Below are 57671 nucleotides of genomic sequence, written 5' to 3' on the forward strand. Positions count from 1 at the left end.
GGGGTGAAAGACAGCACCGAGAGTACGGAGCTTACGAGAAGTTTATCCCAATACGATACAAAGCCCGTTCTATGCGGCAACGATGTCCTCTTTCATGAGATGCTGTGTCATGGAGCTTCTGGGGGAATTCTGGCATCGGCTAATGTGAATACCGAGGCTTTCATTCGGGTGTTTCAATTAGCTGCCCAGGGAGATTACTACCGATCCGAAATGGAGTTTGAAGTCCTGCTTCCCTACATTCATAAGCTGTTCGAAGAATCCAATCCCGCTCCGCTAAAATGGCTGCTTGCCCAGCAAGGCCTGATCTCATCGGATACCCTTCGTCTGCCTATGGGGCCCATTACGGAAAAGCTTAAGCTATCTTTAGATCACGCAATTCAACAACTGACAAACACCGACTTCTCGGTGTAACCTGCTTTCTCCTCGAGAACGGCTAGGCGTACTCGCTGCCTATCCATTCTTAAGCTGAAAGATTCATGTTATGGGGCATGCACACTTTCAATTCAGGACAAATGTGATGGATGATGCAGATTTTTATGCGAAAGCATGAAATTCCTGCTTAGATCTATCGCTTTAAAGGATTGATGAATGATTTCGACCCACTTATAATATGGGTACATTCAATCCTCCCAGAATTTTGAAAGGAGACTTGCAGTGCTGCCCTATTCCAGCCCTAATCATGATTTTGCCTTTGAACAATCTGTAATCGGAATGGCAATGGTATCGCTTGATGGAACGATTCTCAAGGTCAATTCGGCACTATGTGATCTATTGGGATACACACAGCAGGAGTTAACTGCCGGGGCGCCGCAAGAAGAAAACAGCTTCCGCGAGTTACTGAATCGAGTGGTTCAGAACGCAAGAGCTGCGCATGGCCTTCAGCAATCCGTAACCCCGTTTGAATATGCTTATCGCCATCCGTCCGATCGCGAGTTATACCTTCATGCACGTTGCAGCATTGAGCAGGATCCGGAGCAGGGTCCCAAGGGATATTTGGTACAATTCGAGGATCGAACCCTGCTGAGACAGCTCATGAACCAGCTGGAGCAGAAGGAACAGAAGCTCAACGAGAAGGAACATTCTTTTCTGCAGCTGCTTGAAGGACTGCCCCTCTCCGTACTCATCACAAAAAAAGGCATTGTCCACTATGTTAATCCTGCCGGGCTCAGACTTGTTAACGCTACGCATCCCCGTGACGTCCTTGGAATTTCAACCGACGTGATCGTTGACGCATCGTACCATAACGCATTGATGAAACGCAGGGCAAAATATGCGGAGAGCGGAGAGATCGGAAGCGTCGATTATTTGATACGCTGTCTGGACGGGCAAGAGAAAATGGTCAACGGGTTCACGTTCATCATCAATTATGATGGCGAGAAAGCTGCGGTCGGGATCTTCAGAGATATCACAGAACAGCAGATAGAAGAGGATCGCGTGATGCAATCCGAGAAGCTGACCACCGCCGGTCAGTTGGCCGCCGGCATTGCCCATGAAATTCGGAATCCATTAACTTCGATTAATGGATTCGTGAAGTTGCTGCGATCAGCGGAACGCAGCAACGAGCTCTATTTTGAAATCATTGAATCGGAGCTCAAACGCATCGAGCTCATTGTCAATGAACTCCTGGTACTTTCGAAACCGCAGGGCGTTCACGTGAGCGGACCCATCGACGTGTATGCCATTATGGAACAGATCATTACGCTTATGAAGGTTCAAGCAGCCCTCAAAAATATCGAGATCATCCCTCATTATCCGAGGGTACCGGTCTTCGTCCAGGGTGAAGTCAACCAGCTCAAGCAAGTATTCATCAATCTGCTGAAAAATGCCATGGAAGCGATGAATCAAGGCGGCACCATTACCCTGGACATCCTGCACAACGCTCAAGAGGTCCAAATTATCGTGCAGGATGAAGGGGTTGGAATGACGCAGGAGCAAATCCAATCCCTGGGACAGCCTTTTGTTACGACCAAAGACACCGGGACGGGACTCGGACTGATGATTACCAAGAACATTATTCATAATCATGGCGGAACGATGAACGTAGAGAGCATACCTGATCATGGGACAACCTTTACGATCCATTTACCGGCTTTATAACGCATACATATTATCGGAGGAAAAGGCATGGACAATCAGGAACCCAAAACACATAAACAATTTGCGATGGAATGCTTCAATCAAGTATGGGATATCTTGGAGAACGCACAGCGTACGCCGGAAGACGAGGAAAACATGATTCACATATGTCACAGCTCGTTTTGGCACTGGACACGGGTTGAAGATCATACACAGCGCAACCTTTCCATTGGATATTGGCAGCTCTCCAGAGTGTATGCGGTAGTGGGGCAAGGCGATCAAGCGCTGCGTTATGCCAAGCGCTGCATCATTGTCGGATCATCGGCAAGCCTCGAGCCATTCTATATAGGTTACGGGTATGAAGCGGAAGCCCGAGCCTATCTGGTCCTAGGAAACAAGGAGCAAGCTATGGCATCCAAAGAAAACGCGACAAGGTATCTCGATAAGGTAATCGACCAGGATAGCCATCAGATGCTTGCGAACGACCTCAAAAATCTGTAATTGGACACGGCCTTCCTCTGGGCAGACCCTTTAGCGAAATGGTGCAGCCAATTGATAACCGATGTAATAAAAGACTTCTCTGATTAAAAAAGGGACTTTGCTTCTCAGGCTCTGGTACGCGCTCCGGGATGCGGGAGAAGGATTGGCTTCAAGCCCCATATCTTCTGCCATCATCATGGCCCGCTTCATATGCAGCGGGTCACTTACGATGAGATAGGAGGACAGCCCTGCTGTACCTCCTATTTCATTGGCATAATACAGATTCTGCTCGGTGATCGTCGAAGCCGTCTCGACAAGAATATCGCTCTCTGGAACACCGTGCTCGATGGCATACTGCCTGGCAACTTCCGATTCGGCGAGATCATCCCCCGAACTACGTCCCCCTGTAAATATCAGCTTATCTACGTACTGACGGTCATACAGCCATAGTGCATGATCGATGCGTCCCTGAAAAACAGGCGAAGGCTCCCCCTCCCATACAGCAGCCCCCAGCACTATGGCTGCATCAGACGGGATATTTACTGTTCTTTGCGCGTAGTTCCAAATGGCGCTGCCCACATAAATCGTATAAATCAGCAGGATGCCAATTAGCCCCAGCCAAACTTGATTCACGGTACGCATTTTTCTGCCTTCAGCTTCCCTTGCCGGCATATTTCGCGTCATGTTGCACCTCCACAGCCCAATCTTAAATCTGCTTTGCGCATCCATTCTATCATTTTCAGCAAAGAAAGCCTGCTGCTCCCTTATTGAGCGTCAGGCTTTCTTTGCTATCAACCACCGTTATTCATTCTGGTGCTTCCGATGGCAGCGTAAATTCGAATCCACCGTTTAATCCGCATCATATCCATACAGCGTGACTCTGTTCTTCCCTTTGCTCTTGGCAATATGCATCGCTTTTTCCGTCTCAGCGATCAAATCCGTAAGCTTTAACATGGATGCTGGTGTAAGGCAGGCCGCTCCCACGCTTACCGTCATAAACCCATCCTCTGCCGAGCGATCCTTGGGAATGCTGAGTGCAAGCACGCCCTGGCGGATCTTCTCGGCCAATTCATAGGTACGTTCGGGAGTTTCATTTCTCAGCTTCAGGATGAAGGTCCCGCCACCATAACGTGATATGGACGCTCCATAGTGCTCACCAATAATTTTCAGTGCATCGGCTATCCATTGCAAGCATAAATCACCGCCATATAATCCGTGAAGGGTATTATATACTCGGAAATCGTCAATATCGACCATCATCAAGGCCAAGGGAAGCTGGTTCTGAATACACTCCTCCCAGTCCACCGACAGTTCTTTTTCAAATGTCAGCGGATTGGGCAGCTCTGTTAGCGGGTCTGTTGTCACGTAATTCTGAAGCTGATCCAGCACATCGGAGTATACCCGATCCGGTTCATGATCCGCGGTGCCTTCTCTCAGAATCACCATAATGGAGGATTTGCGCCCTTGATGAATAGCCGCCAGCATAAATTCAAGCTCGATCTCGTTGCCCTCCAGCGTAACAAACCTGCCGCTACCGGATACTAATTGGGTTTGATTCTGCTCCATCCGTTTGATTTGCTCTCTCAGATCAACCCGCGAATCTTCTCTAGCCAATTTGTATATCTCAAGCTGAAGCAGCTCCTCGGGCTTCTTTGCACCGAACAGCGATTCGGCCTGTGGATTGCAGTACATAATGGCACCTGCGGTTGTCAGTGACAAGAAGGCGACGGGCGACAGGCCCATGAGCTGCAGATACCGTTCTTCGTTCTCCCTGAATATCCTCGCATTCTGTATGGCCTGTTCTTTTGCTTGCCTTAATTGATCATCCGTCTGCTTGCGGACAATCGATTTCAATTGAGGGAGAACGCTTAACTCTTGTGACTTCCAAGAATATGAGGTTCCCTCAACCACCTGTCTCCACTTTTCGAACGATTTACGGGGCGATAAACGGACCTTATCATCCTCTTGTATAACGGCTTTGGCCGGATCGCCAGCCCAATCCACAATTTGCACAACCTCGGGCCGAAACCACATAACATAATTTTGTTGGCCTGGTGACAGCGCGAGATATAGAACTCCTGAAGCCACATCCTTATAAGCTTTTGCGGGTTCAAACTCGGCACTGAGTTTAGAACTATGATACGTATAATCTTCGGCCTGGGCCGATAACCATCCGGCAAGCTCCATGACTTGCTTCGAGGTAGGCGTCGTACCGTACAGCATCAAATTGTCTTGATAATAAACGACAGCACCGGTAGCGCTCATTAAATCGAGTAAAATCTGCTCCTCGTTGTCCAGCTGTTCAATAACATGATATAAATCGGTATGGCGCATGAAGATTTCGGTAAAGCGGGCGGATAAAGTTCTGAGCCTTAACTCGGTTTGATAATCGTCGAGCTGCTGTCGTTGATAAAGCTCGTTCGAGAAAAAGGATCCCAAAAAATTGCACAGGTTGCGGGTCCGGTGGGATACGTATTTTCTGCTAGTGTGATGACAAGTAATTAACCCCCATAATTGGTTGTCATGGATCAGAGAGATCGTGGTTGTCGCGCCAACCCCCATATTATGAAGGTACTCAATATGAAGCGGAGATACACTCCGCAGCACAGATAAACTGAGATTCAATGGTTTGCCGGTCAAAGGCTGTACCGTAGGGATAATCTCAACCGGCGTATAACTCACATCAACAATCGTCCGCAGCCAATTTCGAAGATACAGTTCCCGGGCTTGCCTAGGAATATCCGATGCCGGATAATGGTGCCCAAAAAAGGGCTCCAGCTCCTGTTCTTTAGCTTCGGCAACCACTTTTCCGTTCCAGTGATCATCGAATTCATAGAGCATGACTCGGTCATAGCCCAGAATGTCCTTCACGAGCTCGCAAGCGACTTGACTTGCTTCCGTACGATTCTCGGTCCGTTTCATACGACTGAAGAACGTCTGTATCCTTTCAAAATCATCCGTGAAGGGTACTATATCTTCCGATACCAGCTCCAATTCAAGCAGTATTAATCCTTCACTTTCGTGGACAATTCCGAAAAACTCATTAGGCTTATCCGCGACCGGAATCGTTAAATTAATATACTGTAAATCGGGCGTGACGATCGCCTGGAGATCACGATGAATCATCTGCTCAAACTGGAGATTTCCAATAAGCGCTTCCAAACGCTGTCCCAGAAGGGCTTCTGCGCTAATGCCTAGGAGCTGATCGGTATTCCGGCTGCATTGTGCGATCCTGTAGTCATCGATTGGATTAATGGCAAGCAGTACGCCATGGGGCTGAATATATCCTGGAATGTGAATAGGTTCTTTCTCGCAATTCGTCAGGTCGATCGGTTCATCCGTTATGTAATCGCCCTCCGTCAGCAGCTCTCGATTCAGTGGATCCTGTTCAGTCATTGCTTATCAACTTCCCTTATTCACAGATTTCAGAAAAAATAAAACCCAATGCATCTCATTGTTATAAGAGATACATTGGGCACAGCATATTATAACAACAAAACTATGAAATTGTACGCCATTCAGACTTCAGCATAGCATAGAAATACTCATCCCACCAAATATCTCCACGAGGGATACACTGTTGGAAATAGCCTTCTCTCCTCATGCCCAGCTTCTCCATCACCCGGTACGAAGGTGCATTCTCAGGCTGGCAAGTCGCAATGATCCGATGCAACCCTAATACCTCGAATCCGTGCTGAAGCAAAGCTCTGGCGGCTTCCGTGGCGTACCCCCTACGGTGATACGTCGAATTAAACACCCAGCCGATTTCATACGTATGTTCGCCGAACCATGGATGAAACACCATGTGACCAATTACATGCTGTTCTGCCTGCAGCATAACCGCAAAGTGATGGGCTGCATCCCCCTTGTTCTGCGCAAGAAATTGTTTTAAGGTTTCTTCCGTATACACAGGTTCGGGCATGTAATGCATCACCTTAGGATCGGATGTATATTGAAGAACATCATGCCAATCACCTGGTTGAAACTCACGAATCATTAATCTTTCCGTAACGATATCCATTTGCCTGACTCCTCTTCAAGTTGTATTCAAGTGTTCTCTTCACGCCGCACACTTCAATACAGAGGCAAATGCGATTCGCCGTATATACAGATCTAACTTGATAACGCCGGGTCACCCTCTTTCACTTTACAGCCTACTCCGTATATTCGCCATAATGTATGAGAGTCCTTCATAATATGTCAAATTTCTGGATATTTTGGCTGAGAATCGATTTCATTTTATCAAAATGCATGCCTTCATGATATAAGCAAAAGCTTAAGAATTCTTCAACCCGGGTTAGCTTTAAACCTTTGGAAGTTGTATAGGGAGACAAGACCGTATCGTGCAGATGCGCCCTGTACCTGTGTTCGATTCGATGGACCTGACCCTCAAGCAGTCCGAGAAGCTCGTGCATGGATGGCCATGCTGCGCTAATCTCCCTTGGCTTTGAACCCGATCGGAACAGCTCGGTATAATGACCGGGAAGGTTCATGGCTTCTCCATTCACGCCGAACGCAAACCGTTCCATTGTGAATAAGACATGTCCCATATTCCACTTTACGTGGTTATTCATTCCACGAGGAATCATCTCCGCTATATCATCCGGGACATCCCTTACAAGATTCAAGGTTTGTGTACGCACAAATTCCAAATGTTCAAACAGGTATGCTCTCATGTAGTCCACTCCTTCTCAACTTTATTCAGCGTCCGCTTGAACCGAGTGTACTCCAAATGCTGATAAATAAATAATACGGTTTTCACTCCGTTTCATAAAAAAAATGGATGAATCAAAGGCAAGCCTTCATCATCCATGGATATACTGGTTTTTTTCGCGGATATCCGCTTGAATATAGGAAATAAAAGTATGGACTTGCGCGAGTCCCGCTTCTTGTCTTTTGGTGCATATCCGAATAGGGTGCGGGAAAGTTACGCCTGTCACTTCCACCTTGCCAAGATCGCCCGAAGCCAGTTCTTTCTTAATAGAAAGCGCAGGAACTAGTGCAGCCCCGTATCCCGCTTTAACCGCTTCAATGGATTCCTTCAACCCCTCTATCGTTATGGAACAGCGAGGCTCGCGTGCATCCGAGGCCTCAATTAGCGACGATAACTGTTTCCGCGTATAACTTCCTTCTTCCCTCAGTACAAAGGGCTCCTCCATAAGCTCGAGAAAAGTCACTTCTCTGTTGGCTAGTCGATGTAGGGCAGGTACGGCAAAAATTAATTCATCTTCCATAATCGTAAAGGACTCAATATCTTCCGCTTCGATCGGCCAGCTGCCGCATACGATGGAGATATGCACCGAATTGTCCTGTAACCGCTGCAGTGCGGTTCGGGAATTTCCTTTAAACAACTGCACATCCATCCTTGGATGCCGCTGCTTATATCCAACCAGCCACCCAGGCAGCAAAGTGCTCTCCGGCAGCTCCGTCGCACATATGCGCAAACTTCCCTGCTGACCGGATTTGATGGCCTCCATCATCTCTTCCATCTCGGCTTCCATTGCAAATAACCGCTGGGAATGCCTGGCCAACGCTATACCAGCTTCCGTCAATTGAATATTGCGTCCGTTAGCCTCAATCAATTTCATGCCGAGCTCCCGCTCCAGATTGCGGATTTGGGCCGTAACGGCTGGTTGACTTAACAGCAGATTGCCCGCGGATCTCGTAATGCTCCCTGTCTTGGACACATCATTAAAAATGCGTAGTGCATGAAGATTCATAGGTCATCCCTCAATTCTTGAACTATTCACGCTGGATGAAGTTGTTGACATCATTTAGATCGTTTATATCCTAAATGAAGCTCATTTGTAAACCGCAGAATCTAATTTATTACACATTAATGTAATGATGAAATGTTTATCGTTGATTCAATTCGTCCAATAGCTGAAGCAGCGTTTCTTCTTCACGGATCCGTCTTCATGATTTTTCATGGTGCTGCAACCTTTTATCCTATCTCCCGTCTATAGTGGTGCAGCAAGTACATTTTACCAATTCATCATACGGCTTGGCTGTATCCTGGCGTTCTAGGATAATTTAAATTGGAGGATACCTACCATGAAAAAAATCTACAAAGTACTAGCAACCGCTACGGTTCTCGCGATGGCGGCACTGCCGATAGCAGCGAATGCACAGGACGTCCCTCCTGCTTCAGCCCATAAGGGACAGAACAACATCATGAACCAGGTGAAGAAGAGCGTACCTGGGACCATGGGTTACATAACGGACTTCGTAAATGACAAAACAGGCAAATGGATTACCGTAACCGGCCGTGGTTTAGCGGCAACCGATCAACAAGAAATCAAGCTCTCCATATCCAAAGATACTAAAATTATCGATGCCAAAGGGAACCAAGTCCAGCTGCAAACGATCGTAGATAAACACAAAGCGATAAAGGCTTTCTACAGCCCAAACATAACGAAGAGCCTACCCACTCAAGGTTCGGCGCTTACGATCATCGTTCAGGATAACGACCTTGCCGGTATGGATGGAACCATCGCTGAGGTAACCAAACAAGGCATTCTGGTGGAGGGAACCAATCTGTACAACGGCAGTGAAGAGACCATTCTGCTTCATCTGGATCCAAAAGCGAAAATCATCGATCAAAACGGCAGCACGCTGAAAGCAAGTGACCTGGAAGCCGGCATAAGCATTCGTGCTTTCTATGGACCTTATGTGGCGTTGAGCATGCCGCCTCAATCCTCAACGAATTATATACGGGTCAACACGAATACCGAGAATAACGATCAGGAGCAGGTATCCGGCATTGACGGCATCCTTACAGAAATGAAGGATGGAAGAATTACGATTTCCGGTAAACCAGCTAAAGCAGGTGACCTCGAATACGTCGAGCTCGCTGTTGATGGCGACACAAAGATTGTAGATGCTGGAGGCAAATCATTAACAGCCGAAGCCTTGAAATCAGGCCTGCGAATCGAAGCTGAATACGTGTCCGTGATTTACCCTGCCCTGCCGCATGCAGATAAGATTGTGGTCTCCGACACCTTAGCGCCCAAAGTCGAAGGTACGATAACTGCATCCGAGCGCACGTCCAAGGATCAACTGTATATCAATGTAGGGTCAGATCAATCCACGGACAACGACATCATCATCAACATCTCCAAGGATACACAAGTGATTGGACTGAATCCCGACGAGAAGCTGGAACCCGGCATGAAAATCGTGGTCTTCCACTCCCCGATCATGACCATGTCCATACCAGCATTCACTTCTGCCGAAGTGATTATGGTTCATGCCGACAAATAAGCTGCTTTTCCTGGTCGTTTGCTTGAGCTAAAATAAATGGCTAAAAACAAAAACCATCGTACTCAGGATTCCTGAATACGATGGTTTTTTAATGAATTAAGATATCAATCGTTACGGACTATTCCTCAAATTCCACGTTGTGATATACCTGCTGAACATCCTCGAGGTCTTCCAGTGCATCGATCAGCTTCTCGAACTGTACCTGTCCGTCTTCCGGTAAGGAGACAAAATTCTGTGCCAGCATGGTAAGCTCGGCAACGGTAAACTCCGTAATTCCAGCAGCCTTGAATGCTTCCTGAACCGCATGGAACTGATCGGGTTCAGCATAGACGATCACAGCTTCTTCCTCTTCCAGGATGTCACGTACATCCAGGTCGGCTTCAAGCAGCAGATCCATGACTTCCTCAGCCGACTTGCCTTCGACGCCGATTACTGCGGTAGGATCAAACATATAAGATACCGAACCGCTGACACCCATATTGCCGCCGTTCTTATTAAAGGCAGAACGTACAGCAGGCGCCGTACGATTGACGTTGTTAGTTAAAGCGTCAACAATGATCATCGAACCATTCGGACCAAAACCTTCATAGCGCAGCTCTTCATAATTTTCATCCCCGCTGCCTTTGGCTTTATCCAAGGCGCGGTCAATAATGGCTTTCGGCACGTTGTATGTTTTGGCACGCTCAAGAACAACCTTCAGCGCACGGTTGGACTCGGGATCCGGCTCGCCTTTTTTGGCAGCAACATAGATTTCCACACCGAATTTCGCGTATACGCGACTTGTATTAGCATCCTTGGATGCTTTCTTTTCCTTAATATTATTCCATTTACGGCCCATACGTTTCCGCTCTCTTTCATCATTGAATCTGTAGCCGGTATTCAATAAATACCCCTGTCCATTATATCTCTATTAAGTCCCTTGAACAAGGTTAAGAGCGTAGATCCGGAAAATAGACACATGCCCTTCCTTAATAATAAATCAGGGCTGATCACCCACTAGTAAGATCACCTTTCCCCTGCCATGACCTGTTTCAATAAAGCGATGCGCTTCCGGCGCCTCGTGCAGCGGATATACCTCTCGAATATGAATTCGAATGTAACCCTTCATATACAACCCACCAGCTCCTTCTTTTTCGCGAGAATAAACTAGACGAAATAAAGAAACATTTGACTATTTGTAGACAAAATAATATTATGTCTATGTATATAACAACGAAATGCGCATTCGCTTGTTTTGTACCATATCTGATCTGTTACGTACAGATCCCGAAAGGAGACACCTTATTTTGCTTAACAATCCCTATGTTCGAACGATTGTCTTGTCACGCGTTCTCTTGAATCTTGGCATTTGGGTTCGTAACTTTGCCATTCTGCTATACGTTACCGACATGACAGGCAACAACCCTGTGTATGTGTCCCTCATATCCGTAGTCGAATTTGCACCCATTTTCTTGTTTGCCTTCATCGGCGGTACTTTCGCGGACCGCTGGCGACCTAAGCGTACGATGATTAGTTCTGATGCATTGTCTGGGGTATCGGTATTTCTCGTATTGATCGCCGTTCATAACGGGTCGTGGCAGGCATTGCTGGTACTCACATTTTTCTCAGCTGTTATGTCACAATTCTCTCAGCCCTCAGCGATGAAGCTGTTCAAACAGCATGTACCCGCTGATCAGCTGCAATCCGTGATGGCCATGTTTCAGTCTATGGTTGCCTTCTTTACGGTCATCGGCCCGATCGCAGGTGCGTTTGTATATCAAAAGTTCGGCATTGAAACATCGCTGATCGCAACAGGCGTGTTATTCCTGGGTTCTGGATTGATTCTGACTTTGCTGCCCCGTGATTTGCAGAAAGAGACACAAGCCAAGCAGCAGAATCTGAAACAAGAGCTTACCGAAGGCCTTCGCTATGTATGGAATAATCAAGCGCTCCGAACCCTTGGCGCGACTTTCGCCGCAGCTGGCTTGGCAGCGGGACTTATTCAGCCGCTCGCGATATTTGTGACGATTGAGAACCTTGGTCAGGATAAGTCATTCTTGCAATGGCTGTTAACGGTCAATGGTGCGGCGATGCTCATCGGAGGAGGCTTCGTCATGGCATTTGCCAAGAAAATCCCCCCACAAACCTTGCTAGCTCTCGGTCTGACCGTTAGTGCTATCGGGAACCTCGGTATCGGCTGGTCGACCAGCATCATGTTTACGCTGCTGCTTCTAGTGCTTAACGGATTCTTTTATCCCACCATCCACATTGGAATCAACACCCTGATCCTAAACCATACGGAGGGGCCGTACATTGGTCGGGTGGGCGGTACCCTAACCCCGATCTTTATGGGAATGATGGTGCTGGGCATGTCTTTGGGAGGATTGCTCAAAGACCAGCTGTCCCTGTTCGCCGTTTATGCGGTCAGCTCCCTCTTGTTCCTGACAGGTTCGGCGATACTGATCCCATTGTTTAAAAAGAAACCGAGCACCGCCGCCGTATTGGAGCAATGAACAACCATAAAAGCCGCCTCCCATTTCAAGAGGCGGCTCTTTTTGTTTGAAATATGGGTTAAGACGGACGAACACCCCAAACGGTTTTAATTGATCTCAATCTAATGTACATAAACAAAACAAACCGGAGCTCTCCTCAAGAGAAACTCCGGTTTGTTTAGTACTGAGTAGTACCATTATGCGTGAAATTGTTGTCCGTCCAATACTTCCTTCACGTAGCCGGCGCGAATGACAAAGTCACCGAAATGCTCGCCTTGCTCGCGTTCTTGTGCGTATTGCTTCATGATCGGACGAAGGGAATCCAAAATCTCGGCCTCACCGATGTTTTCCTTATAAAGCTTGTTTAGCCGGTGACCGGAGAAGCCTCCACCCAGGTACATATTATATTTGCCAGGCGCCTTTCCGATAAATGCGATTTCGGCCAGCATCGGTCTGGCACATCCATTCGGGCATCCGGTCATTCGAATGACGATATCCTCTTCGCGAAGTCCGTTCTCTTCCAGAATGACATCGATTTTATCCAATAACGTCGGCAGATATCGCTCGGATTCTGCCATCGCCAATCCACAGGTCGGTAGGGCTACACATGCCATGGAATTTCTTCTCAGGGCAGAATAATGATTACCGTCCGTAAGCCCGTAACGCTTGATGAGTTCTTCAATCTTTTTCTTCTTGTGGCTGCTGACATTGGCAACGATCAGATTCTGATTGCCCGTCAGACGGAAATCTCCATTATGGACTTGAGCGATTTCGCGCAGGCCTGTCATCAGCAGGTAATCGGCTTCGTCTTTCACACGCCCGTTCTGGATGAACAGTGTAAAATGCCATTTGCCGTTGCTCCCTTTTACCCAGCCGTACCGATCGCCGTTATGGTCGAAATGGAACGGCTTTGCCTCCTCCAGCTTCCATCCCAGACGGCTGGAGAGCTCGTTGACAAACCAGTCAATCCCACGGTCATCAATCGTATATTTGAAACGAGCATGCTTGCGCACCGCACGGTCTCCGTAATCACGTTGAATCATCACCGTCTTCTCGGCCAAATCAACGATCTGTTCGGGTTTGCAGAAACCAATGACTTTCGCCACTTGTGGATAGGTCAACGTATCACCGTGCGTCATCCCCATGCCACCGCCTACAGAGACGTTAAAACCTTTCAACTCGCCGCCCTCAATGATCGCAATGAAGCCAAGATCTTGGGAAAATACATCAATATCATTGGAAGGCGGCACGGCCATCCCAATCTTGAATTTCCGCGGCAGGTACACCGGACCGTAGATCGGCTCCTGTTCCTCCGCATCCTGCAGGCTGTCTACGATCTTCTCGCCGTCCAGCCAAATCTCATGATACGCACGCGTCCGCGGATCGAGATGACTGCTAAGCATGCGTGCCCATTCGTATACCTCCGAATGAATTTCCGATTGATAAGGGTTCGGATTGCACATCACGTTACGATTCACGTCGCCGCAAGCAGCCAATGTGCTAAGCATGGCTTCATTGACTTCCTGAATGGTGCTCTTCATATTCCACTTCAATACACCGTGAAGCTGGAAAGACTGACGCGTTGTCAATCGAATCGTCCCGTTTGCATACTTCTGGGCTACGCGGTCCATCATCAGCCATTGCTCCGGCGTCACGACCCCGCCCGCGGCCCGAACACGAAGCATGAACTGGTAAGCAGGCTCCAGCTTTTGCTTGTGTCGTTCGTTACGCAAATCCCGGTCATCCTGCATATAACTGCCGTGGAATTTCATCAGCCGGTTATCGTCTTCGGGAATCGATGCCGTAATGCGATCCTCTAACGTCTCTACAAGACTGCCCCGCAGATAATTGCTTCGACGCTTGATGTCCTCGACATCGCTATGCGGCGCACTGTTTGGTGATACAAGGTTATTATCAGACATGTTTCTTTTCTCCTCTCGAAAACCACAGGGATGATCTTAATACACATCCCGCTGATAACGTTTCTGTTGCTGCATGAGCGTCAGATATTCCGCTGCTTCTTCCGGACTCATGCCGCCCTCTTGCTCGAGAATGGACCCGAGTGCGGAATGCACGTCATGAGCCATCCTCTTCTCATCGCCGCAGACATATACGCAAGCCCCTTCTTGGAGCCACTGGTATAGATCCTTGCTCTTCTCCAGCATGCGGTGCTGTACGTACACTTTTTTGTCCGTATCCCGAGAGAAAGCAACATCCATGCGCGTCAGTACTCCATCCTTCAACCAACGCTGCCATTCAATCTGGTAGAGGAAGTCCGTCGAGAAATGCTGATCTCCGTAGAACAACCATGATTTCCCTTCTGCCCCCGTCTCTTCCCGTTCTCCCAGAAAGGCTCTGAAAGGTGCCACGCCTGTACCAGGTCCGATCATAATGATCGGGGTATCCGGATTCTCGGGCAGCTTAAAGTTCGGGTTGTGCTGAACGTATACCGGCAGTGAATCGCCAGCTTCCAGACGCTCTGCCAATTGTACGGAGCAGACGCCATAGCGGTGGCGGCCATGTGCTTCATAACGGACCGTCCGAACGGTAACATGGACTTCATCGGGGAAGGCTTTGGAGCTGCTGGCAATCGAGTACAGCCTGGCAGGAATTTTGCGCAGTATGGATACAAATTCGCTTGCCGGCACTTGCTGCAGACCATAATCCTGTACCAGGTCGAGCAAATCCCTTTCTTCGATATAGGTACGCAATTCCTGCTCATGACCTGGCTCCAGCAATGTTCGAAGTCCTTCATTCCCTGAGACCTTAACCACTTGCTCGATCAGAGGTTTCGTGAGAACCGTAATTTCGTAGTGACGGAGCAAGGCATCCCGAAGCGCTCGCGCTTCACCATGTTTATTAATGACGACCACTTCATCAGCATTCCATCCCATAGCAGCGATAAGATCATCCACAAGCTGCGGATGATTTTCCGGATAGATTCCTAAGCTATCGCCCGGCTCATACTGCAAATTCGATCCTTCAAGAGAAATTTCGATATGACGTGTTTCACGGTCGGATCCTCTTCCGTTCAAATTCAAATTCTCGAGGATTTCCGCTTGAAATGGATTGCTTCTTGAAAATTCCGATTCCGTACTATCGCTCAGGGCTACCGCACTCCCATTTTCAACAACGAGTGATCCCGTTCCAGCCTCATTCAACGATAGAAGAACCTGGTTCATCCATTCAGCAGCCGACTCATCAAAGTCTACATCGCAGTCAACTCTTGGCGTCAGCCGCTTACCGCCCAATTCCTCAAGCCGCTTGTCGAAATCTTTACCCGTTTGGCAGAAAAATTCATACGAGGTATCCCCCAGCGCCAGTACGGAATATTGAAGATGGTCTACCTGAGGTGCCCGCTTGCTGTGCAGAAATTCATAGAATGGTATGGCGTTATCCGGCGGTTCGCCCTCTCCATGCGTACTGACGATAATAAGGAGATTCTGTAACTTCTTCAGGTTGTTCGGTTTAAAATCGCTCATAGAAGACATCGTGACCTGAAGGCCAACCTCTTCCAGCTTCTTCGATAACTTTTTCGATAATCCATGACCATTGCCTGTCTGGGATCCGTACAGGACTGTGACTTCTTTAGCAGCCGTCGCCACCGGTGCCGATACAGCGGCTGACGTGTTTGCTTGTGGTGCTGCCGCAACTGCTGCTGCGGCTGCCGTTCCCTGTAATGCAGCGATATATCCGCTGAGCCAGGTCCGCTGGGATTCCGTCAAAGTGGGCAGAAGGCGATTCAGCAGTTCCACCTGTTCCTGATTAAAAGGACTGTTCATTACTTGAAGTTCCAACAATATCCACCTCTCAAAAGCGCACATTATTAATTCCTACTATTACGATACAATTAATTTTATTACTCCTCTGAACCTATCACAGCTTACCTAGACCGGTCAATTACAATGTTCTTATAGCATTTATCAGTTTTACTAATAAATCGATTTTCCGGGTTTAACTATAGGAGAAACCCAGCCTGCTTTAGAGAATATCGATAATACAGAATGGTAATGATACCAATGATAAGGAGGAAGATGTCGGATGCAAAATCAGGATTGCAATTTTACGCCGCTGAAAAACAAATTGAAGGAACAGCTCACGGATATCACGAGACAATTGCAGCATATCATCGTCAATTTGGACCAGGACAGTTCATGTCTGCTGGGCGAGCTGGATCTTGTCAGAACTAAATTTTTGGAAGCTGAATCGATTTCATCAACGTATTATCTCAATTGTTTTCTCTTCCCCTTCACCAGCAAATATCAAGAAATCGCTAAATCCATATATCATCTCAGTCAAAAAAATCTGGGTGCATTAATTGTGATTCAACGGGAAGACGGCCTGGATTCGTTAATAACGCCCGGCATTCCCTTGTCCGCAGAAATCACAAGCCCCCTGCTTGAATCCATATTCGTTCCAGGCAGCCCGCTTCACGACGGAGCTGTGCTCGTACGCAAGGATATGATTATTTCCGCTGCGAACGTGCTGCCTTTAACAGCCAAAACCTACGGGGATCGCAAGCTCGGAACCCGTCATCGTGCAGCCATTGGCCTGTCGGAAATCAGCGATGCCCTGGTACTCGTTGTATCGGAGGAGACGGGTAAAACCTCCTTCTGCATGAAGGGCACTCTTTATCCTTTATCTATAAGCAGCCCCTAGTATTTGCTGTTGATTCGTACAGCCTCCTAGATAGCAAATGATGAGAAACCTTCTCAGAAGGCTTATGCTATCGTTGTCCTATAAAGACAAGGAAGGTGATTATCGATGAATTCATTTAAAGAAGGGACCGAAGTGTCATCCCCAAGAAAAGTAATCTATTCCATGATGGTATCGCTTGACGGTTTCATCGAAACCGAGGATCATCTTATCGATTGGTCCACGCCCGATGAGGAGCTGCACCGATACTTTAATGAGGCGGAGAACGAAATCGATATTCATTTATACGGCCGGCGACTCTACACCAATATGGCATCGTATTGGCCAACCGCAGATCTTAGTCCGGAGGCACCCGACTACGAAATTGAATATGCTCGGAAATGGAAGAATCAAAAGAAAATTGTTTTTTCCACGACGCTTGATCATGTGGATTGGAATTCTACTTTAGTCAGGGGTAATATTAAAGAGTTCATGGAGGAGCTGAAGCTCCAGCCTGGCCTGCACATGGATCTCGGGGGAGCCGGAATCGCTGCGTCCTTCATGGAGCAAGACTTAATTGATGAATACCGTCTTTATATCCATCCGATTGTTCTGGGAGGCGGCACGCCGATGTTCCATTCTCTCCGCAACCGGATTCATCTTCAGCTTGTTGAATCTCGAGCCTTTGGTTCGGGGGTTGTCCTCCTTCGATATCAACCGAAACCGACTTAACGAATTAGACCAAACCATGCAAAAAAGAGCCACAGATCCTGTGGCTCTTCTTCATGGATTCATCCCATGACGGGGAAATTATTCAAATGTATAGGTCCAGAAACGTTCCGTTCCGAAGCGCTGCTCCACTTCCTTGGCTTTCATCTGTTTCTTGCCCAGCAGCTCTGCTGCCTGGAATTGAGAGCGATGGGCTTGAATGGAGTTCAGCTTCTGTACCATAAACATGGATACATCTTGATAAACATCCGGTTTACCCAATTCTTGCTCACAATTGTTGGAGAATGCCAGACATTGAACGACAGGTCTATCACCGGCCGGCATCCGCTGAATCGTCCGGATTACGGCTGCACCCGTTGCGTCATGGTCAGGGTGAACGCTATATCCAGGGTAGAACGTGAACACCAGCGATGGCTTTATCTCCTGAAGCAGAGAGGCGATCGCGCTATCCAGCTTATTTTGATCCTCGAATTCAATCGTTTTATCATGGAAACCAAGCAATCTCAAATCCTGTATGCCTATCGCTTTGCAGGATTCCTCCAGCTCTGCTTTGCGAATGGTCGGTAATGTGATACGGTTCGCAAACGGAGGAATGCCCATATTGCGGCCCATCTCCCCAAGCGTTAAGCAGGCATAGGTAACATGAGCGCCTTCCATAATATATTTAGCCAACGTTCCGGATAAACCAAATGCTTCATCATCCGGGTGCGGCAATACGACCAGTATGTTTTGCTCCATCAATCCTCGTCTCCTCTCTCTATTAAAAAGGCTCCCGGCTCAGCTGCAAAGCGACAACAAGTTTACCCTGACTGTCATGACCCGCCATGATCAGCCGATCGGTATCCGTCTGTTCGAAATGGGTGAGTCCTTCCGTATACACCCAGCCTTGGCTCATTTTCAATCCAACCCGATAGGGTCCATTGCCGGATATCGAACCGTGGCTGTAACGAATCGTTGCATTTGTAATAAAGTTAGCCGCTGGGTGCTTCGAGCTGTCATAATGGGCAGCGTAAGCGCCTGTCGTCATCTCAAGATGAATATATAAATCCTGATCCTTCAATTTATCAATCATTTGTTGCACTTCAGTTTGATTTATGAGTTCCATAATTCCCTCCAATATAAAGAATCACAACATGTAAGCAGTCGATATGATAATTCTATCATAATTATAGAGCAGGACGAAATTACACGAACCCGATGAGCATATTAACTCACAGCAAAAAGAGAGGCGTATTCCGGCTGTGCTGCATAGGTTCTAAGGTCGTGCTCCGAAATAACCGTATAACCTTCCCTGCGCAGCAGAGCCGTAGTCACGCCATAACCGGCTATCTTCTCATTGGCAAATTCTCCGTTATAAATCATGGCACTGCCGCAGGAAGGACTGCTCTCTTTCAGTACGATCAGCAATGCTCCGAGCTCTTGTGCCACTCGAAGCGCTTGGTGGGCACCTTTTAAATACATCTCGGTCACGTCTTTCCCGGATAACTCAACAACTCTAGCATTCCCTGCCAGTACGTCATCGCCGTTTCCTCCAACGATCTCCGCAGGCTCCCGTGGAGTTGAGAATCCGCCAAGCAGTTCGGGACATACGGTCACAGCTTTCTTGGCTTCAACCAGCTGCTGAATATTCGCATCCAAGCTGTCCGTAGCGTTATAACGAACCTTCAAACCGGCTAAACATGAGCTTACAACAATCACAGGGGCCACCTCAAATCTCTCGTTCTTACTTACATACTGCATACTACTACACTAAGCCGTTCGCCCTCATTCAAGTATCAGGAATCGGAACCCAAATGTCAACGAAATGCAATGAAGAGTTGCAAGGTGTGCGGTCCCCTTCAATGCCAAAAATGTATCAATATACGAACCGATCCTCTCCATGGCTCAACGCAGCATGGGAGCAACCCTCTTGAGGAAGTGATTCATTAATAATGGCAGAGAAATCAGAATCGGCGGATCATCCAGCCGGGGAACATGCAGGGTTACATGAAGATGCGGGGTCTTAGCATTTGGGGTAACGATAATGGGTTCCTTCGAACGAGTACGCAGCGTGGTCGACTTAGGAAGCAAGAAATCAACTGCCTGCATACCCCATGGGACCGAGGTAGCCATCAGATAATATGTTCCGGGTCTGACGTCTCCGAACCGGAACGAGCCGACGGAAGATAACAAAGTTCCGTATAATGGAAGCCCTTCGGGAATCGGCTTGGCGAACAGCCCGATCAAGATGACGCCCTGAAAGGGAGCCATTGCCTCTACCGTGCCCTCAACTGTCAGATTGGGATTCTCTACCGGTATGGAGTCACGCCAGCTGTTCAGTTTCTGCAGGGAGGACAGATGCTCGTCCGCCTCATCCTTCGAATTCCGAAACTGGGAAGGGGTCACTCCTACTCTTTCCGTGAAGCGTGTCGTAAATGTGCCCAGACTCTGCTGACCGATCTCCATGGCGATATCCCGGATACTCAGATGGGTATGTAATAGCAAGTCCTTCGCCTTCTCCAAACGAAGCGAGGACACGTAATATAATGGTGGCAGTCCGATTCGATCTTTAAATATACGCGAAAAATGATATGGGCTGTATCCTATGTAATCCGCCAGTGTCGATAACGGAAGAGGCTCATAAATATTTTTGTGAATATACGCGATTACCTCATCGATTTCAGCATATCGATCAGTCATCAGGTCTGCACCATCCTTCATTCCGGATATTATGTATGGGTCCGATCCAACTCTCCCGAGGAACAATTGTTCGCATTCATACTATCATATCCATCTAAAAAATGGAAGCTTTTATATGTTAAAAATATCACCATGCAAGTATCATAAAGCACATAAAAAAGCCGCGCTGCAAGCGCGGCTTTTTTACCATTAATCCAAGTCCAGAATATGAATCTCAACCTCTTTTTTGCTTTGGGAAGACCGCAAAATGCCGTCCAGAATCGCTTGATTCCGAAGCACCTGCTCGCCCGGGATCGGCGCCGGCTTGCCTTCGCGCACAGCGCTTACGAAATCCTTGATTTTCTCCTCAAATACGTTAAGCTCATGGCTGATCAGCGGTATGTCGCTTTCGGTATGATGACCTTGGATATCGTGGAACAAGGAGATCGATCCTACCTTCCCGTCCCACACACCGCTCCAAGGGCCTGAGCCTGCAGGTGTAATCTTCATGCCCGCATCCGTTCCAAGGAACATGGTCGCCCCCAGGGTATCCATATGCATAGCCCACGAAGTCTTAAAGTTAAGCACAAGATCTCCTTCGAATCGAATCATCGCTACGCCGAAATCCTCAACATTGAACGCTCCGGATTCGGAGTGGTATTTGGGGTTCGTTCCAAAATAATTCGATGTATACGCGGTGACCGTCAACGGCTTGGGATAACCCAGCGCGTTCAGGGCCATGTCCAAGGAATAACAGCCAATGTCCGCCATGGCGCCTGCCCCTGAAATCTCCTGCCGGACAAACGTGCCGCCCGGCATTCCACGGCGGCGACCGCCCCCGGTTTCCACATAATACACTTTTCCAAGCTCGCCGTTTTGAATCAGATTCTTAATGATGCCCATGTTCGGATCATAACGCGGCTGGAAACCCACATTGAGCATGTTCCCGGTTTTCTTCGAGATCTGGACCATCTCGATAGCTTCATCCAAAGTGACCGACATCGGTTTTTCGAGCATTACGTGTTTGCCCGCTGACAGCGCATCGACCGTGGTGCTGTAATGAGCGACGTTGGGCGTACAAATGCTTACGCCATCCAGGTCGAGATCTAACAATCTGCGGTGATCATCAAATCCGATTGCCCCCTGCAGTCCCCAGCGCTCAATAAATTGATCGGCTCTGCCGGGTAAAATATCAGCTACGGCGACAATCTGTACATCGTCGATTCGTTTATAATATTTTGCATGCTCCCCCGCAATGCCGCCGCTTCCAATAATTCCAATTCGAATGGTTTTGCCCATGGCTGATACTCCCCCTACAATTTCACATTCATTGCTCGATATGTTGATGGCGTATATCCATATCTCTTTCGAAACACGGTATGCAAATAACTTCCGCTTGAGAAGCCTTCGTGGATGGCGATTTTATCAATCGACCAATTGGTATCAATTAGCTTCCTGCATACGGCTTCAAGGCGGACGTGTTCCAGTATTTCGCTGAAGGACTGCCCTTCCGCCTGCTCCTTGAATATTCGCTGCAGCTGCCTCGAACTGATATGCAGCTTCTCCGCCACGTCATCCAGTACAACCTCTCCCGAAGAGTTCGCATGTATATACTCCAGCGCCAATTGATAGCGGTAAGCCTTCATATCCCGTGAAGGCAGCTCCGCTTCCGATGGCTCGGATTCATATGCACGTACAGCGCGCAGCAATATTTGAATAATGCACTGCTTAATCGTTGTATACAGACCCGAATACTTCTCCTGAGAAGCCTGATAAGCCTCAAGGAAATAAGGCATCGCACGATGGATATCCATCGTTGGCTTCAGCGGTAATCCCCTCAGCTTCTCCATACAGTCATCGGCTTCCGCCATTTCCCATGGATCCGAAACAGGCAGGGCCGGGCTCTCATGATCGGATACCTCATCGCGTGAAATAATGTCCACGTGCAGACATAATTCGTCCATTGGCTCTGCTGTATCCGCCTCCTGATAATGAAGCACATTCGGACCCGTTAAATAAAACATGCCTTCCCGCAGCGGATAAGGCTCCTCTTCCATAATAACGGTCCCCTTGCCGCGGGGTATGAAATGAAACTCATACTCCGCATGCTTGTGGAAGGAGACAATCTTTCCTGGCGGAAAGGTGGTGAGATGGAACCGAAGAACCCGGATCTCATAACGTCCCCAATAAACTCTCAGATCAAGCCGCTCCAAGGCATCCTGCCGATCTTTCATCAATTCGTATGGAAAATGGTTATTCATCCTGATGCATCATCCCTGTATCTTATGCTTGCAGTTCATCCAAACGAATGGCTCGATGCTCTTTGGCCGAACGGTTGGATGCTTCCATCAGTTTGGTTAGTTCAACCGCATATGCGATATTTTCCTCTGCAATGGTATCTTCTTGAATGTGGGAAATCCATTGTTCAAATGCACTTGCACGATTCGCCGGTACCGGCAGCTCAACCCAAGCATCCTTGTACTCTTCTTTTTTCGTTGAACGAATCAGAAGTTTGCTATCCGGCGTACCGTACAGGATCGTACCATCCGTACCATGAATTTCAATCGTAAATGGTGAGAAGCTGTTAACAAATCCGGCTTCTACGACACCGACAGCCCCCGTAGCCGTAGAGAGGGTAGCAACGGCGTTGTCTTCCACCTCTTTACCCGTGATGTATCCGAAATTCGCATGGACATCAACCGCTTCTTCACCGAGGAACAAGCGTGTCAAATACATCGGATGGCAGCCCAGATCGATCAGGGCGCCTCCGCGGCACTCCTCCAGGCTGTAGAAATGCTCAGGCAGCCAACCGGCAGTCGCGCCATTATGAGATAAGCGAACGCGAACGAGTGTTACGGTGCCGAGCAGCTCCTGCTGCAATACCTCACGGATCGCCAAGGTGTAGCCGTCATTCAGTCGCGGTAGCGATACCGTGAATTTGACTTGGTTCTCATTCACGGCTTTGATGATATCGTTGACCTCTTGAAGGGTGGCGGCAATTACTTTTTCCGTGAAAATGTGTTTGCCTGCTGCCGCTGCTTTCAACATTACTTCTCTATGCATGGATGTCGGAGCATCCACGATCACGGCATCGATCTCGTCACTTTGCAGCATGTCATCCAGGGACTCATAAAAAGATACGCCTTGCTTCTCCGCAGCTTCTCTTCCGCGCTCCGGGTTCTCATCCCATACCGCTACGATTTGAGCATCCGGATGCTCCTGTGCTTGTTTCGTATAATCCCAAGCGTGCACATGCCAATAACTAATTTTTCCGATTCTAATCATTCTCGTCACCTCAGTATCTAATATTAAGACATCATGCCATTAATCTATCACACGAACCGCCCAATTCACAGTGTGAAATTGCGACAATCAAGTTAGATATCACGACATGGTGACACATGAAAAAACTCCGCCTGGTGACGGAGTAGGATGTGTAGCAACTACAATTTCAATCGTTCTCTTGCCGATGTGATATGTGCAGTATGGTGCTTCCCATGCCAGGCGTACATGCCCGTGGCGTATTCCAGGCTGGTTTTTTGCTGGTTCTCGGGATGATAGAACGTTCTGAGATAGTCTTCGTTACTCATGATGTCTAATAAAGCGGCCCATCTGGCGTGTATGCCATCAATCAATACAAGCGATGCGTCAACATCCAAAGTCAATGAATCCTGGAGGGCTGCCCACTTCTGCTCGTCATACGGTTTAATCGTCGGATTGTCTTCCGTTAAAGCAAGTTTGAACCGGATATAGCTGTTCATATGACTGTCTGCCAGATGGTGAACGACCTGTCGGATGCTCCAGCCTCCATCTCGATAAGATAAATTCAGCTGCTCCTGGCTCAGTCCCTGGACTGCCGCCTTCAGTTTCTCCGGCAGGCTCTTAATCTCTTGAATCCAGAGCTCCCTGTGTTCAGGCGTCGATTGCCCTTCCCATTCAAATTGTCCTATCGGGTATCTCAAATCCATGTTCCCTCACTCCTTGACCATCATTTTTTGCATAACTCGTATGTAATGATACTAGCATTTTACAACGAGCCCAATAATTCTTCAATTTCGTTCATTTGTCCGTTCGATAACGGTCCGAAAAGAGCGGCTCCAGTTAACTCCTCTACTTGCTTCCTCGTTTTAAAACCTGGAATCGGGATCGACGCGTGGCTTCTTCCCCAAATCCATGCCAGCGCCCCTTGAACCAAAGTCCGATCTTCACTGGTTAAAATCTCCCGGACCGCCTCAAGTTTAGTCAGGAACGACGGTACGGGTTTACCGTCCTTGAAGTAGGAAACCCAATCGTGACCGCTCCCCCTGACATCTTGATCACTGAATCTGGAGTCGTGATTAAACTTCCCGCTCAACAGTCCCATAGCCAAAGGGGTATTATTGATGCTTGCTAAACCATAACGCTCGCAAAGGGCAAGCATTTCCTTGTCATCACTGAGAACATTCAGCACGTGTTGGATTGCCGCTGCTTCTGATTTTTGAGCGAAAATTTTTGCATTGGCCACATCCCATGTACTCCAACCATACGTACGGATCAGTCCTTCTTGACGAAGACCATTCAAGGTATCAATCACTGATTCTACCTCGCCAAGACTTAATCCGCCTACATGAATTTGATAGACGTCAATATAATCGGTATCCAGGCGTTGAAGTGATCGCTCGCACGCGCTGCGAACATAATCCGCTGATACATTGTGACGAGTGAAAACTTCCTTTGTTGACTCATCATACGTATAACCGAATTTGGTGGCTATCACCGCTTCCTGCCGTCTTCCCTTTAGCGCTTGGCCCAGGACCCGTTCACTATGCCCCGTTCCGTACACATCTGCCGTATCAAAAAAGTTAACGCCTCTTTCCAATGCGGCATGAATTCCCGCCATAGATTCGCGTTCGTCCACCTCTCCCCATCCATCCGCCAAGCCGTCCAATGTAAATTTCCCGCCGATGGCCCAGCAGCCCAGACCGAGCGGACTTACCGATATTTGCGATCTGCCTAACATTCTGTTCATTGTTATTTCCTCCCTTTTCTTATCGCTTCGTCCACCATTATAATAAGGAAAATGGCTCGTGATGAGATCCAATGATTCCTGTTTTGGAGGAACCAATGTTAGAGGAGGGATACGATGTACGGCATTTATATCAACCGTGAATCTAAACTGCCCGTAACCCGTCAGATCTGTCAGCAGCTGCGAAGGATCATCGAAGCGGGACAGCTGACTGCCGGAACACGTCTGCTGCCTACACGCGTTCTGGCAAAAGAATGGGGGATTGCGCGTAATGTCGTCATTGAGGTATACGAGCAGCTGACGGCTGAAGGATATCTGGAAGGACGGATAGGATCAGGCACCTATGTAGCGGAAGGTATCCTCCCCTCTCCCAATCCGCGTACCGCTCCACCTTCGAGCACGCAGCCGATCCAGAGGCAGATCACAACTGGACTTGAACACGTTATTGATTTTGCGACGGGCGTTCCCGATCAGAACATGTTTCCAAGACACATCTGGGCCAAGTATTTGAAAGAAGCAGCTGAATCTTCCGAATATGCAGACCCTGATTACGGTCACATCAAAGGTGATTCGGCTCTGCGCTCTGCGATTTGCGACTATGTATTCCGGGCTAAAGGCATTCAATGCTCACCCGAACAAATGGTGATTGTGTCCGGTGCCACTGAAGGCTTCACTCTTCTTGCCAGATCGTTATCTTCCAGATTTCATTCCATTTATATCGAAGACCCGACAATCGATATTACCCGGGATATTTTTCAGACGATGAACTATAATCTTATTCCGGTTGAGGTTGATCACAGCGGAATGCGCGTCGATACCTTGGCAAGTATCACACCAGGTCATCTGGTTTTATTAACCCCGTCACATCAGTTTCCAACCGGCAGCGTATTATCCATTCAGCGCAGACATCAGGTCATTCGGATGCTGGAGGAAGCCGACTCTTTTGCTATTGAAGATGATTATGACAGCGAGTTCCGGCTTCGAGGAATCCCTGTGCCTCCTCTACAGACGCTGTCCCCTTCCAGAGTGATCTATGTGGGAACGTTCAGCAAAATGCTGTCGCCCAGCCTTCGGATCGGATTCATGATTGTTCCGCCGAGTCTAACCGATACCATTGCCGAAATGAAAGATAAACTGAATTTACAAACCCCATACATCATTCAAAAAGCATTAAGCCAATATATGTTGGACGGGCATCTGGAACGACATATCCATACGATGAAGAAAATGTATAAAAAACGACGTAATGCATTGACGGAGCGGCTTCAGCACTTATTCGGACAGGATATTTCCATTCTCGGCGATGATGCGGGAATGCATCTTCAGATTATTTTCCATCCGGAACCCTACGCCCTTCTTCCATGGAATGACACGGCTTCTTACGGGTTCCGTGTTGAGCCTGTATCGAATTACAGGATCTCATCCTCTAGCCCCCTCCGTTCAACGGGTATCGTGTTAGGATATGGAAACCTGTCTTTAGAAGAGATCGAGGAAGGATTACGCCGGCTTTACTTATTTGCTTCCTCTTGCAGGACCTCTACGTGAATGGACACATTATGGATGTTAGACAGATTCATTCTTCCATCTACTAATTAAAAATGGCTCGTCCGCTGTATGCGAACCGAGCCATTTCTGTTTGATCCAGGAAATCCGCTGTCAATCTCCCGCAATCCTTTCAAAATTACGCAGCGTCCGAAGTGCATTCAATGTCAGAACGCCCTTCCATTCCTCTTTGGCCAACGGCCATACCTCTTCGTACTGGTACCAGCTCCAATTGGGCTCCCAGGCACCATCTTCCCCTTGATCCTCTATGAGCAAATCCAGTTCCAGCGGCAGAAACTCCTGGTATTTAGCAAAATAAGGTGAATTCGGAGAATCTATAATACTGAGAGGCGTTGCTCCGTATCCCTCGCGGCTGCCAGGATCCCTGCTTATACAGTTATCCATGAAGGCCTCAAGTGTTTCTCCGATCTCGGACGCCTGCTCTTTCGGCAATCTTTCGTTCAGGCGCAAATAACAAAACAATTCATGCATTTCGTTAAGATCGCTGGTTTGTTTCAGGTAGTTCACAGCATAATCAATCCTTGATTCCAACGATTCCCAAGGGTATAACTCCCGCTCGTCGATAAAATAGGCCATGATATCCGCATTGGGATTTCCCCAATGATCCTTGAAGGCACCGTACTGCCACCATATCGCCCTCGGAGACTGCTCCGCTTCCTTAGGGATAATGTCCCACCCTGACCGTTCTGGCATATAAGAATGCTCAAGATACTTTAACGCGGATATAACCTGTTCGTTCCGCTCCGGGTGATCTGGATTCAACCGAAGAATCTCAAGCGCTCTGGTTGTTGCCAGAGCAGATGACTCTTTGCAGCGAAGATCGGGCTCAAGTCCATGTCCAAATCCACCGTCCTCGTTCTGATAGCTGGCAAGCTCAGTTAACACGTCCGTAAATACCCCGTCCTCGAATTCGTACCGGAACAATGCCCGTTCAAGGTCCCTGGCCTGGTGCAGCATATATTGCCTGGCTTGTTCAAATCGCATCTGGTTTAGCTTCTTCACTTGGATTCCAACTCCTCGTAGAAAGTGATTCGGTTGCCGAATGGATCCGTAACACATACCTCTTTGCTGTTCCAGGGGGCGATCTCGATTCCAGGCCTGGAATACGGATAGTTCTGGCTTAACAGCTGTTTGTGAACATCTTCAATCCCTTCCATCTCCACGCGAATGGCTGCTCCTGGGGAACAGTCACCGTAATGCTCCGTCAAATGAATCGTTAACGAATCCTTTGTTATTTGCATGTAGAGTGGTGCCGAATCGTCAAACCGATGTTCCCAATCCAAGGTAAAACCAAGATATTGAATATAGAACTCCCTTGCCTTCGTTTCATCGAATACCCTGAATAATGGTATGATTTTGCTCATCATCTGCCCCCTACTACATCCTGTATTTTTCAAACTCATTATGTATGTGCTGCTGACTTATTAAGAATATATCATAAATTCTGCAAGGATTGTCCAAATCATAAAAACCCAGCACAGATACCATAAACACGCTGCCGGGCCCTCTTTGACAAATATTCATTTCATTTATAACTATTCATTCCGGGTCACTTTGGACAGCTTCTTGGCTTTCTCGCGTTTAACACGACTCCACACCAGCAAAACGAGAAAAGAGCTAGCCAGACAAATAAAAATCACCTTCAAATAATGTTCAACCACATTCAGAATGTACTGCCATTGTTCTCCGAATATGAAACCTATGCTGAAAAAGACCAGCACCCATGAAGCCACGCCTGTGTATCCATACAGCCACACCGTTCGATAGGGAACCCGAATCATGCCGATAAAATACCCGATAAATTGCCTGACCCCGGGGATGAAAAAACAAATAATGAGCAGCTTATTTCCATACTTGTTGTAATAAGCCTGCGTCTTCTCTACAAGGGACGGCTTGATAAACAGCCATTTTCCATAGCGCTCTATAAGCGGCATACCCAGCTTGTATCCCAGGATATAGGTAATGGTCAACCCCATGGCCGCTCCCATAAAAGCAGATCCAACTGCCGGAACCATATCGATGATTCCTTTATAGGTTAAGAACCCGGTATAGGTTAAGGTACTGTTTCCAGGAGGAATTGGAAGAGCAATAAAATCAAGGGGGAGCCCAATCAATAACACCAGGTAACCGTATTGTTCAAACAACTGCTCAACCAATTCAAACAAATTCATGGGGAAAACTCCTTCATCTTACCGATAACTGTCATAGTAGTGTTGTAGAGCATCATTTACATAAACTTCTCTGTTCAGCACTTCGTAGGGCACCAGATTCATATCTTCAGACCATTCACGAGAAAGGCGCTGATTCTGTTGAATATCCATCAATCTTGTCAGGACCAGCAAAGCCGAATCTTTATGCGTGTTTATGGCCGCCCGCCGTTTCATCTCTTGCAGCAAGGACGGGCTCGTAATTAATGTCAGCAGCTGGTGTTTCAATTCACCGGCCATGGCTTGACGTGCCACGCCTATTCCAACCAGGTAGTCCGCATTATCCTGCTCTTGGCCTGGCAGGGGTTTCACTAGCAGCATCGGGCGCTCCATCGTTAATGCCTCGGAAATCGTGAGTCCTCCCGGCTTTGTTACCATTAGGTCCGCTATCGCCATCAATTCATGCATACGATCCACATAACCCATGACAGTGATCTGCGGATGATCTAAAAATTCTTCGAGCAGCACTTGATATAACTTCACGTTACGGCCGCACACGACCATAAACCGAACACCCTGCGGATATGCCCTTGATTTTAAGAGCTCGATAATTTCTTTATCGATCATCCCTTCTCCACCGCCCATGATCAGCACGACCTGTTCGGATGGACGCAAGCCATAATAATCTCGGAGCCGTTCCGAATCGACCGGTTGACTATACATTGGATTGACGGGTATGCCGGTGACGGAGATCTTTTCGCTTGGCACGCCTTTACGCTCCAAAGCAACCTGTACCACATCGGAACCAACCATGTAATAATCCGTATGAGAGTGTATCCAGTAACTGTGATCCGTGTGGTCCGTCATGACGGTTGCCGTCGGCACATTTGTGTAGCCCATCGCTTTCAGCAGAGACATGCCCGCTGCTGCCGGCGGAAACGTACTGACCACGATAGCCGGATTTTCCGTTTCCAGCATCGTGCTGAGCTTGTGAAGACTGAAGGTGCTGAAGCGTTTCAGCATCTGGATGAGCGTGTTTTCCTCGCGCGTTTTTTGGAATAAATAGCCGTAAACGGATGGAAAATGCTTCATCCATTGCACAAAGAAAAACTGACCGGCCACATGCAGCCGTGGATGGGTTAACTCCATGTAATCGACGACTTTAACGCGCAGATGAGGGTAGTTTCTTTTAGCTGATTCCACAATGGCCTTTGATGCCTGGTTGTGACCCTCTCCCAGACTTCCGGTTAATATGATGATTTTTTGCTCATATATGGATCTCATGAATAGGACTCCTTATCTAACGTTATGTGATTCCAATGACATGCATCAGGTATACGACCAGCCATCCGGAACCGAATCCAATCAGACTGCCTGCCAGGCAATCGGTTGGGTAATGATATCCCCAATATATACGGGATAAACCGACCAGCACTGCCAGGATAAGCAGCAGTATCGTAGGCAGCGGAGATACGAGAAACAACAGCGGTGTAATGACGGCAAAGATCGCCGTGGTATGTCCTGACGGGAAGGAGTAGTCCTTCAATGGGAAATTTCCGATCTTCACCTGCTCCAGAACCCGGAACGGACGATCTCTTCTGACGATCTTCTTAATAAGGACAACAATCAGATGGCTAACGGTTAATGCAATGGCACTCTGATATGCCGTGATATCCCATGCTTCAAATGCAGCCCAGGCGATGAGCAGTGCGCTCAGAATCGTAAAGGTGGCTCCACCGAGATGGGTGATTCCGGCGAACAAGCGATCAAAGGCTCTGTTGCTGATCGTCTGGTTGCACCAGACGAATACCCGGTGATCAAATCTTCGTAATCGCTCTATCATTCATTCTTCACCTGCCGTAACATCAATTGAATCTTTTGAACCCTGCACGACAGGGACCTCCGAACGTTTCTTCCTGCGGTTCTTGATAAAGCGAACCGTCAGCCAGACTCCTCCAATCAGGGCACCTACGGACAACAAAATAATTGTAAGCACGCTGTCCACCATATTCTCTGCAGCACGCCCATATACGTAGAACAGCACACCTACGGTATAGAACTTCACAGCGCGTCCGATCGCTGCGTAGCTGAGAAGTTTCCATAAGGGATAACTCATGCAGCCGGATAGAATGGTGAAAATTTTGAAGGGTATCGGCGTAAACGCACCGACAAGGATAGCGGCTTCGCCATGCTTGGTAAACAACGCCGTGGCGGAATCGTACCATTTTTTCTTCATGATCTTGGTTAAGACCAAATTTCCGGAAACCTTGCCGATTCCATAACCGATCGGCGTCCCGATCAGGCAGCCGACAAATCCGATCGTGGCGAGCCAGATCGCACGGTCCGGACTCAATGCACTTAAAGACAATTGCGAGAAAAGCGCCGGAATCGGAAAAATAATCGCATCGATCATAGCATGAATAAATAATCCGATATCGCCCAAATTACGTAAAAAATCCATCAGGCCTTGTCTCCTCTGCTAGGCTACACACTTGGCAGCTCGTATATTGTGCGATATCGTTGGTCAAATCCAATTTCGAAATCATCCGTTCACATTCCTCTCCCACATCATGTTAATGCAAGGATATCATGATCGGAGAAGGATGCCTTCCGTCTTGAGACGATAATTAACCTAGACTTAGGTCTAGATACTAATAGTAGATATAATATAGTAGATATAGTATAAACGAGTTTTATGATCAATTAGTTGAGTTTATAACCATTTGGATCAAAAACAAAAAAACAGCTTGGCCGCAATGTGCGGCCAAGCTGCCAAGCTCCAAGACCATGAACTATTCAAATTCACAAATTTGCGCGACCTCTCGGATCGAGTTCACCACATGATCGGCCTGCGATAAGTCCTGATTCCCCGAATTCGGGTTCACGAAGCCGATGCATGTCATGCCAGCCGCCTTCGCTGCAGCCACGCCATGCCGGGCATCCTCAAGCACCATGCAATGCTCCGGATCCACACCGAGCAATTCAGCCGCCTTAAGATATACATCCGGCGCCGGTTTTCCCTTCTCCACTTCTTCACCGCTCACTACGCATTCAAAATGTTCCAAGAGATCGAACTTACGCAAGACGGCCGAAATGAATACAGGTGGCGATGATGATGCAATAGCCGCCGGTATGTTACGCGCTTTAAGCTCCGCAAGGAGCTCTCGTATCCCATCAATAGGCTCCATTTCCCGTGAGGTGAGTATTTCAATTTTATTGGACAATTGGTATTCAATGATTTCCGAAACGGATTGGGTAAGCTGATGTTCATCTTTAATGGCTGCCCACATCTCCGGATTGGTCATGCCTACATACTTCTCCAGCTGTTCATGAGTTATCGCCGATCCGTAGTCGTTCATCACCTGAATATCGACTTCAAAGTGAAGCGGTTCGCTGTCAATAATGACTCCATCCATGTCAAAGATAAATGCCTGTATCATGTTCATACTCCTTTGTTGAAATGTTTTTTGTTAACGCCAGATTATATCGAGTACCGTTCCCAGCACTCCGGATTTATGGCCTCTGAGCACATCGGGATTGAATACTTCGACGAAGCCGCATCGGGTGCAGGATACGAAAAGATAATGATGATAATCGATATCGAAAATTTTGCTCACACCTGTGCCGCTCATGCTGACTTCCTGCGAGATGCATTCAAGATTTCCACAGCGGCGGCAATTGAATTTGCTAACCATTAATTCCTCAATACCTAGGTAGTCCATTTCCGCTGTTGAATCAAAATGTTCGGTCGTTTGCTCATTGGTCTCTGAGATCAGATGCTCAGGCAACACCTCATGCTTGCATTCCGGACACATATTATCAATTAACGTTACCTCGTGTGCGCACCATGGACATTGAACCAACCCCAGCACCTTCCTCTCTGTTTAAGTGGAACCCGCGGGAAATACCTTAGCATTATAATCGAAATCAAAAATGGATCATGTCTCCCTGCCTTCATACTTCATCCAACGATAAAAAGCGATCACTCAAATGAAATAATATCGTGCAGTTCCATAAGCGAATGAATCTCATACTTAGGTTGAATGGATGTCGGGTTTGCCTTGCGCAGCGGATTATACCAGCAGGTATCAATCCCGTAATGAATGCCTCCTTGTATATCGGAAGTTAACGAATCGCCGACAATGAGAACCTCCTTCTTGTCGGGGTGATTCAACTTATCGAAGGCATAATCGAATATCCCTTTGTGAGGCTTTTGGGACCCGGCATCCTCCGAAACAATGATGCATTCAAAGGTGTTGCATAACGGCGACCGGCTGATTCGGTTAAACTGCACTTCCTTAATTCCGTTCGTGATGATAGCCATTCGTTGGCCGCGTTCGGCCAGTTGACTGCACAGCTCTTCTGCCCCTTCCATCAGAAAGGAGCCTTGCCCTAAATATTTTATGTAAACATCGCTAAAGGCATCGGCGTCCAAGGCGCACTTAATGCCGTGTTCTGCCAACAGCCGGTCAAACCTGGCCGTACGCAATTCACGCTGTGTAACCTTCCCCTGCTCGAAATCACTCCACAACTGCTGATTAATGCGTCTGTAGCTGTCTACGATGGCTTCCGTGCACTCCTGATCAATCTCGCCAAAAACACCGGATAACGCAAAAGCCTCCGACTTGGCGTAGTCGTATAATGTTTCATCTGCATCAAATAAAATAACGTTGTAACGCACGGCTGCCCTCCTTACATGCTGCTTAACTCATTGCAAACTGGATTGTTGGATTCAATTCCCTAATCTTTTGCCTTCTTTGGTCCTCTAGATGATCCCTGTTACTCTTTACCAGCTCCGTTAGACGAACGAGTATGAACAACAACAACGTAATGATTGCCCCTGCTGCTAATATCATCATGATCCATTCATTTACTGCAAAGAGCATAGTTAGAAGCAATTCAATCAAAATGAAGATTCCCGCTCCAAGGACAAGTTGTTTCATAATGCCTCCTTAACTCTCTCTGCGGAGTTTATAGAGATGATGCCGCTCCTGCTCAAGCTCGATTTCGCCCATATATGTAAACCCGCATTTTTGGATCACTTTATTGGAGGCATGATTATGAACGACGGCTACAGCACTTAGCTCGAGCTCATTTGTGTTACGGAACAAGAACTGAATTAATGCCCGTACAGCTTGCGTTGTGTATCCCTTATTGTAATACCGATTGGAAATTCCGTACATGATCTCTCTATTAGGCGGGGGCAGTTCTTCCTTAGGACCTGTATTGCACCAGCCGATACATTCGCCTGTTTCTTTCAAGACTATGGCTAGCCGCAGACGCAGCTGCCCCACATCTCCGCCGTCATGAACGGCCTGCAAGAACTGCCGATTCTCCACAATCTCATAGTGAGTTAACCATTCAAGTCGTTGTTCCCTCGATACATCCCAACCGGGGAGGAACTGTCTGATCTCCGGTTCGTGCGTGATCTTAAAGATCGCATCAAGGTCTTCCATCTTATACTCCCTGAGCAGGATGTCCTCACATTCAATGGTGAAGGGCATTCCTTGAGAATCGATATTTGTCTTATTGTTCAATATAGTCCTCCTGCATTCATTGCTCAATTCCCCTTGCCAATAACGAGGGCTATCAGCTGATCGGGCCGAGTATAAATATCATCCGGCTCAACGCCAAATTGTGCGTTCTGCACGGTATCAAACCAATGCGCTCCAATGGTGAACACCTGGGCTGATTTACCTGCCGCTATATCGGCATCGCTGTCGCCGACAAAAACCACGTCCGATGTGCTCAGGCTCAACAATTGAACGGCTTTGAATATCCCTTCCGGGTCCGGCTTGGAACGTTCAACCTCATCACCCGTGATGGTAGCAGCAAAAAAAACGTCCAGCTCCAGATTTCTAAGACAGATATCCAGGCACCTTCTGCTCTTGCCCGTAATAATGACCATGGGTATTTGTAAATCCCACAACTTCGAGATTAGATTCTGGATCGATTCCGACACCTGTACATGCTTCTGAAAATCCTTCTCAAACACTTCGTAATAATATTCTACGGCTTCGTCAACATGGGCTGGATTCGAGAGATATTTAGTTATAATCTCTTCCTCCGTTGGCCCAAACGTCTGCACGATTTCCGCATCCGTCAACGTTTTGCCTTCATATTTCAAGAAAACCGCCCGGAACGCTTTAAACGAAAGCGGCAACGTATCTGCTAACGTACCATCAAAATCAAACAGCACTGCCTGAATGGTGGACATACCTCGCTCCCCTTTCATCCTTTGCTTCAAGAACGACTATACACCATCCCACTCAGACTAAATTCATCCTCATCTGAATGGTAATCATTTTCCGATCATCATCTAACGTCGTAATACGGACATCGAAGGGCTCAAATCCAAGCTTATGATAAAACACAAGACCTCTGGAATTGGTATTATGGCAGCTAAGATAAAAGCAAGTCATTCCATATTTCTCTTTGGCTATATCCATCATGGTCTGTAACAGCTTCTGCGCAGCTCCCATTCCCCTATGCGACGGAGAAACGATAACATTGCCAAGCCACAGAGATTGATCCATATCCTCATAAAAATTGGCGTAAGCGACAACCTGCCCTGAAGATTCTTCAACAATAACCGTGGGATCATATCGGTTTTCCAGCAATCCCAGGATTTGCTCAGGTGTCAAAGGAAACTCCGATTTGGGACTCATGTAAAACAGTTCTTCCGGCGTTTGAGGAAAGCTGCATATCGCTGACAAATCCTCGTTCGCCCGCGGCCTATGGATGTACATATCACAAGCTCCTCCTTACTTCGTTTTTCGTGCAATATACATGCCTCTTCCAATCAAGCCTTGGGGATCGTGCTCTACGTCCAGTCCCGCTTCCTGGAAAGCCTTGATCATCTCGTCCACGGTAAAGAGTCCCATACGATGCTCCTCCGTATAATGCTCGATTCCATGCTCGCTTCCAAACAAATACTCGAATTTCATGATCGAAATAGGGCCTTCGCGGTCCGAATGAGACATCCTGCTCATATGGATCCCACGATGCTCGGTCATCATCGTGTCCACTCTTCCGGATGTCCAGACATCCGGTGTAAACCACGGCTCAACCAGAATGACACCCTCCTCGTTCAGATGCTCCTTAAACTGCTTAAGGGTTTGCACCAACAGATCCAGCGTTTTCACATACCCGATGGAGCTGAACAGACACAGGATGACATCATATTTCCGTTCCAAGCGAAATCGGGTCATGTCGGCAACCGAATAATCACCCTCAGGATTTTTTGACTTCGCTATCGAGACGAATTCGGGATTTAGATCGATACCATCGATTGCATAGTACTGCTTTAAGAAAAAAGCATGTTCCGCGGTTCCACAGGCAACGTCAAGCAGGGTCCGGAAATCCCTACCCTGTTTTTCAATATATTCCCGGACCTGCTGAGCCTCCCGCTCATAATCCTTGAAGCTGTAGATCACGTCATAATATTTCGACGATAAATCAAACATGGGTTCACCAACCTTCCGCAACGTAAGCAACCTTCACGTCGTATCTGCAGCCAAATCATCGTTCGTTGACTAAAAAGAACCCACTTAGATAGCACCTTCTTAAGTCAGGTCATCCATGCCAGGCTTCTTCCATGATTATACAACTGTTCATCAGATTGAGTAACCCCTTGTCATGCAAGCGGCAGATCTACAACATCCATGGATGGGGTTATATGTCCTTACCCTTCGATATGCTTATGTCTGTACCAATAGGAATAAATCTCCTTGTACTGAAGACGATCATACAACCGGCTTGCAGCAAGATTATGCTGTACCACCTGCAAATAGCTGCGCGTGGCTCCATTCTTCTTAGCCCAATGCAGAATATGTAATAGTAACTGTTTGCCGAACCCGCGATTTCGATATGCCGGAGCGGTAGCCAAATCATATATTCCTACAAAGCCCTGCTCCAAAGCTCCGATCCCGCATGCTACAGGTTCAGCTTGATCATATAAGATGAAGAATCCATACTGTATCACGGAATAGTTAAACAGTTTTCTTTTCACAGCCTTGTTCCTGTCGGAAATTCCGGTTATGTCCGCAAGCACATCCAGCCATTCATCGGTCAGCTTTTCTTCGATCTTAACTTCCTCATGAGATGGAGGCTCAATATCATCCAGGTGATCCAACACTCTGAGGCTGGTAGGATCCAGTATGGTATATCCTCTGGATTCTAAAATAGGATCGAGTTCCTGCGGATTGAATGGTGTGATTTTAAATACGACGTCAAGCCCAGCTTTAACATATAAACGCTCACATTGTTCAATCTGGCCATAAAGGTCTATGGAAGGCTCCGTATAGAGAGCGTGAATGGAGTTGGATCTCTTTGTATAGCCATCTGCAAATCGTAACAGCCATCCATGCTGTGTCAAGGTTTGGAGCGCCGGCCAAGCGTTTAAGGTAAGCTCTTCGATTCTCTTATGCACGTATACCACTCCTACAATCTGAATATAACAGGAACATCCGAGAGCTTTCTTTTCCATATCAAATGGTCAGCTCCACTCCCCCAATGGTCCTGAAGGATATAATCGGGTTCACCCAGCTTCTTCTTCCAAATCTTCTGTGCACGAGAGTATCCGCTATCCAAACAAAATTCCGTCAGTCCCTTATTGTGAAGCGTAAGATACATGACATTTAACATTAGATTTCCGATCCCTTGCTGTTGGCAATCCGGATGAACAAATACCGTTCCGATTTCAACCACATCACGCAATTCGCCATGAGTAGCTTCCCGGATCAATGCATTGGATGGTCCAAACTCGATGCAGCTCACAATGTGGTTCTCTAGTAGTCCGATGAGAAAGTATCTCTGCTCTCCGTTCGTATCCAGATCTGCGTTCAAGCACCTTCTTTTGCTCTCAATCTCCAACTCAATGTCCTCCAGTAAATCTGCCAAGCCTTCTTTGGCAAAAGTGTCGGTAATCATGAGCCTGAAAAAATGCTCCATCGCCTCTATATCGCCGCGATTGGGTCGCCTAACTTCTACTTGAAGCATGAAATGTCCTCCTTGTATCTTCAATTACAATAGACTCAGAGGTTGATCAATTGTTGAAAGTGCCTGATACTACTGTTGATTACGTGGTTTTCTCCAGACCGGATTTCCAATATGATCTTTGCCGCCGTTTCTTTAGCCAGCCTATAATCTTCGCGTTCAATATGCCCTTGGCGTAAGGCATCCTCAAGCTCATCCTCATCTTGGATGAAAAGGTTTCCGTCTGGAAGCACAATAACATCCAGATAAAGATCATCCCAATAGGGGATTCCTTCGTCACTAACTCCTTTCGACCTAGAAATATCGATATACCGTTGCAGCACTTCATGGCTTTGGTTCAACATCGTGGTCACACAGAAGTTGGAATTCACAGGAAACTGCTGAAGCCAAAAGTACCCGTCAGCTGCGATGCACAATTCTTCGCCCTGATATTGAACGAATAACTTTTTCTCTACTTGATGAAGGGTAAGTAAAGTAACATATCCCTTGAAATCCTGCTCCTCAATGAATATACACTTGAAATTTCTTCTTACGACTCTTCGCCAATCGATCCGGTCAGCATATTTTCTTTTCAATTTAACCTCCATGTGCATGAATCTCCGAAGGGATGAATAATGTGTTCAGCTCGCCAGCTATATCCTGTATGAACATTTCCACTTTATCTAAGGTAAAATAAATCAGCTCAATCTTCGGCTCATTACGTTCATCCAACAGCCACTCTAATTTGATCGTGCGGTACTGCTCCACCTCCGACTTCTCAACAAAAAGAGGTATGGCATGCCCTTCCGAATCCTTAAGTTTATTCAAAATGGAGTCTGTCCAAGGCTGTGATCGTTTCAATTCGAATTCGAGCTGACTGACCTCTTGGTTATATGTATATCCTATGTGTTCTTTGTCATCTATGTTTTCTTTCTTAAAATCAGCGTACAACGTCTGAATCCACCGCAAATCCGTGTAGATATGCGCAAAATAACCGTATATATATTCTTTCCATGCCTTCTCAGGCTCCAGATTTAGATAATGCAAATAGTTCTCCTTGATGAGGTTTGCATCAGGCAGTTCTTCCGTCACGTACCAGATGCGTAATCCCTTTCTGTTCTCTCGTGATCTTGCCTCTAACATGAATGGCATCCGGAGCGATGCTCCCTATCAGCAAATGCGAGGACGGCTCCGGTCCGCCCAGCTTCTGGGCAACCCCGAAATGGACCATAGGCCACGGCATAGCGATAACCTCCTGAAATTATCGTAATTGTGAGAAAGACCCAGCACCCCAAATGCTCCCATCTCAGGTATGAGGCTTGATGATCGGTTTGTTCTAGTAAGCATTGAAGTGTGTACCTTTCGTTTTCACGCGTCTATTCCATACGTTCATTGCGGATAACCATATGGAGGTGGTCTTCCCAGACGCCGTTAATCTTCAGGTATTTGATGGCCAATCCTTCTTCGTAGAAGCCTAGTCGTCTCACTACATTCAATGAAGCTTTGTTCCTTGGCATGATGTTAGCTTCCAACCGGTGCAGCTCCAGCGTATCAAAACAATAGGTGACCACGGCCCGTAGCGCTTCGGTCATATACCCTTTTCCCGTATGTGCCTGAGCCAGCTTGTACCCCACATGTGCCGATTGAAAAACGCCTCGAACGATATTGCTGATCGCAATCGAACCGATGATTTCATCATCTTTATGCAGCCACACTTTGAACAGAGATCCGTCAGCTATGCTTCGACTCTCCGCAGCCAGAATCTCCGCCTGCTTATCCATGGTATAGAACTCAGCTTCTCTAGCGGGCTCCCATACCTTCCAATGCTCATCGTTCCTGATTATAAAATCCACCACATCCGCTGCCCGGTCCCGATCCATGGTCTTCAACTGCAGACGTGATGTTTGTAGCATAATGGACATGCTATGCCCCCCTTCAACAACTTAAATTAAAATCAGATAATACCATATCATTCCCTTGGGATATAATGCTTTAGCTTTGATCGGGTAATTCCACGGGCTTTCCCCTCAGGAGTCAACCGGTATTCGAACTGCATAATCGTGTCATGGGCAAAATAAATATATTCGACGTCAGGCTCGTCCTTAAACACCACGACAACATAAAAGGGAGGCAGCTTAACCCCCCAGACGCCTTGTACCGACTGTATCTCATCCTTGCTGTAACGTTCTTCTTCCAGCAGGTAGGCATTCACCTTCTTAGCGTAGATCATTTTGTTCGCCTGCACGTACACAAAGGGAGACAGAAGCACAAGAACGAACAAAACCAATAAGGCAATTTTGATTTTCTTCACTATATTCCCTGCTATTTTCATAGATTAAAATGCCGTTTAACCTCTTCGTAGTTCTCCTGAATGCTTCTGCTTCCGTCCACGAATATGACCTTGAATCCCCGTTCCATGGCGTCCTTGGCCACATATGCCGCAAAACCGATATCTCGTCCCATCCAATTCTGAAACGCGGTATCGGGATCATCGCATTGATTCAGAATATCGTGGATCCATTCCCGCTTCGCATAATGCTCCTTCTGGAAATCCGGTACCGGCACGATCCATATCGCCTGATGAGGGCTGGATACCAGCTGTGCTACTTTTTCCGGCAAAAGAGCTGCGCCCTCCACAATGATGGGGCTCGTGTCCGGCATGGCCGATACATCATCCACAATCATCCGGAATTCCTCGCGATAAAACTCCAGCTCTTCATGGACCTGCTGCTCTACAGGTCGAGACCACAACGTATTCCAGGTCATATCCTTCAATCGGAACATGGTTGGAAACTCAGACGGATGGGATGCGTTCACATGTTTCTCGTTGAACAAATCACATTGATAGTAGGTATAGCCGTACTCTTTCGCGATCATATCGGCAATCGTGGATTTGCCTGAACAGGGGGAGCCTCCAATCCAGTATACGTGCGAGTAGTCTTTTTTCTCGTTCATCATTTAATCATGCCCCTCCATCACTATCGTTTCTTAACTCGTTTCGAATGTCCAGCAATACGTTCCAGATTGCCCTCAAATATACCACAACGAATAAAAAGCCTACAATCAATATCAGCGCGATCATATCCATCTTCTGCCCACCTTTACTGCTATGACTGCAGACCTTCAATCGACCATAACTCTTCTATATGTATTCTCTCTTACCTTTAGCGCTTTTTCGTATCCGCAGCGTATCTGTGATTGTTACCTGACTTCATTTCCTCTCTAATTATAACTATCCTTTCAGCTAAAAAGTTACGCTAGCCTTACATTCACGCCAATTGTCCTAAATAACAAAAAGAACCGGCATAAACCCCCGGTTCTTTATAAAATCTATGAAAGTCATCCCTCTCTTAATCAGAACTTAGCCCATCACGGCATCCAGCTCCGTCTCACGCTGTTCATGCTCGGGAACTAGCACCTCGACCACGACTCTGGTCGGTACGCAGATGATCTGCTGATAGGGTTCCGAGATAAATCCCATATCCAGTGCAATTCTCTTCGGGGCATCCGAGTAGATCATCTGGATCCCGTAGTCATATACTTTCAGCGTGTTGTGTCCAAACTTCGTCTTAATATCAATGATACGTTCGTCCCCGGTCAGCGGGACGGTTTCGTATTCTTTGCCATTCACCGTAATCAAGGCCTGCAGTTGTCCTTGCTGATAATCCACATGGCTATGTTTCCACCATTGCAGACCCGTGAAGGATCCAAGGATCAGGGTCAAGGCAAACAGGATCTTATCTCCGCGTCTTATTCTGGACAACATGCTCCCTCCTTATATGAACAGTCTTTCGACCCAAGTATGAACAATGTTCAAAGCCATCGAAATGAATTTTGTCACATTCGCCAACTATGTTGATACCCACATGAATTACATAAACCATACCTTTTTTCTTTCTATCAATACAGCTCCGTTGACCTGCATGCACAGATTACATACCGCCCATAGACCCGTGCTCCCTGATAACACCAATTCCTTCCGACATACGGATGTACATAGCGCGAGATGCAATCCTGACACTTGGCCCGTTGTCCCGCTGGATCACTCGTATACCACCACCCGGATGGATAAGGACATAAACCTTTACAATCATCGATCACCGTCTTGGGGGTGCAAATGATATAATCGGACGGACAGGAAGCATCTGCGCCGCAGCCCGAGCAATATTGTCCATGCGGAGGCCGGCAGGGCCCCGCAGCAAACGAGATTTTGACGAGATCGTCATCATCGGGCCGGACCAATACTTTGGCGAGCGTCTCGGCCGTTTTTTGCGCAAATGTATTCAGTAGCGACTTCCGATTCATCTTCCGGGTAACCCGGCTGATCAACACCTGCGTCTCTTCGTCCTTATTCTCCGGCTTCCGCCACATACTCTCACCTCATCTTAAAAAGCCCTTGATGCTTTCGCGTACGCTTCAAGCTGTTCCCGGCTGTTGACCAAACCCTTATGCCGGATAACGCCGTTCATATCCACCGCATAGGCGTAGGGGGTGACCTGCACATCCAGATGATTCGCAAACTCCGAACTTACGATCAGCACCTCACCGTCATAAGCTATTTTCCGGACATAATCCGATGCTAAATCCACGGACGAGAATAGCAAAAGAATGGGTTTCACGTTATTCATTCTGGCGATCCGCCTAAAATCCGGCAAAATATCGGCGCATTCCTTACACGTCGGCGATCCAAACAGCATGAGGGATGGCGTGCCAATCAGCTCGCTCGTGGACCACTCGGCTCCCTGCAGGGTCGTTGTTGAGGCCCCGGGTATTTTGTTGCCGACCGGAATGCCGGACTGATTCACGCCTCTCGCGGTACCCATCACCATAATCCCCAACTGCCGAAACAGAACCAGATTCAGAATGACCAACGGTACGACCAGAATCCACAGCATCGTATATGAGATCCAGAAGAACGTGTTCATCGCGGCCTCCTTACAACCTTTTTATTTTGGAAACATAAGGTGCGGCAATCTCGCGGTATATTCGGATCGCATGCAGCGCATCCGGAACCCCTATGATGATAAAGAGCGATAACAGCAGCATCATCCCCTCCATAAGCAGGCCGGTAACAGCGAAAGAGTGACTGTGGGGAAACCAGACAGGATGGCTGTAAGCCAACCCCATGAGACCCATCGCCAGATTGAACCCGATCAATGGAAAACCAAGCTTGGAGCTGATCTGAGGCCCAAGGCAGCCGCAGTCCACCCTTCCTTTTTTCCGGATGAAATAAGCGACGCCCAAGCCCTGAACGAAATAGAGTAATGAGATGCTCAAGAAGCTGATCCGCGATGGAAAACAATATACCAAGGTTACTGACAGGACTTGCAGCAGGGTGAGCAGAACATGCAGACGGGCACTTCCGGGGAAACGATCCGGGTCACCGAATACACGGCTCCAGCCAAAACTCACCACCGACAACAGCATCGGCAGAGTAACGGATATCGCAAGCAAGTCATACATGGGTCCGTAAGCTCCTTTCTCTTCAGTAGCTGATGATCCAGATGATGGAACCGATGATCAGCAGCTTGGAGACCGTTTGCCGCACGGCTGTAAGCAGCGTGAGGTTGCGTACCCTCTTTTCAAGCATGCGGTACACGATGGATCGGATCAGCGGGAGGCTGAACAAGGTACCGCGAACAAACCCAAACGCTACCCCTGCCAGCAGACTCAACCACCAAGGAGCGGCGAATAAGGAAACCAGGATATAGGCGTGAAAGAGGACGCCCACCTGCAATGTGATGAAACCCAGGCCCAGAATTTGGCCCCATAATACTGCGGAGCGGTACCCTGCATGCTTGATCCATTCCGAGGGAACGATGAAATTGCCGGATGGAAGAATCCCCGTTTTATGAATGAACTCCAAGGCCAGGAGTATGGCAAACAGCACGACAATAATATAGTTTTGATATAAACCAACCGGGGTTAATTTCAGCAAAAAATTGATGAACCCGATCACCAGTCCCGTCATAGCGCCGCCCAAGGCACAGGACACGATATATACCAGCGCATATTTGGATTTACTGACCTTCGTGCTCTCCAGACTGCCTAACACATTCAGCCCACAGGTGGTGTCCACGCTGGCCAGCGCGGCACCAACGGCAAATATAAAAAGCAACATCGATAACAAGTCATGCCACCTCCGCACCATTCCTAGAAATGAACCCTTCACTTCCTCATCTTATGAGTGACAGCCTGTCGATTATTTACACAAATATCCTATGCGCTTTGTATGCCTGCTGCATGGCTATCTTATAGAGCAAAAAAGAAACCGTCCATGGACAATGTCCATAGACGGTTTAGATTTAGGCATGCATGCTCAAGGATCTCGTTATGCGACCTTATGATAATCCGAGATATCCACCTCAAGCGGCATTTCGGCAGCGCGCGCTTTTTGAGCCGCTTTAAAGAATACGAAAACCAATATGACACTGATGACAGCACCCACGATGTAAGATACATTCATGGACTGCCTGAATCCGATCTGCGCGTTCAGAATGTATACCGTTGTTGTGTAAAGCATAAATGCACCGGGAATCAGCGCTACCCAGTAATTTTTACGGGCTATGAACAGGTACATCGCACTGACAAACAAAGCAATAACCGCGGTGGCCTGGTTCGCCCAGGAGAAATATCTCCAGAGAATATTAAAGTCAATCTGCGTTAAGGCAATGGAGATGACAAACAAAGGAATGGCAATGATAAGGCGCCGCTTCATGCTGAATTGTGGCAGCTTGATATAATCGGCAATGATCATGCGCGCGCTTCGAAATGCGGTATCCCCCGAGGTAATCGGCAGCACGATCACTCCCAGTACAGCCAGCGTGCCTACAACAGCACCTAATGTCACCTTCGCGACCTCGCTTACGACAAGACCTGTTCCGCCGGTAGCAAGAAGCTCGTTCAAGCCATGGGGCCCCTGGAACAAACTCATCGCGGCCGCGGCCCATACCATGGCAATGATCCCCTCGGCAATCATCATTCCATAAAAGATCTTACGTCCCTGCTTCTCGGTTTGTGTTGTCCGGGAAATAATCGGCGTCTGGGTAGCATGGAATCCGGATAAAGCGCCGCACGTAATCGTCAGAAACAGCAGCGGGAAAATCGGCATATGATCCGGATGTAAATTGGCTAATGTCAATTCAGGTATCGGTACCTGCTGTATAATCAGCATCCCGCCGACACCAAGAGACGCTATGAGTAACAGCGCGCCGAATATCGGATAGAAGCGGCCAATGATTTTATCAATGGGCAGCAGCGTTGCCAGAATATAATAGCCGAAAATAAACAGGGTGATGATCCACAAACTGACTTTGCCGTTCATCAGATTGTGAAGCAGGCTGGCTGGTGAGGTCACAAAGACGGTACCTACCAAGACCAGCAGCAGAATCGCGAAAGCGTTCACAACATGCTTCATCACTTTACCCAGAAACTTGCCAGCAAGCTCCGGCAGATGCGCGCCACGGTTGCGGATGGAGATCATGCCCGTCAGGTAATCATGCACAGCTCCGGCAAAAATACACCCCAGCACAATCCAGATAAAAGCAACCGGTCCATAGAGCGCGCCCATAATGGGTCCGAAGATGGGGCCCACACCGGCTATATTGAGGAGCTGAATCAGCGAGTTTTTGTTTGAGCTCATGGGCAGATAATCGACGCCGTCCTGATTGACATAAGCAGGTGTGGCCCGTTCTTCTTTAACTCCGAACATTTTTTCAATGTATTTTCCATAAGTGAAATATCCAATAACCAGCAGAATGATCGATATGATGAAGGTATACATGCCTTCGCCCCCTTTTTCTTGAAATCGCTTACATTGATTATAAGAAATTATCGCAGTCCGAGGGCGATTTTGAACTAACATGTCGTCAAGACGCATTAAGATGTTCAAATTGAAGGTTATTATGCATATCAAAGGGCTCTCATGAAGTCTACATCTGCATCATGAGCATCCCATCCTTATCGTATCCACGTTTACTAAAGCTCTAAAGCTTCTCGAAATGCCTTGGCATAATTACGGCTTACGGCTAGTTTGTCGCTGCAGCCTTTCAGCTCCAGCTGGAATGCGCCGTTAAACCAAGGAACCAGGCTTTTGACATAATTAAGATGTACCACATAGCTTTTATGAATCCGGAAGAACGGATACTGCCGAAGCTTCGTTTCCAGCTCCTTCAACGGTGTTTTGACATGATATTGCTTATCGACTGTGACAATTTTGGAGTATGCATCCTCCCGTGAGATATAAATAATATCATTTGGGTCTATGAACTTGATTTCCCCCTCCACATCCAGCGACAGCTTGCCCGAAGATTTTACATGCCCGCGTTCTGCAAGCTCTTCCCTCCGTAATGATTGCTCAAGGCGCCTCACCGTTTCCGCCAGTCGATCTTCATCAATGGGCTTTAACAGATAGTCCAGCGCTTCAAACCGGAAGGCCTCTACACCGAATTGAGGGTATGCCGTGGCAAATACGATTTTCGGAGGAAGCTTCAGCTCGTTCATGGCTTTAGCCGTTTCAAGCCCGTTCATTAAGGGCATTTCAATATCCAGAAATACGGCTTCCGGCTTCAACTGCATGGTCTTTAACACCGCCTGTTCCCCGGAATCCGCTTCCCCAACGATCTCCAATGTAGGATGCTGCTTCAATAAATAAATCAGTTCTTCCCGGCTGTACCGTTCATCATCCACGATGAGTGTTCGAATGCGTTCGATCATGTGTAAGAAATCCCTGCCTTCAAGAATGGAGTTTTAGGTTAACGGCTGCGGGAATCTGAAATTGAATTTCTGTCCCAACCGCTTCATCACTTTGGATGTTTAATGACGCGTGGGGCCCATACATCAAGGCCAATCTTCTGTTCACATTATACACAGCCATTCCTGTTCCCGATGAAGAATCGAGCATTTGGCGACCCAATAACTGAAGCCGTTCCGGCGTAATCCCCGTTCCGTTGTCCTTGATTGTAACGATTACACCAGCAGCCGGATCACCCTGAATTCGGATAAGTATGACACAATGGTCTGTTTTGTTTCTGAAACCGTGGCGTATGCTGTTCTCTATTAATGGCTGCAAGGTCAGCGGCGGGACAAGCGCCTGCAGCGCAGAATCCTCTACCTCATATTGGATTTGCAACTTATCCTCGAATCTGGTTTGTTCAATGCTCATATAGGATCTTATATGCTGCAGTTCATCCTGCAGCGTGGCCTTCTCGGCGGTTGCGGCGGTCAAATTCTGGCGGATATAGTCCGATAGACTTCGCAGCAGCTTTCTTGCTTTCTCCGCATCAATCCGTGTTAAGGAGAGGATGGTGTTTAATGCATTAAACAAAAAGTGCGGATGAATTTGTGCTTGAAGGGTCTTAATCTCAGCTTCCCTGGCAAGTTCCTTGGTTTCCTCCAATTGAGCGGCCTCCAGCTGGTAGCTTAACAGCATCGTAAGACCTGACATTAATTCTGTCGTAACGTGGGTAATGTCCTTCGGACTTCGAAAATAGAACTTTAGGGTGCCCACAGTCACTCCTCCCTGTTTCAATGGTCCGATGACAGCCGCTCCCAGCGGACAATCCGGCTTCTGGCACTGAATATGCGCCCGATCCGCGATCAGCTGCTCCCCTTGTTCAATGACCCGACGCGTCACTTCGGTCTGCAGCGGACGGCCTGCCGCATGATGATCATCCCCAGTGCCGACATGGGCCAGAATCATCCGATCATTCGTAATCGCAATCGCACTGGCGTTGACTTCCTCGTAAAGAATCCGGCATACCGCTTCCGCGGATTGCGCATTCATCCCCTGGCGCATGTATCCAATGGTCCTGCCGGCAATGCGAAGAGAAGCTTGAGCCTGCTGAGCCGCTACCTTCTCCTCTTCATTCAATACCGATCGAATAATGAGCAGAAACAAGGCACAACCGATCCCGTTAGCTACAATCATCGGAACTCCAATATAGCCGACCAAGGACATCGCCTGTTCGAATGGTCTGGACAAAAGCAGGATGATCAGCATTTGAAGGGACTCCGCCAATGCCCCCATTAGAAGCGCAGCTGAGAAACGAACCTGCTCATTCTTCTTATGAAACAAGCTGGCCAGAAGACCTGCGAGTATGGTCGCGAGCCCGCAGGCCAAGCTCGTAAATCCCCCTAATGTAAAACGGTGAAGCCCTGCTATCAGTCCTGCACCGAGCCCGATTCTGTAGCCTCCGAACAATCCGGCCATGACAACACCGACAACCCTTGAATTCGCAATCGCTTCGTCTCCGGAAACCTGCATCATCCATTTGTTGACTTCAAGTGATTCGGTGTTCACCGTAATGCCGGTATACGTCCCGATTATTCCTAAAATACCGAAAACTAATATGGCCTGAAGCTGTTGTACAGGCGTCAGCTTGTCCTGACTTATCATCGACCGAAAGAACCTCAACCGGGTTACGATAAATGCAATCGTCACAATAATTCCAATCCGCTCGGTCATTGTAATCAGCAGTTCAAACATGGCGTCACCCCGCAATCTGACTTTGAGTCGGTTATTCCTCACCATTGATTCCTTATGAAGGTTGCCGTAAACCTGGCAATACATACTAAATTATCATGGCTGAAGCTTAATAAACAACAAAAAACCTCCCGCTTCAATTATATCTAAAGCGAAAGGTTGTTAACTCCAAACGGTCATATTCGTGTGAGAATCTAATTTTAGATGAATATCACCTTATAAACGGCTTTCTCCATTCCATATAAATACGGTCGTTAAAGCCTTTCTCCCCCGAGTCATCCTCGGATATGCGTTTAAACTCCCGGAATCCTAATTTCTGATATAACCGAAGCGCGGTTTGGTTGCTGTCGGTCACTTCCAAAACATAACGCTTGTATGGCAGCTCCTCCATGACATGCTTCATTAAGGCGGTGGAAACGCCTTTGCCGCGCGCTTTTGTGGTAGTTGCCACACATTCGATATAACCCGTCTCGTCATCATAGGGCAATGGCGGGTTAAATTCGTTTTTCATGACGTTATATGCAAACTCCCCTGTCTTGTCTCCAAATGCCTCCTGAAGCGGAGCTGATTCGACCGGCATGGCCCGCTGCCCATGATGGGAACAGGCTAAAATCCCGATAATGATGCCCTGGACCTCCGCCACATAAAACACCTCAGGACTGAACAGACTCCGGAAGGCTTTCGTTAACGTGTTTCGGTCCTGGGTGAAATAGGACAATTCGTTATAATACCCATCAACAAACACTTCCGCGACTTCCTCGCGAACGTCTCGTTCATATTCTGCCATTCTTCTAATCGTAATGGAGTACATCTTGTTCTCCTCCTGTCAAAAATGTAATCTGCGCTTCATATCCTTACGGAATCCCTTATCTGCAATCAAACACATCCCGCCAAATGTTAATAAGGCATATACAGCAGCCGCAACGGCTGTCCATAATACGTGCGACATGCCGACGGCATACAGTAATAAGGGCACAAACCCAAGCAAGATCAGGGTCAATAAGTAACCTGCGAACTCACGCCAGCGCATTTTTCTGGTGCAGCATATAACGGTAATCAGAAGGGTTGCCGCCATCATCAGGAACGGAATGACATAACCGGTCGACCAGTAATTCGTACCCGCTGCCACGTTAAGCCAAAGCAGCATGCCGGACAGCCCGAGCAGTTGTACGACGATTTTGCCGCCGAGATGCGACTTGGACATCAAGGTATGTCTGATGAACAGCCATGCATAGAGCACGCAGGGCATGAGATACAGGCTCCACCATACTTCGTGATTTCCGAGAATATTTATAAGCACGGACAAACCGATGACGGACACTGCAATGAAGGTAAGCCACTTGGATAACAGACTGCTCGCACGCTGCTCCTCTACAGCCTCATAGACGGGATACCAAGAATTGCCTACGGATGGTGCACCGCCCTTACCATGTAAATTTCTTCGGCATAAGGGACAGGTTGCGTGCGTCGGGTCTACGGATACCCCACAGCTCTCGCATCTCATGCGCCCATCCCCCAATCGTTGCTGACAATCCTGATATCCAATCCGCTTAGGCTGGCAAGCTGACGAAAAAAGTGCCTGATCACATCGCTCTCAACGATATTCCTGGCGAAGGTGATGGTAAGCTGGTCATTGATCGAACTGACGGCACAGTTCATGGGACTCTTGGCCGTAGGATACATCGTGGTTTCCATCGAATCGATATGCGCAGCCATACTCGCGGGGATGTCGATTCGGCCCAGATTGGTGAGCGTAAGCGTTTTGGCCTCTTCACCGTAATGGTCGAATCCATAACGAATCGCCAGATCCTTCAATTTCAGCGGCGTAAATCGGGATATCAGGTTCTTCTCGTATTTCATGCTGCCGGCCATCGCTTGGCTTAGATAAGACTTCGTCGTTTTCTCCTTCATCTGTGCATGCACGATACCTTGTACCTCATCCAATGTCATGCCTTCCTTCATTTGTACGCCAATATTGATGACCGCAAAAAAGTTGCGCAGGCTGCTCGAAGGGAAGATTTTTCGTAGGTTCACCGGCATGCTGATCACAATCGGCCGATTCCCGTTGTTAAAGGGCAACGTGGTCTCATAAACCGCCATGATCAAAATCGCTGTCAGGTACGCGGTAAGGGTCACTCCCTTCTGCTTGGCCAGGGCATTCAGCCGCGAAGCGTGAATCATGCCGTGGATGACGTTGTGTCCATAAGGCGAGAATCGGGTACCGGGAATTTGCAGGGCCTCCGGCATTCTGGAATCGGCCGTGACCGAAGTATAATGAGCTTTAAAGCTGTCCTGTGCTTCGGCATAACGGGCAAATGAAGCGGGCGGCAGAATCAGTCCTTCCTTGTCCTCCACGTTCTCACCGAGCAGATATAAATACTGGAACACCAAGGTTTTGAGGAACTCCAGTGCCCCTCCTCCGTCCGTCAGTGCATGGAATATCTCCACGCTGATCTTGTTGCCATGATATAAAACCCTTACCAAGCTTCCGTTCTCAGTCGAGAGGGCTGCAGGAGCACAGGGATAGGTGGATTCCGGTTCCACCATCAATCGCTTCTCCTTCTCCCGCAAGAATTTCCAGAACAGGCCATTTCTAAGCTCGACGTTAAATAGAGGGAATCGCTTTATTACGCTATCCAGCGCCTGTTGCAAAACCGATGGCTTCACGTGACTTGTCAGCATCATCGACAACCGGTAGGTTGATGAATTCTCCCTTCCCGCAACCGCGGGAAACAGCTTCCCGGCGTGGTCAAGTTTATACCATTCTTCCATCTGTTGCTCTCCTCGTTTCTTTTTGAACTCCCATATAACTGCACACAACAGCCTTACTTTATGTACGTCGCCATGCCTCTTTCACTCAAGCTTCAACCGCAGCGGATACCAAGACGGCATGCCCCTCTTCACGTGAAGGCCGCTTATCCGCCACTGAAAATCGCTTCAACAGCGATGAGCGGGTATGTATCAACATCATGGGAACGAGTAATTCGGTTCTTCGATCAATCCGGCTTTTGCCATCCGGATGCATCACGGATAATAGCATTCGCAGGTAGGAAGTGGTCAGCTTTTGGAACAAGTCCGGCTTCATCGCTTGATGCTCAAAACCAAGCCCATGCGTTAATCCACGGTGCAGCAGGGTAATCCCGACCAATGCGCTGACCTTGCTGAACTCGGACTGGTCTTCATATGCACGGCTAATCTGCAGCATGGACTTTCTTGCAAGTCTTGCTATTTTCAGAGCCGCACGATCCGGCCCTTCCGATCGGATTAGTTTCAGAATCGTTTCATTATCTAAATGAAGCTCGCCTACCAGATCTCCATTCTGAATAACCGTCGAGTCCTCGCAAACGATGCACTCTCCTCGATGCTTCTTAATCATGACCGTGCATATGCCAAAGCGCGAGATATGCGAGCTGCGGAACCTGGAAATGAAGCTGAAGATACGTTCCCACATCATCCAGGAGCTTTGCATGACGGTTTTAAGTAATTTTCGCAGCAGTTGGAACACCCCACTATTTTTGGATTGAATATTTCATTCGATGTTTCTCCAGTAGAAATCCGTTAATCTCAGCATAAAGCAGATCTGCACAGGTTCACACCGTCTCAGGTATAGAGTTGCTCTCGGTCTCAAGACGGAAATGAGGATAAAAAAGCTGCGTCGTTTATTACTCCTGATGATCCTGAATCACAATGAAATGTCTTACAATCCATTTAGCTTATGACTTTTGTATGCAAACCAAAACAACCCTTGGTCTGCACCAAAGGTTGCCTCGCCTTGACTCCTGTATCAACAACTCATTAAGCTCTCTCTGTCCCGGAGTGCTCCGGTTTCCCAATCAAACCATAATAAAACAGGCGATCGATATCCCGAAGCATGCTAGGACTCGCTTGCGTAATGAATCCCGGTCGTGCCAGCGCCTCCTTAAACACTTGAATATAGAACAAAGCCGCTTCTATCGATATTTCTGGATCAATAACCCCCTCCTGCTTGCCTTGCTCAATCAATTTCACAAAAAAGGGAATCGTTCTCTCCTTGTAAAATGTCTCGATCAGCTCTCGAACAGACGGTTCATGGCTGATTTGAATAAGATCCGCGTTAATCTGATCCACGCTATTCATTCGTGCTCCCAGCAGCAACTCCAATTTTTCCTGAAAAGGGATGGGCTTATCCAGCAGACTCTCATACTCATTCATGATTTTACTCATATAATCGACAAACGTCATACGAACAAGCTCTTCCTTGCTGCCGAAATAATTATAAATGGAGACGGGAGACACGCGGGCGTGTTTGGAGATTTCTGTAATGCTGGTCTTATCGACTCCATATTTGCTTATCAAATCGAAGGTTGTTTTCATAATTTGTTCTTTTTTCTTCTCCGTGCGTAATTGATAACCGTTCATATCCTCACCTCTCGCATAAAACTATACTGAATGTTTTGTAATAATGCAATTCATATATTTCAAAAATATGTTGCTCAGTTTCCGCGAAGGGGTTATTATGAAATATATGAACTATTTCATTACAAATTATAAAAAAGGAAGTGTGTAATATGAACCGTATACCAGGACCTGATTCCGCCCTTGGCTGGAGGATCCATATGTTTCATTTCTTCCGCAGTCCGTTCGCATTTCAGCATAAGTTATTTGAAACGTATGGTAAGCTCGCTGCCCTGGGAAAAAGCCACAAGCCTTCTTCTGTCTTTGCGTTTGGACCCGAACTGAACCGTCAAATCCTGTCCAACCCGAACTTTTTCGAGATGAGCACGGCTCTTGTTAAGATACCCAAAGACACCGTAATGGGGGATTTATTCTACCATAATCTCCTGCTGATGAGCGGTGAAAAGCACAAACAGCACCGCCGCCTGATACAGCCCGCCTTTTTGCATGGACAAATTGAAAAATACGGCCAGGACATGGCAGGCATAACGGAACAGTTGGCAGACGAATGGGGAGGACGTACCCGGATTGACATCAACACCGAAATGAAAAAGTTAACGCAGCGCATCGCTCTTAAGACGTTATTTGGTGTTCATAATAGTGAACTGATGGATACGATGGGGTCGCTGATCAACCGGTTTACGAAATCTTTTCTGCTTGCTACGCTCGCTCCCCTTAATCTTCCATTCACTCCATATCGTCGCTCTCTTCGTACTGCACAACAGCTTAATACTCAAATCCGGTCCATGATTCATAAGAAGCGGCAAGAGGCTGATGCAACGGATGCGCTCGCCGCACTGATTAGAGGACATGATGAGGATGGTTCAACCTTAACGGATGAGGAGTTAGTCGGGCATGCATTCTCAATTTATACAGCTGGTCACGAAACCACTGCAAATGCTTTGACTTGGGCTTTTTTTCTACTGATACAGCACCCGGATATTTATGCAAACTTGATGGAAGAATTAAACGCTGGGCTGGGTGGAAGCCCTCCGACACAAGAGACATTAGGCCGTCTCCCCCTACTGGATCATGTCGTCAAAGAGAGTCTACGTTTACTTCCTCCAGCCAGCATCGGTACCCGAATTACGGCCGCCCCTTGCGAATTGGATGGCTACGCCCTCCCAGCAGGGACGAATATATTTTTCAGCCAATTCATTACCCATCGTCTTCCGCAGCTTTACGAAGAGCCGAATCATTTCAAGCCGGAGCGGTGGGTAACCATGAAGCCAACAGCTTTCGAATTCTTGCCGTTCAGCGCGGGACCCCATATGTGTATAGGCTGGCATTTCGCCATGCAAGAACTTAAGATTGTCCTTGCTGTTCTTCTTCAACGTTATCATTTTTCGTTAGTGCGTCATGCCAAAATCACCCCGAATCTGATGATGCGGCCCGTTCACGGTATGCCTATGCATATAAGCCAGGAACATGGCAATTTTGAACGGGTTGACGTGCGTGGCACCATTCATCGGCTTATCGAATATGGAGTTGAACCTGCCTGCCATAAAAAATAATAATTTGACACGAACCCGACATCGGTTCTATTCGGTTTTTTTCGTAATATTAAAAAGTAAGCGCTTCATATTTACGAAAATATATACTCCTAGGGAAAGTAAGTAATTGTAACTGCCGTAGAGTCCATTAGGTTTACATCATACTGACAAGGATGTGACTACGATGATGCTTTCACATTTACGTAGGTGCGGGCTTTTGTTTCTGGCGGCAGTTCTAATCTCTACAATCTGTATCCCATCTCCCCATGCCAAGGCAGCAGCGTTGATTACAATCGATTCCCATCAGGAAGGGCAAACGCTTCAGCCGGGTGTGGCTGAGTTATTCGGGACCTACTCCGGTGTGTATGAGCTTCAGCTCATCGTAAATGGTGAGTTTGTGACAGATGTTCAGATGGATGATCCCAACGGTGATAACAGCGGGTCCTGGTCCTACAAGCTCGACACAAGTCATTTGGACGGTTCAGTCGAAATGGTGCTGAAAGCAAATGACGCGGTTACGCGTTACGGCATCTGGTCTCCTTGGATTCACCTGAACGTCGATAATCCTGCAGCCCATATTCCAAAAGTGGAGATTACCAGCCCTATAGAGTCTACGTTGCAGCGTAACAAAGTGGATATTAACATATCCGCTACAGGTAAAAATCCGATATCACTTGTTGAGCTGCGCATCGATGGTGGAGAATGGCTGCAGGTCTCCCCTGCCAAAAACGGATATCAATATACATTCGATTCGCGTCAATCCACGCAACAGGTTCACAGCCTGGAAGCCAGAGCAACCGATACTTATGGCAATACAGGCTATAGCCTAACGGTCTATGCAAGAACAGGGGGGAAACCCCCGGTTAACCAAGGTAAAAATCCCGCGACGGTTACAGATGCCGTCTATATGGATCTCATCCATCCTACTCAAGTTAGCGTAATAGATGAAGTATACAATCCCTCCGCGTCGAATCCTGAAACAGTAACTAGCAACACCTATACTCCGGAACCACTGCCGGATCAGGATCGAGCGATCTGGATCTGGGAAAATGCCTCCTACCCTCTCGTCCTGAATCCGAACTCCCGCGTTGTCCTCTCGTCCATGGCAAAGGATACAACGACCTTTCATCAACGTCCGATTACGACGCTTTATTTGGCTGTCGGTCAATATAACGGAACCAAAATGCTGGAGGATCATCGAAGCGAGGTTCAACAATTCATCGAGTGGGCACACGCCGAGGGTTTTCGGGTTCAAGCGTTGATCGCCGGCGGTACTACCCCACCTTACTTCGGAGCCTATAGTCGATATCAGACTCATGCCGTAAGGGAATTTGAGCAGATATTGAATTACAATTTGGCCTCAGGCGAGTCCGCACGTTTTGATGGCGTGAACTTGGATACCGAACCGTATATCCTGCCGGATTTCAAAACTGCAAAGCCTTCCGTCCAGATTCAGTACCTGGATATGCTGCAGCTGCTGATGGAACGTAAGCAGGCATCGGGACTCGCCTTGTCAGTCGGCGCAGCGATTCCAAGATGGTACGACACTTCTGCCGACGCCAGCAATATTTCATGGAACGGAAAGACGAAATGGCTGTCTGAGCATATTCAGGACACGGCCGATTATATCTCGATTATGAATTATCGCGATCAGGCCGAAGGCAGCGCCGGCATCATCGCGCAAGCGCTAAATGAGCTGGCCTATGCCAATTCGATCGGCAAGCCGAAGTCGGTTGTGATCGGAGTCGAGACGAAAGACATCGCGGATGGCGGGGATCCGGAAACCATCAGCTTTCATGAAGAAGGGCGAACTTATATGGAGCAGGAGTTAAACAAGGTGTACGACGCTTTTCTGAACGATTCGGCGTTTGGCGGCATTGCCCTCCATCATTACTCCTCGATCGTTGATTTTCCAAGCGAATGGGGCCCTGGCGGCTACGCATGGCAGCCTCCTTCCGACCATGAACCACCAAGCACGGTTAGCGGGGCAACAGCGGCCATGTTTGATTTTCAGCGCATTCATGTATCTTACAATATGGCGATGGATAACACGGCGGTGAATGCATATCGGATCTACCGCGGGACCGAAGCCGACTTTGAGATCGGACCCGCTACTTACGCCGGAACCTCCAAAGGACTTTCCTACAAAGATAACGGGCTGCTGCCGAGCACCACCTATTATTATAAAATCACGGCAGTTGATATCAGCGGCAATGAAGGAGCTGCCAGCGCGGCTGCTTCAGCAACAACAGCACCGTCCACCATGAAACCGATGGTGATTGATCAGATGACCGTCACCTACTCTGCCGGCATCGCCAGTGTCTCCATGCAGATGGTCGATATGGAAACAAGGCTGCCTGTTACAGCCAAGATCAGCGGACGATTCACCCATATGGCTGGCAAATATGTTAATGCCGGAACAAATGCGGAAGGCGAATTCCAATCGCAGTCCGAGCTCATCTCCGTCTCCCGAGGGGAGATCGGTTTCCTGCCGCGGCGCATCATGGCCGACTCCTATTACTGGGCCAGTGCTTATGACCAACTCCCGTACCCGACGGTCATATGGGAGCCCTGATCCACAGTTTGATTGTAAATGCAATGGAGATTATAATCACTCTTCGCGAGGCAGCACTACGAATGCGGATCATGCTTCCGATCCCTGTTACCCCCGATTTCTTATTGTCCTATTATAAGGTTGAAATCCAGGGACAAAGGGGACCGCTTTCGCTTCTACAGCATGATTCCGGTCTGTAACAATATGATCTGATACTGGATAGCGCGTGTCCAAGGACAGACCCTTTCGACCAGCCGAAACAAAACGGAAACCTCACTATGATAATGACGGTTATTTACCACCATCTATCAAAGAGAGGTTTCCTTCTATTAAATAGAATAATCTACTTAAATTGTACAAATATCATTCATGTTAAGGCAGCGTGTTCAAGAATGGTCTCACCGTTTTGGCAAGCGTGTAATTCGTGGTCGCATCCCAGTTAATGGACCAAGTCATCGCTCCCTGGATATCAGGGTATTTAGCAACGGGTTTATAACTTCCACAGCTGTTTCCAGTTGCTAGACAATTTAGCGCATTATTTACGACCGTTGGAGAGACATATCCGCCTCCAGCTGCTGAAGAGGTAGCAGGTACTCCCAATCCCAATTGGGAAGGTGACACCCATTGCAGTGTTAAGTCCGAAAGAGCCGTCAGGAAATCAACCGTTCCTTGGGAATAGCATTTACCGTCACGACCTAGCATGC

At 47.7% G+C, this 57671-nt stretch carries 65 protein-coding genes (2 of these 65 cut by a window edge); 10 read left to right on the forward strand and 55 right to left on the reverse strand.

The features are described 5' to 3' along the window. The 3 genes from dapA to PAEVO_RS11605 form a co-directional block, all read left to right on the forward strand. A protein-coding gene (gene dapA, locus PAEVO_RS11595) for a 4-hydroxy-tetrahydrodipicolinate synthase (protein ID WP_100537682.1) crosses the window boundary here: on the forward strand, nt 1-411 show its final stretch. 489 nt of this gene lie to the left of the window's left edge; 411 of the gene's 900 nt are visible here — the last part of the coding sequence; its start codon lies off the left edge, out of view; the stop codon is at nt 409-411. Between the two features lie 243 nt (nt 412-654). Continuing rightward, nucleotides 655-2097, forward strand: coding sequence for a PAS domain-containing sensor histidine kinase (locus PAEVO_RS11600; protein WP_100537683.1), 1443 nt, complete (start codon nt 655-657; stop codon nt 2095-2097). A 27-nt stretch (nt 2098-2124) separates the two neighbouring features. Beyond that, the gene (locus PAEVO_RS11605; RefSeq protein ID WP_100537684.1) at nt 2125-2577 is read left to right on the forward strand and encodes a hypothetical protein; all 453 of its coding nucleotides are present in this window, start codon (nt 2125-2127) and stop codon (nt 2575-2577) included. A 30-nt stretch (nt 2578-2607) separates the two neighbouring features. Here the strand turns inward: PAEVO_RS11605 and PAEVO_RS11610 are convergent, their stop codons facing one another. From PAEVO_RS11610 to PAEVO_RS11630, 5 genes are all read right to left on the reverse strand, one after another. Continuing rightward, nucleotides 2608-3240: a YdcF family protein gene (locus tag PAEVO_RS11610; RefSeq protein WP_100537685.1), complete on the reverse strand. Its 633-nt coding sequence runs from the start codon at nt 3238-3240 to the stop codon at nt 2608-2610. A gap of 165 nt (nt 3241-3405) precedes the next feature. Beyond that, the gene (locus tag PAEVO_RS11615) at nt 3406-5952 is read right to left on the reverse strand and encodes a diguanylate cyclase domain-containing protein (RefSeq protein ID WP_100537686.1); all 2547 of its coding nucleotides are present in this window, start codon (nt 5950-5952) and stop codon (nt 3406-3408) included. Between the two features lie 103 nt (nt 5953-6055). After that, nucleotides 6056-6577, reverse strand: coding sequence for a GNAT family N-acetyltransferase (locus PAEVO_RS11620; RefSeq protein WP_100537687.1), 522 nt, complete (start codon nt 6575-6577; stop codon nt 6056-6058). Nucleotides 6578-6746: 169 nt separating this feature from the next. Beyond that, entirely contained in the window at nt 6747-7232 is a 486-nt protein-coding gene (locus PAEVO_RS11625; protein WP_100537688.1) for a DinB family protein, read from the reverse strand. A 129-nt stretch (nt 7233-7361) separates the two neighbouring features. Further along, nucleotides 7362-8276, reverse strand: a complete 915-nt coding sequence (locus PAEVO_RS11630) for a LysR family transcriptional regulator (RefSeq protein ID WP_100537689.1) — start codon at nt 8274-8276, stop codon at nt 7362-7364. 334 nt (nt 8277-8610) lie between these two features. Here PAEVO_RS11630 and PAEVO_RS11635 point away from each other — a divergent pair, with 334 nt between their 5' ends. Continuing rightward, complete coding sequence (locus PAEVO_RS11635) at nt 8611-9819, forward strand: peptidase (protein WP_100537690.1); 1209 nt, start codon at nt 8611-8613, stop codon at nt 9817-9819. A 118-nt stretch (nt 9820-9937) separates the two neighbouring features. Here the strand turns inward: PAEVO_RS11635 and PAEVO_RS11640 are convergent, their stop codons facing one another. Further along, nucleotides 9938-10657 (reverse strand): YebC/PmpR family DNA-binding transcriptional regulator, encoded by a 720-nt coding sequence (locus tag PAEVO_RS11640; protein ID WP_100539426.1) that lies wholly within the window; start codon nt 10655-10657, stop codon nt 9938-9940. A gap of 141 nt (nt 10658-10798) precedes the next feature. Beyond that, the gene (locus tag PAEVO_RS34615; protein WP_279300446.1) at nt 10799-10933 is read right to left on the reverse strand and encodes a zinc-binding dehydrogenase; all 135 of its coding nucleotides are present in this window, start codon (nt 10931-10933) and stop codon (nt 10799-10801) included. 169 nt (nt 10934-11102) lie between these two features. Here PAEVO_RS34615 and PAEVO_RS11650 point away from each other — a divergent pair, with 169 nt between their 5' ends. Continuing rightward, nucleotides 11103-12311 (forward strand): MFS transporter, encoded by a 1209-nt coding sequence (locus PAEVO_RS11650; protein WP_100539428.1) that lies wholly within the window; start codon nt 11103-11105, stop codon nt 12309-12311. Between the two features lie 176 nt (nt 12312-12487). On the opposite strand, the gene cysI is transcribed toward PAEVO_RS11650, so the two are convergent. Beyond that, on the reverse strand, nt 12488-14212 hold the full coding sequence (gene cysI / locus PAEVO_RS11655; protein ID WP_100537691.1) for an assimilatory sulfite reductase (NADPH) hemoprotein subunit: 1725 nt from the start codon (nt 14210-14212) through the stop codon (nt 12488-12490). A 36-nt stretch (nt 14213-14248) separates the two neighbouring features. Next, a complete protein-coding gene (locus PAEVO_RS11660; protein WP_100537692.1) occupies nt 14249-16087 on the reverse strand; it encodes an assimilatory sulfite reductase (NADPH) flavoprotein subunit in 1839 nt (612 codons plus the stop codon). Between the two features lie 244 nt (nt 16088-16331). On the opposite strand from PAEVO_RS11660, the gene cdaS reads away from it, so the two are divergent. Next, on the forward strand, nt 16332-16949 hold the full coding sequence (gene cdaS, locus PAEVO_RS11665; protein ID WP_100537693.1) for a sporulation-specific diadenylate cyclase CdaS: 618 nt from the start codon (nt 16332-16334) through the stop codon (nt 16947-16949). A gap of 105 nt (nt 16950-17054) precedes the next feature. Continuing rightward, nucleotides 17055-17657 (forward strand): dihydrofolate reductase family protein, encoded by a 603-nt coding sequence (locus PAEVO_RS11670; protein WP_100537694.1) that lies wholly within the window; start codon nt 17055-17057, stop codon nt 17655-17657. 78 nt (nt 17658-17735) lie between these two features. On the opposite strand, the gene bshB2 is transcribed toward PAEVO_RS11670, so the two are convergent. From bshB2 to PAEVO_RS11715, 9 genes are all read right to left on the reverse strand, one after another. Then, complete coding sequence (gene bshB2, locus PAEVO_RS11675) at nt 17736-18392, reverse strand: bacillithiol biosynthesis deacetylase BshB2 (RefSeq protein ID WP_100537695.1); 657 nt, start codon at nt 18390-18392, stop codon at nt 17736-17738. A gap of 22 nt (nt 18393-18414) precedes the next feature. Then, complete coding sequence (locus PAEVO_RS11680) at nt 18415-18759, reverse strand: YojF family protein (protein ID WP_100537696.1); 345 nt, start codon at nt 18757-18759, stop codon at nt 18415-18417. Between the two features lie 101 nt (nt 18760-18860). Then, nucleotides 18861-19352 (reverse strand): 2-thiouracil desulfurase family protein, encoded by a 492-nt coding sequence (locus PAEVO_RS11685; protein WP_100539429.1) that lies wholly within the window; start codon nt 19350-19352, stop codon nt 18861-18863. 186 nt (nt 19353-19538) lie between these two features. Beyond that, on the reverse strand, nt 19539-20333 hold the full coding sequence (locus tag PAEVO_RS11690; RefSeq protein WP_100539430.1) for a helix-turn-helix transcriptional regulator: 795 nt from the start codon (nt 20331-20333) through the stop codon (nt 19539-19541). 189 nt (nt 20334-20522) lie between these two features. After that, nucleotides 20523-21611, reverse strand: a complete 1089-nt coding sequence (locus PAEVO_RS11695) for a Gfo/Idh/MocA family protein (protein WP_100537697.1) — start codon at nt 21609-21611, stop codon at nt 20523-20525. Nucleotides 21612-21625: 14 nt separating this feature from the next. Further along, nucleotides 21626-22573 (reverse strand): AraC family transcriptional regulator, encoded by a 948-nt coding sequence (locus tag PAEVO_RS11700; protein ID WP_100537698.1) that lies wholly within the window; start codon nt 22571-22573, stop codon nt 21626-21628. A 22-nt stretch (nt 22574-22595) separates the two neighbouring features. Beyond that, on the reverse strand, nt 22596-23597 hold the full coding sequence (locus tag PAEVO_RS11705) for a Gfo/Idh/MocA family protein (RefSeq protein WP_100537699.1): 1002 nt from the start codon (nt 23595-23597) through the stop codon (nt 22596-22598). Between the two features lie 158 nt (nt 23598-23755). Continuing rightward, nucleotides 23756-24280, reverse strand: a complete 525-nt coding sequence (locus PAEVO_RS11710) for a YfiT family bacillithiol transferase (RefSeq protein ID WP_100537700.1) — start codon at nt 24278-24280, stop codon at nt 23756-23758. Nucleotides 24281-24339: 59 nt separating this feature from the next. Next, nucleotides 24340-25320: an aldo/keto reductase gene (locus PAEVO_RS11715; RefSeq protein WP_100537701.1), complete on the reverse strand. Its 981-nt coding sequence runs from the start codon at nt 25318-25320 to the stop codon at nt 24340-24342. 114 nt (nt 25321-25434) lie between these two features. On the opposite strand from PAEVO_RS11715, the gene pdxR reads away from it, so the two are divergent. Further along, nucleotides 25435-26862, forward strand: a complete 1428-nt coding sequence (gene pdxR / locus PAEVO_RS11720; RefSeq protein WP_100537702.1) for a MocR-like pyridoxine biosynthesis transcription factor PdxR — start codon at nt 25435-25437, stop codon at nt 26860-26862. A gap of 111 nt (nt 26863-26973) precedes the next feature. Here the strand turns inward: pdxR and PAEVO_RS11725 are convergent, their stop codons facing one another. The 36 genes from PAEVO_RS11725 to PAEVO_RS11890 all read right to left on the reverse strand — a co-directional run bounded on the left by PAEVO_RS11725 (nt 26974) and on the right by PAEVO_RS11890 (nt 52884). Then, nucleotides 26974-27882, reverse strand: a complete 909-nt coding sequence (locus PAEVO_RS11725) for a hypothetical protein (protein ID WP_100537703.1) — start codon at nt 27880-27882, stop codon at nt 26974-26976. After that, on the reverse strand, nt 27879-28244 hold the full coding sequence (locus tag PAEVO_RS11730; protein ID WP_100537704.1) for a glyoxalase superfamily protein: 366 nt from the start codon (nt 28242-28244) through the stop codon (nt 27879-27881). The genes PAEVO_RS11725 and PAEVO_RS11730 overlap by 4 nt, the downstream gene beginning before the upstream one ends. A 171-nt stretch (nt 28245-28415) precedes the next feature. Next, entirely contained in the window at nt 28416-29051 is a 636-nt protein-coding gene (locus tag PAEVO_RS11735) for a DedA family protein (protein ID WP_100537705.1), read from the reverse strand. 18 nt (nt 29052-29069) lie between these two features. Next, on the reverse strand, nt 29070-30311 hold the full coding sequence (locus PAEVO_RS11740) for an MGDG synthase family glycosyltransferase (RefSeq protein ID WP_100537706.1): 1242 nt from the start codon (nt 30309-30311) through the stop codon (nt 29070-29072). Between the two features lie 22 nt (nt 30312-30333). Beyond that, nucleotides 30334-30870, reverse strand: coding sequence for a phosphatase PAP2 family protein (locus tag PAEVO_RS11745; RefSeq protein WP_100537707.1), 537 nt, complete (start codon nt 30868-30870; stop codon nt 30334-30336). Next, nucleotides 30871-31488, reverse strand: a complete 618-nt coding sequence (locus tag PAEVO_RS11750; RefSeq protein ID WP_100537708.1) for a YqaA family protein — start codon at nt 31486-31488, stop codon at nt 30871-30873. It abuts the gene before it with no gap. A 331-nt stretch (nt 31489-31819) separates the two neighbouring features. Beyond that, nucleotides 31820-32467 carry an HAD family hydrolase gene (locus PAEVO_RS11755; protein ID WP_100537709.1) on the reverse strand — a complete coding sequence of 216 codons (648 nt, stop codon included), beginning with the start codon at nt 32465-32467 and terminating at the stop codon, nt 31820-31822. A gap of 30 nt (nt 32468-32497) precedes the next feature. Further along, on the reverse strand, nt 32498-32890 hold the full coding sequence (locus PAEVO_RS34305) for a zinc ribbon domain-containing protein (protein WP_243390737.1): 393 nt from the start codon (nt 32888-32890) through the stop codon (nt 32498-32500). A gap of 119 nt (nt 32891-33009) precedes the next feature. Continuing rightward, the gene (locus PAEVO_RS11765; RefSeq protein ID WP_100537710.1) at nt 33010-33708 is read right to left on the reverse strand and encodes a YjjG family noncanonical pyrimidine nucleotidase; all 699 of its coding nucleotides are present in this window, start codon (nt 33706-33708) and stop codon (nt 33010-33012) included. Nucleotides 33709-33730: 22 nt separating this feature from the next. Next, the gene (locus tag PAEVO_RS11770; protein WP_100537711.1) at nt 33731-33970 is read right to left on the reverse strand and encodes a hypothetical protein; all 240 of its coding nucleotides are present in this window, start codon (nt 33968-33970) and stop codon (nt 33731-33733) included. 9 nt (nt 33971-33979) lie between these two features. Continuing rightward, the gene (locus PAEVO_RS11775; RefSeq protein WP_243390738.1) at nt 33980-34564 is read right to left on the reverse strand and encodes a GNAT family N-acetyltransferase; all 585 of its coding nucleotides are present in this window, start codon (nt 34562-34564) and stop codon (nt 33980-33982) included. Between the two features lie 23 nt (nt 34565-34587). After that, nucleotides 34588-35244, reverse strand: coding sequence for an HAD family hydrolase (locus PAEVO_RS11780; protein ID WP_100537712.1), 657 nt, complete (start codon nt 35242-35244; stop codon nt 34588-34590). 52 nt (nt 35245-35296) lie between these two features. Next, a complete protein-coding gene (locus tag PAEVO_RS11785; protein WP_100537713.1) occupies nt 35297-35776 on the reverse strand; it encodes a GNAT family N-acetyltransferase in 480 nt (159 codons plus the stop codon). A gap of 15 nt (nt 35777-35791) precedes the next feature. After that, nucleotides 35792-36493 (reverse strand): class I SAM-dependent DNA methyltransferase, encoded by a 702-nt coding sequence (locus PAEVO_RS11790; protein ID WP_100537714.1) that lies wholly within the window; start codon nt 36491-36493, stop codon nt 35792-35794. Nucleotides 36494-36711: 218 nt separating this feature from the next. Further along, nucleotides 36712-37458 carry a GNAT family N-acetyltransferase gene (locus tag PAEVO_RS11795; RefSeq protein ID WP_100537715.1) on the reverse strand — a complete coding sequence of 249 codons (747 nt, stop codon included), beginning with the start codon at nt 37456-37458 and terminating at the stop codon, nt 36712-36714. An 11-nt stretch (nt 37459-37469) separates the two neighbouring features. Then, on the reverse strand, nt 37470-38027 hold the full coding sequence (locus tag PAEVO_RS11800) for a GNAT family N-acetyltransferase (protein WP_100537716.1): 558 nt from the start codon (nt 38025-38027) through the stop codon (nt 37470-37472). A 35-nt stretch (nt 38028-38062) separates the two neighbouring features. Continuing rightward, nucleotides 38063-38599, reverse strand: coding sequence for a ribonuclease FAU-1 family protein (locus PAEVO_RS11805; RefSeq protein WP_165789658.1), 537 nt, complete (start codon nt 38597-38599; stop codon nt 38063-38065). 1 nt (nt 38600) lies between these two features. Next, nucleotides 38601-39095, reverse strand: coding sequence for a hypothetical protein (locus PAEVO_RS11810; protein ID WP_243390739.1), 495 nt, complete (start codon nt 39093-39095; stop codon nt 38601-38603). Continuing rightward, nucleotides 39076-39246, reverse strand: coding sequence for a hypothetical protein (locus tag PAEVO_RS34310; RefSeq protein ID WP_243390740.1), 171 nt, complete (start codon nt 39244-39246; stop codon nt 39076-39078). The genes PAEVO_RS11810 and PAEVO_RS34310 overlap by 20 nt, the downstream gene beginning before the upstream one ends. 133 nt (nt 39247-39379) lie before the next feature. Continuing rightward, nucleotides 39380-39925, reverse strand: coding sequence for a GNAT family N-acetyltransferase (locus PAEVO_RS11815; RefSeq protein ID WP_100537718.1), 546 nt, complete (start codon nt 39923-39925; stop codon nt 39380-39382). A 47-nt stretch (nt 39926-39972) separates the two neighbouring features. After that, on the reverse strand, nt 39973-40314 hold the full coding sequence (locus tag PAEVO_RS11820; protein WP_243390741.1) for a DUF3139 domain-containing protein: 342 nt from the start codon (nt 40312-40314) through the stop codon (nt 39973-39975). Between the two features lie 17 nt (nt 40315-40331). After that, nucleotides 40332-40958, reverse strand: a complete 627-nt coding sequence (locus PAEVO_RS11825; RefSeq protein ID WP_243390742.1) for a hypothetical protein — start codon at nt 40956-40958, stop codon at nt 40332-40334. Nucleotides 40959-40965: 7 nt separating this feature from the next. Further along, nucleotides 40966-41091: a hypothetical protein gene (locus PAEVO_RS34620; protein WP_279300447.1), complete on the reverse strand. Its 126-nt coding sequence runs from the start codon at nt 41089-41091 to the stop codon at nt 40966-40968. Nucleotides 41092-41364: 273 nt separating this feature from the next. Further along, on the reverse strand, nt 41365-41766 hold the full coding sequence (locus PAEVO_RS11830; protein ID WP_100537721.1) for a NusG domain II-containing protein: 402 nt from the start codon (nt 41764-41766) through the stop codon (nt 41365-41367). A gap of 137 nt (nt 41767-41903) precedes the next feature. Further along, complete coding sequence (locus PAEVO_RS11835) at nt 41904-42374, reverse strand: hypothetical protein (protein ID WP_100537722.1); 471 nt, start codon at nt 42372-42374, stop codon at nt 41904-41906. Nucleotides 42375-42388: 14 nt separating this feature from the next. After that, a complete protein-coding gene (locus PAEVO_RS11840; protein WP_100537723.1) occupies nt 42389-42928 on the reverse strand; it encodes a thioredoxin domain-containing protein in 540 nt (179 codons plus the stop codon). 10 nt (nt 42929-42938) lie between these two features. Next, a complete protein-coding gene (locus tag PAEVO_RS11845; RefSeq protein ID WP_100537724.1) occupies nt 42939-43466 on the reverse strand; it encodes a MauE/DoxX family redox-associated membrane protein in 528 nt (175 codons plus the stop codon). A gap of 22 nt (nt 43467-43488) precedes the next feature. Further along, the gene (locus PAEVO_RS11850; RefSeq protein ID WP_243390743.1) at nt 43489-44124 is read right to left on the reverse strand and encodes a hypothetical protein; all 636 of its coding nucleotides are present in this window, start codon (nt 44122-44124) and stop codon (nt 43489-43491) included. 210 nt (nt 44125-44334) lie between these two features. Next, nucleotides 44335-45786 carry a carbon starvation CstA family protein gene (locus PAEVO_RS11855; protein ID WP_100537726.1) on the reverse strand — a complete coding sequence of 484 codons (1452 nt, stop codon included), beginning with the start codon at nt 45784-45786 and terminating at the stop codon, nt 44335-44337. Between the two features lie 194 nt (nt 45787-45980). Beyond that, on the reverse strand, nt 45981-46718 hold the full coding sequence (locus tag PAEVO_RS11860; protein WP_100537727.1) for a LytR/AlgR family response regulator transcription factor: 738 nt from the start codon (nt 46716-46718) through the stop codon (nt 45981-45983). Nucleotides 46719-46737: 19 nt separating this feature from the next. Continuing rightward, nucleotides 46738-48489: a sensor histidine kinase gene (locus PAEVO_RS11865; protein ID WP_100537728.1), complete on the reverse strand. Its 1752-nt coding sequence runs from the start codon at nt 48487-48489 to the stop codon at nt 46738-46740. A 208-nt stretch (nt 48490-48697) separates the two neighbouring features. Beyond that, nucleotides 48698-49297, reverse strand: a complete 600-nt coding sequence (locus PAEVO_RS11870) for a GNAT family N-acetyltransferase (RefSeq protein WP_100537729.1) — start codon at nt 49295-49297, stop codon at nt 48698-48700. A 15-nt stretch (nt 49298-49312) separates the two neighbouring features. Then, nucleotides 49313-49990: a DUF6320 domain-containing protein gene (locus PAEVO_RS11875; protein ID WP_100537730.1), complete on the reverse strand. Its 678-nt coding sequence runs from the start codon at nt 49988-49990 to the stop codon at nt 49313-49315. Continuing rightward, nucleotides 49987-51258 (reverse strand): alcohol acetyltransferase, encoded by a 1272-nt coding sequence (locus PAEVO_RS11880; protein ID WP_100537731.1) that lies wholly within the window; start codon nt 51256-51258, stop codon nt 49987-49989. The genes PAEVO_RS11875 and PAEVO_RS11880 overlap by 4 nt, the downstream gene beginning before the upstream one ends. 85 nt (nt 51259-51343) lie before the next feature. Continuing rightward, complete coding sequence (locus PAEVO_RS11885) at nt 51344-51955, reverse strand: YkoP family protein (RefSeq protein WP_100537732.1); 612 nt, start codon at nt 51953-51955, stop codon at nt 51344-51346. 326 nt (nt 51956-52281) lie between these two features. After that, nucleotides 52282-52884: a TetR/AcrR family transcriptional regulator gene (locus tag PAEVO_RS11890; RefSeq protein ID WP_100537733.1), complete on the reverse strand. Its 603-nt coding sequence runs from the start codon at nt 52882-52884 to the stop codon at nt 52282-52284. Nucleotides 52885-53081: 197 nt separating this feature from the next. Between PAEVO_RS11890 and PAEVO_RS11895 the strand changes: the two genes are divergently transcribed. After that, nucleotides 53082-54434, forward strand: a complete 1353-nt coding sequence (locus PAEVO_RS11895; RefSeq protein WP_243390745.1) for a cytochrome P450 — start codon at nt 53082-53084, stop codon at nt 54432-54434. Nucleotides 54435-54597: 163 nt separating this feature from the next. Continuing rightward, on the forward strand, nt 54598-56988 hold the full coding sequence (locus tag PAEVO_RS11900) for an Ig-like domain-containing protein (RefSeq protein WP_100537735.1): 2391 nt from the start codon (nt 54598-54600) through the stop codon (nt 56986-56988). Between the two features lie 351 nt (nt 56989-57339). Here the strand turns inward: PAEVO_RS11900 and PAEVO_RS11905 are convergent, their stop codons facing one another. Further along, a protein-coding gene (locus PAEVO_RS11905) for a chitinase (RefSeq protein WP_100537736.1) crosses the window boundary here: on the reverse strand, nt 57340-57671 show its 3' end. The gene runs 1129 nt beyond the window's last position; 332 of the gene's 1461 nt are visible here — the last part of the coding sequence; its start codon lies beyond the right edge, outside the window; its stop codon occupies nt 57340-57342.

This window comes from Paenibacillus sp. GM2FR, assembly GCF_002803325.1.
Taxonomy (GTDB): Bacteria; Bacillota; Bacilli; order Paenibacillales; family Paenibacillaceae; genus Paenibacillus_AQ; species Paenibacillus_AQ lautus.

Coding starts and splice junctions, on each gene's coding strand:
- PAEVO_RS11840 (WP_100537723.1), bottom strand. CDS start 42,928: ATGAACACGTTCTTCTGGATCTCATATACGATGCTGTGGATTCTGGTC.
- PAEVO_RS11690 (WP_100539430.1), bottom strand. CDS start 20,333: ATGACTGATCGATATGCTGAAATCGATGAGGTAATCGCGTATATTCAC.
- PAEVO_RS11715 (WP_100537701.1), bottom strand. CDS start 25,320: ATGAACAGAATGTTAGGCAGATCGCAAATATCGGTAAGTCCGCTCGGT.
- PAEVO_RS11850 (WP_243390743.1), bottom strand. CDS start 44,124: ATGTTGCTTTTTATATTTGCCGTTGGTGCCGCGCTGGCCAGCGTGGAC.
- PAEVO_RS11800 (WP_100537716.1), bottom strand. CDS start 38,027: ATGCTTCAAGTAGAAGTTAGGCGACCCAATCGCGGCGATATAGAGGCG.
- PAEVO_RS11630 (WP_100537689.1), bottom strand. CDS start 8,276: ATGAATCTTCATGCACTACGCATTTTTAATGATGTGTCCAAGACAGGG.
- PAEVO_RS11735 (WP_100537705.1), bottom strand. CDS start 29,051: ATGAATTTGTTTGAATTGGTTGAGCAGTTGTTTGAACAATACGGTTAC.
- PAEVO_RS11620 (WP_100537687.1), bottom strand. CDS start 6,577: ATGGATATCGTTACGGAAAGATTAATGATTCGTGAGTTTCAACCAGGT.
- PAEVO_RS11900 (WP_100537735.1), top strand. CDS start 54,598: ATGATGCTTTCACATTTACGTAGGTGCGGGCTTTTGTTTCTGGCGGCA.
- cysI (WP_100537691.1), bottom strand. CDS start 14,212: ATGTCTGATAATAACCTTGTATCACCAAACAGTGCGCCGCATAGCGAT.
- PAEVO_RS11780 (WP_100537712.1), bottom strand. CDS start 35,244: ATGTCCACCATTCAGGCAGTGCTGTTTGATTTTGATGGTACGTTAGCA.
- PAEVO_RS11860 (WP_100537727.1), bottom strand. CDS start 46,718: ATGATCGAACGCATTCGAACACTCATCGTGGATGATGAACGGTACAGC.
- PAEVO_RS11730 (WP_100537704.1), bottom strand. CDS start 28,244: ATGAGCAAAATCATACCATTATTCAGGGTATTCGATGAAACGAAGGCA.
- PAEVO_RS11870 (WP_100537729.1), bottom strand. CDS start 49,297: ATGTACTCCATTACGATTAGAAGAATGGCAGAATATGAACGAGACGTT.
- PAEVO_RS11845 (WP_100537724.1), bottom strand. CDS start 43,466: ATGTATGACTTGCTTGCGATATCCGTTACTCTGCCGATGCTGTTGTCG.
- PAEVO_RS11605 (WP_100537684.1), top strand. CDS start 2,125: ATGGACAATCAGGAACCCAAAACACATAAACAATTTGCGATGGAATGC.
- PAEVO_RS11700 (WP_100537698.1), bottom strand. CDS start 22,573: ATGAATAACCATTTTCCATACGAATTGATGAAAGATCGGCAGGATGCC.
- PAEVO_RS11745 (WP_100537707.1), bottom strand. CDS start 30,870: ATGATAGAGCGATTACGAAGATTTGATCACCGGGTATTCGTCTGGTGC.
- PAEVO_RS11705 (WP_100537699.1), bottom strand. CDS start 23,597: ATGATTAGAATCGGAAAAATTAGTTATTGGCATGTGCACGCTTGGGAT.
- PAEVO_RS11710 (WP_100537700.1), bottom strand. CDS start 24,280: ATGGATTTGAGATACCCGATAGGACAATTTGAATGGGAAGGGCAATCG.
- PAEVO_RS11790 (WP_100537714.1), bottom strand. CDS start 36,493: ATGTTTGATTTATCGTCGAAATATTATGACGTGATCTACAGCTTCAAG.
- PAEVO_RS34620 (WP_279300447.1), bottom strand. CDS start 41,091: ATGGATATGATCGCGCTGATATTGATTGTAGGCTTTTTATTCGTTGTG.
- PAEVO_RS34310 (WP_243390740.1), bottom strand. CDS start 39,246: ATGCCGTGGCCTATGGTCCATTTCGGGGTTGCCCAGAAGCTGGGCGGA.
- PAEVO_RS11750 (WP_100537708.1), bottom strand. CDS start 31,488: ATGGATTTTTTACGTAATTTGGGCGATATCGGATTATTTATTCATGCT.
- PAEVO_RS11785 (WP_100537713.1), bottom strand. CDS start 35,776: ATGTACATCCATAGGCCGCGGGCGAACGAGGATTTGTCAGCGATATGC.
- PAEVO_RS11865 (WP_100537728.1), bottom strand. CDS start 48,489: ATGTTTGAACTGCTGATTACAATGACCGAGCGGATTGGAATTATTGTG.
- PAEVO_RS11855 (WP_100537726.1), bottom strand. CDS start 45,786: ATGTATACCTTCATCATATCGATCATTCTGCTGGTTATTGGATATTTC.
- PAEVO_RS11695 (WP_100537697.1), bottom strand. CDS start 21,611: ATGGGCAAAACCATTCGAATTGGAATTATTGGAAGCGGCGGCATTGCG.
- PAEVO_RS11825 (WP_243390742.1), bottom strand. CDS start 40,958: ATGAACGAGAAAAAAGACTACTCGCACGTATACTGGATTGGAGGCTCC.
- PAEVO_RS11890 (WP_100537733.1), bottom strand. CDS start 52,884: ATGAACGGTTATCAATTACGCACGGAGAAGAAAAAAGAACAAATTATG.
- PAEVO_RS11835 (WP_100537722.1), bottom strand. CDS start 42,374: ATGTGGCGGAAGCCGGAGAATAAGGACGAAGAGACGCAGGTGTTGATC.
- PAEVO_RS11880 (WP_100537731.1), bottom strand. CDS start 51,258: ATGGAAGAATGGTATAAACTTGACCACGCCGGGAAGCTGTTTCCCGCG.
- PAEVO_RS11875 (WP_100537730.1), bottom strand. CDS start 49,990: ATGAGATGCGAGAGCTGTGGGGTATCCGTAGACCCGACGCACGCAACC.
- PAEVO_RS11815 (WP_100537718.1), bottom strand. CDS start 39,925: ATGTCCATTATGCTACAAACATCACGTCTGCAGTTGAAGACCATGGAT.
- PAEVO_RS11770 (WP_100537711.1), bottom strand. CDS start 33,970: ATGAAACAACTTGTCCTTGGAGCGGGAATCTTCATTTTGATTGAATTG.
- PAEVO_RS11740 (WP_100537706.1), bottom strand. CDS start 30,311: ATGAGATCCATATATGAGCAAAAAATCATCATATTAACCGGAAGTCTG.
- bshB2 (WP_100537695.1), bottom strand. CDS start 18,392: ATGGAGCAAAACATACTGGTCGTATTGCCGCACCCGGATGATGAAGCA.
- PAEVO_RS11895 (WP_243390745.1), top strand. CDS start 53,082: ATGTTTCATTTCTTCCGCAGTCCGTTCGCATTTCAGCATAAGTTATTT.
- PAEVO_RS11680 (WP_100537696.1), bottom strand. CDS start 18,759: ATGGAACTCATAAATCAAACTGAAGTGCAACAAATGATTGATAAATTG.
- PAEVO_RS11755 (WP_100537709.1), bottom strand. CDS start 32,467: ATGATACAGGCATTTATCTTTGACATGGATGGAGTCATTATTGACAGC.
- pdxR (WP_100537702.1), top strand. CDS start 25,435: ATGTACGGCATTTATATCAACCGTGAATCTAAACTGCCCGTAACCCGT.
- PAEVO_RS11625 (WP_100537688.1), bottom strand. CDS start 7,232: ATGAGAGCATACCTGTTTGAACATTTGGAATTTGTGCGTACACAAACC.
- PAEVO_RS11610 (WP_100537685.1), bottom strand. CDS start 3,240: ATGACGCGAAATATGCCGGCAAGGGAAGCTGAAGGCAGAAAAATGCGT.
- PAEVO_RS11885 (WP_100537732.1), bottom strand. CDS start 51,955: ATGCAAAGCTCCTGGATGATGTGGGAACGTATCTTCAGCTTCATTTCC.
- PAEVO_RS11670 (WP_100537694.1), top strand. CDS start 17,055: ATGAATTCATTTAAAGAAGGGACCGAAGTGTCATCCCCAAGAAAAGTA.
- PAEVO_RS11615 (WP_100537686.1), bottom strand. CDS start 5,952: ATGACTGAACAGGATCCACTGAATCGAGAGCTGCTGACGGAGGGCGAT.
- cdaS (WP_100537693.1), top strand. CDS start 16,332: ATGCAAAATCAGGATTGCAATTTTACGCCGCTGAAAAACAAATTGAAG.
- PAEVO_RS11635 (WP_100537690.1), top strand. CDS start 8,611: ATGAAAAAAATCTACAAAGTACTAGCAACCGCTACGGTTCTCGCGATG.
- PAEVO_RS11640 (WP_100539426.1), bottom strand. CDS start 10,657: ATGGGCCGTAAATGGAATAATATTAAGGAAAAGAAAGCATCCAAGGAT.